The organism is Mycobacterium sp. IDUB_28 (assembly GCF_055419285.1).
Window position 1 is genome coordinate 79,603 of sequence record NZ_JBVAXK010000003.1, and the last position, 54,788, is coordinate 134,390.

General features: G+C 68.3%; 57 protein-coding genes, 3 pseudogenes and 1 riboswitch (2 of these 61 only partly in view). Of the genes and pseudogenes, 31 read left to right on the plus strand and 29 right to left on the minus strand.

The features are described 5' to 3' along the window. The 6 genes from ACZYZ9_RS07095 to ACZYZ9_RS07120 form a co-directional block, all read right to left on the minus strand. On the minus strand, positions 1–589 hold the 5' portion of the coding sequence (locus tag ACZYZ9_RS07095) for a pyridoxal phosphate-dependent aminotransferase (RefSeq protein ID WP_463825535.1). Its footprint begins 461 nt before the window's first position; only the first 589 of its 1,050 coding nucleotides appear in the window; its start codon is at positions 587–589; its stop codon lies beyond the left edge, outside the window. Then, positions 586–1,653: a UbiA family prenyltransferase gene (locus ACZYZ9_RS07100; RefSeq protein WP_463825536.1), complete on the minus strand. Its 1,068-nt coding sequence runs from the start codon at positions 1,651–1,653 to the stop codon at positions 586–588. The genes ACZYZ9_RS07095 and ACZYZ9_RS07100 overlap by 4 nt, the downstream gene beginning before the upstream one ends. A 3-nt stretch (positions 1,654–1,656) precedes the next feature. Continuing rightward, positions 1,657–4,146 carry an ABC transporter permease gene (locus tag ACZYZ9_RS07105; protein WP_463825537.1) on the minus strand — a complete coding sequence of 830 codons (2,490 nt, stop codon included), beginning with the start codon at positions 4,144–4,146 and terminating at the stop codon, positions 1,657–1,659. Further along, positions 4,143–4,817 (minus strand): ABC transporter ATP-binding protein, encoded by a 675-nt coding sequence (locus ACZYZ9_RS07110; protein WP_463825538.1) that lies wholly within the window; start codon positions 4,815–4,817, stop codon positions 4,143–4,145. The genes ACZYZ9_RS07105 and ACZYZ9_RS07110 overlap by 4 nt, the downstream gene beginning before the upstream one ends. Before the next feature lie 72 nt (positions 4,818–4,889). Further along, positions 4,890–6,011: an FAD-dependent monooxygenase gene (locus ACZYZ9_RS07115; protein ID WP_463825539.1), complete on the minus strand. Its 1,122-nt coding sequence runs from the start codon at positions 6,009–6,011 to the stop codon at positions 4,890–4,892. Between the two features lie 15 nt (positions 6,012–6,026). Continuing rightward, a complete protein-coding gene (locus ACZYZ9_RS07120) occupies positions 6,027–6,401 on the minus strand; it encodes a hypothetical protein (RefSeq protein WP_463825540.1) in 375 nt (124 codons plus the stop codon). 64 nt (positions 6,402–6,465) lie between these two features. Between ACZYZ9_RS07120 and ACZYZ9_RS07125 the strand changes: the two genes are divergently transcribed. After that, positions 6,466–8,016: an HNH endonuclease signature motif containing protein gene (locus tag ACZYZ9_RS07125; RefSeq protein WP_463825541.1), complete on the plus strand. Its 1,551-nt coding sequence runs from the start codon at positions 6,466–6,468 to the stop codon at positions 8,014–8,016. On the opposite strand, the gene ACZYZ9_RS07130 is transcribed toward ACZYZ9_RS07125, so the two are convergent. Then, positions 8,013–8,609 carry a hypothetical protein gene (locus tag ACZYZ9_RS07130; protein WP_463825542.1) on the minus strand — a complete coding sequence of 199 codons (597 nt, stop codon included), beginning with the start codon at positions 8,607–8,609 and terminating at the stop codon, positions 8,013–8,015. The two genes, ACZYZ9_RS07125 and ACZYZ9_RS07130, sit on opposite strands and share 4 nt — an antisense overlap. Further along, a complete protein-coding gene (locus ACZYZ9_RS07135) occupies positions 8,606–9,793 on the minus strand; it encodes an acyl-CoA dehydrogenase (RefSeq protein ID WP_463825543.1) in 1,188 nt (395 codons plus the stop codon). Before ACZYZ9_RS07135 ends, ACZYZ9_RS07130 begins: the two co-directional genes overlap by 4 nt. Before the next feature lie 35 nt (positions 9,794–9,828). Here ACZYZ9_RS07135 and ACZYZ9_RS07140 point away from each other — a divergent pair, with 35 nt between their 5' ends. The 6 genes from ACZYZ9_RS07140 to ACZYZ9_RS07165 are packed head-to-tail and all read left to right on the plus strand — an operon-like array spanning position 9,829 to position 15,089. Next, positions 9,829–10,194, plus strand: coding sequence for a DUF3054 domain-containing protein (locus ACZYZ9_RS07140; protein WP_463825544.1), 366 nt, complete (start codon positions 9,829–9,831; stop codon positions 10,192–10,194). A gap of 60 nt (positions 10,195–10,254) precedes the next feature. Beyond that, positions 10,255–11,130, plus strand: coding sequence for an SAM-dependent methyltransferase (locus ACZYZ9_RS07145; protein WP_463825964.1), 876 nt, complete (start codon positions 10,255–10,257; stop codon positions 11,128–11,130). After that, complete coding sequence (locus ACZYZ9_RS07150) at positions 11,130–11,627, plus strand: GNAT family N-acetyltransferase (protein ID WP_463825545.1); 498 nt, start codon at positions 11,130–11,132, stop codon at positions 11,625–11,627. Before ACZYZ9_RS07145 ends, ACZYZ9_RS07150 begins: the two co-directional genes overlap by 1 nt. Beyond that, positions 11,624–12,670, plus strand: a complete 1,047-nt coding sequence (locus ACZYZ9_RS07155) for an LLM class flavin-dependent oxidoreductase (protein ID WP_463825546.1) — start codon at positions 11,624–11,626, stop codon at positions 12,668–12,670. The genes ACZYZ9_RS07150 and ACZYZ9_RS07155 overlap by 4 nt, the downstream gene beginning before the upstream one ends. Then, entirely contained in the window at positions 12,667–13,782 is a 1,116-nt protein-coding gene (locus ACZYZ9_RS07160) for an LLM class flavin-dependent oxidoreductase (protein WP_463825547.1), read from the plus strand. Before ACZYZ9_RS07155 ends, ACZYZ9_RS07160 begins: the two co-directional genes overlap by 4 nt. Beyond that, a complete protein-coding gene (locus tag ACZYZ9_RS07165) occupies positions 13,779–15,089 on the plus strand; it encodes an NtaA/DmoA family FMN-dependent monooxygenase (RefSeq protein ID WP_463825548.1) in 1,311 nt (436 codons plus the stop codon). Before ACZYZ9_RS07160 ends, ACZYZ9_RS07165 begins: the two co-directional genes overlap by 4 nt. Here ACZYZ9_RS07165 and ACZYZ9_RS07170 read toward each other — a convergent pair. Next, complete coding sequence (locus ACZYZ9_RS07170; protein ID WP_463825549.1) at positions 15,086–15,823, minus strand: MBL fold metallo-hydrolase; 738 nt, start codon at positions 15,821–15,823, stop codon at positions 15,086–15,088. The two genes, ACZYZ9_RS07165 and ACZYZ9_RS07170, sit on opposite strands and share 4 nt — an antisense overlap. A gap of 79 nt (positions 15,824–15,902) precedes the next feature. Here ACZYZ9_RS07170 and fgd point away from each other — a divergent pair, with 79 nt between their 5' ends. The 4 genes from fgd to ACZYZ9_RS07190 all read left to right on the plus strand — a co-directional run bounded on the left by fgd (position 15,903) and on the right by ACZYZ9_RS07190 (position 21,081). Continuing rightward, positions 15,903–16,913: a glucose-6-phosphate dehydrogenase (coenzyme-F420) gene (fgd, locus tag ACZYZ9_RS07175; protein WP_463825550.1), complete on the plus strand. Its 1,011-nt coding sequence runs from the start codon at positions 15,903–15,905 to the stop codon at positions 16,911–16,913. Beyond that, positions 16,906–18,981: a phosphate acetyltransferase gene (gene pta, locus ACZYZ9_RS07180; protein ID WP_463825552.1), complete on the plus strand. Its 2,076-nt coding sequence runs from the start codon at positions 16,906–16,908 to the stop codon at positions 18,979–18,981. Before fgd ends, pta begins: the two co-directional genes overlap by 8 nt. Then, positions 18,978–20,126: an acetate kinase gene (locus tag ACZYZ9_RS07185; protein ID WP_463825553.1), complete on the plus strand. Its 1,149-nt coding sequence runs from the start codon at positions 18,978–18,980 to the stop codon at positions 20,124–20,126. The genes pta and ACZYZ9_RS07185 overlap by 4 nt, the downstream gene beginning before the upstream one ends. Positions 20,127–20,205: 79 nt before the next feature. Next, positions 20,206–21,081 (plus strand): hypothetical protein, encoded by an 876-nt coding sequence (locus tag ACZYZ9_RS07190; RefSeq protein WP_463825554.1) that lies wholly within the window; start codon positions 20,206–20,208, stop codon positions 21,079–21,081. Positions 21,082–21,202: 121 nt separating this feature from the next. Here ACZYZ9_RS07190 and ACZYZ9_RS07195 read toward each other — a convergent pair whose 3' ends face one another. From ACZYZ9_RS07195 to glnX, 3 genes are read right to left on the minus strand one after another with little or no spacing between them, the layout of a single operon-like run. Then, positions 21,203–23,515 carry a serine/threonine-protein kinase PknG gene (locus ACZYZ9_RS07195; RefSeq protein ID WP_463825555.1) on the minus strand — a complete coding sequence of 771 codons (2,313 nt, stop codon included), beginning with the start codon at positions 23,513–23,515 and terminating at the stop codon, positions 21,203–21,205. Beyond that, complete coding sequence (locus ACZYZ9_RS07200; RefSeq protein ID WP_463825557.1) at positions 23,515–24,492, minus strand: glutamate ABC transporter substrate-binding protein; 978 nt, start codon at positions 24,490–24,492, stop codon at positions 23,515–23,517. The genes ACZYZ9_RS07195 and ACZYZ9_RS07200 overlap by 1 nt, the downstream gene beginning before the upstream one ends. After that, the gene (gene glnX / locus ACZYZ9_RS07205; protein ID WP_463825558.1) at positions 24,492–25,811 is read right to left on the minus strand and encodes a protein kinase G-activating protein GlnX; all 1,320 of its coding nucleotides are present in this window, start codon (positions 25,809–25,811) and stop codon (positions 24,492–24,494) included. Before glnX ends, ACZYZ9_RS07200 begins: the two co-directional genes overlap by 1 nt. Before the next feature lie 116 nt (positions 25,812–25,927). Between glnX and ACZYZ9_RS07210 the strand changes: the two are divergent. Next, positions 25,928–26,404: pseudogene (locus ACZYZ9_RS07210) on the plus strand (NUDIX hydrolase); the annotation flags it as partial. On the opposite strand, the gene thiE reads toward ACZYZ9_RS07210, so the two are convergent. Further along, a complete protein-coding gene (thiE, locus tag ACZYZ9_RS07215; protein ID WP_463825560.1) occupies positions 26,391–27,056 on the minus strand; it encodes a thiamine phosphate synthase in 666 nt (221 codons plus the stop codon). The pseudogene ACZYZ9_RS07210 and the gene thiE overlap by 14 nt on opposite strands. A gap of 143 nt (positions 27,057–27,199) precedes the next feature. Between thiE and thiO the strand changes: the two genes are divergently transcribed. Genes thiO through ACZYZ9_RS07235 form a run of 4 tightly spaced genes read left to right on the plus strand, consistent with a single transcriptional unit; the run spans position 27,200 to position 29,904 of the window. After that, positions 27,200–28,204 (plus strand): glycine oxidase ThiO, encoded by a 1,005-nt coding sequence (gene thiO, locus ACZYZ9_RS07220; protein ID WP_463825561.1) that lies wholly within the window; start codon positions 27,200–27,202, stop codon positions 28,202–28,204. Next, positions 28,204–28,401, plus strand: a complete 198-nt coding sequence (gene thiS / locus ACZYZ9_RS07225; RefSeq protein ID WP_463825562.1) for a sulfur carrier protein ThiS — start codon at positions 28,204–28,206, stop codon at positions 28,399–28,401. The genes thiO and thiS overlap by 1 nt, the downstream gene beginning before the upstream one ends. Before the next feature lie 43 nt (positions 28,402–28,444). Then, positions 28,445–29,149, plus strand: a complete 705-nt coding sequence (gene thiG, locus ACZYZ9_RS07230) for a thiazole synthase (RefSeq protein ID WP_463825965.1) — start codon at positions 28,445–28,447, stop codon at positions 29,147–29,149. Continuing rightward, the gene (locus ACZYZ9_RS07235; protein ID WP_463825563.1) at positions 29,146–29,904 is read left to right on the plus strand and encodes an SGNH/GDSL hydrolase family protein; all 759 of its coding nucleotides are present in this window, start codon (positions 29,146–29,148) and stop codon (positions 29,902–29,904) included. The genes thiG and ACZYZ9_RS07235 overlap by 4 nt, the downstream gene beginning before the upstream one ends. A 14-nt stretch (positions 29,905–29,918) precedes the next feature. On the opposite strand, the gene ACZYZ9_RS07240 is transcribed toward ACZYZ9_RS07235, so the two are convergent. Then, positions 29,919–30,419, minus strand: coding sequence for a serine/threonine protein kinase (locus tag ACZYZ9_RS07240; RefSeq protein WP_463825564.1), 501 nt, complete (start codon positions 30,417–30,419; stop codon positions 29,919–29,921). Positions 30,420–30,787: 368 nt separating this feature from the next. Here ACZYZ9_RS07240 and ACZYZ9_RS07245 point away from each other — a divergent pair, with 368 nt between their 5' ends. The 7 genes from ACZYZ9_RS07245 to ACZYZ9_RS07275 all read left to right on the plus strand — a co-directional run bounded on the left by ACZYZ9_RS07245 (position 30,788) and on the right by ACZYZ9_RS07275 (position 36,996). Continuing rightward, positions 30,788–31,111 carry a CD225/dispanin family protein gene (locus ACZYZ9_RS07245; RefSeq protein ID WP_463825565.1) on the plus strand — a complete coding sequence of 108 codons (324 nt, stop codon included), beginning with the start codon at positions 30,788–30,790 and terminating at the stop codon, positions 31,109–31,111. 21 nt (positions 31,112–31,132) lie between these two features. Continuing rightward, positions 31,133–31,558, plus strand: a complete 426-nt coding sequence (locus tag ACZYZ9_RS07250; RefSeq protein ID WP_463825566.1) for a DUF2752 domain-containing protein — start codon at positions 31,133–31,135, stop codon at positions 31,556–31,558. A gap of 10 nt (positions 31,559–31,568) precedes the next feature. After that, positions 31,569–33,071, plus strand: coding sequence for a M28 family metallopeptidase (locus tag ACZYZ9_RS07255; protein WP_463825567.1), 1,503 nt, complete (start codon positions 31,569–31,571; stop codon positions 33,069–33,071). Then, positions 33,068–34,543, plus strand: coding sequence for a M28 family peptidase (locus ACZYZ9_RS07260; RefSeq protein WP_463825568.1), 1,476 nt, complete (start codon positions 33,068–33,070; stop codon positions 34,541–34,543). The genes ACZYZ9_RS07255 and ACZYZ9_RS07260 overlap by 4 nt, the downstream gene beginning before the upstream one ends. A 91-nt stretch (positions 34,544–34,634) precedes the next feature. Further along, on the plus strand, positions 34,635–35,036 hold the full coding sequence (locus tag ACZYZ9_RS07265; RefSeq protein WP_463825569.1) for a DUF4190 domain-containing protein: 402 nt from the start codon (positions 34,635–34,637) through the stop codon (positions 35,034–35,036). 77 nt (positions 35,037–35,113) lie between these two features. Beyond that, positions 35,114–36,550, plus strand: a complete 1,437-nt coding sequence (locus ACZYZ9_RS07270; RefSeq protein WP_463825570.1) for a neutral zinc metallopeptidase — start codon at positions 35,114–35,116, stop codon at positions 36,548–36,550. Positions 36,551–36,561: 11 nt separating this feature from the next. Then, the gene (locus ACZYZ9_RS07275) at positions 36,562–36,996 is read left to right on the plus strand and encodes a DUF4190 domain-containing protein (protein ID WP_463825571.1); all 435 of its coding nucleotides are present in this window, start codon (positions 36,562–36,564) and stop codon (positions 36,994–36,996) included. On the opposite strand, the gene ACZYZ9_RS07280 is transcribed toward ACZYZ9_RS07275, so the two are convergent. The 6 genes from ACZYZ9_RS07280 to ACZYZ9_RS07305 all read right to left on the minus strand — a co-directional run bounded on the left by ACZYZ9_RS07280 (position 36,993) and on the right by ACZYZ9_RS07305 (position 41,212). Beyond that, the gene (locus tag ACZYZ9_RS07280) at positions 36,993–37,337 is read right to left on the minus strand and encodes a hypothetical protein (protein ID WP_463825572.1); all 345 of its coding nucleotides are present in this window, start codon (positions 37,335–37,337) and stop codon (positions 36,993–36,995) included. The genes ACZYZ9_RS07275 and ACZYZ9_RS07280 overlap by 4 nt on opposite strands. A gap of 42 nt (positions 37,338–37,379) precedes the next feature. Next, positions 37,380–37,604 (minus strand): hypothetical protein, encoded by a 225-nt coding sequence (locus tag ACZYZ9_RS07285; RefSeq protein WP_463825573.1) that lies wholly within the window; start codon positions 37,602–37,604, stop codon positions 37,380–37,382. A 96-nt stretch (positions 37,605–37,700) separates the two neighbouring features. After that, on the minus strand, positions 37,701–38,324 hold the full coding sequence (locus tag ACZYZ9_RS07290) for an alpha/beta hydrolase family protein (RefSeq protein ID WP_463825574.1): 624 nt from the start codon (positions 38,322–38,324) through the stop codon (positions 37,701–37,703). Further along, complete coding sequence (gene thiD, locus ACZYZ9_RS07295; protein ID WP_463825575.1) at positions 38,321–39,151, minus strand: bifunctional hydroxymethylpyrimidine kinase/phosphomethylpyrimidine kinase; 831 nt, start codon at positions 39,149–39,151, stop codon at positions 38,321–38,323. The genes ACZYZ9_RS07290 and thiD overlap by 4 nt, the downstream gene beginning before the upstream one ends. Then, positions 39,148–40,785: a phosphomethylpyrimidine synthase ThiC gene (gene thiC, locus ACZYZ9_RS07300; protein WP_463825576.1), complete on the minus strand. Its 1,638-nt coding sequence runs from the start codon at positions 40,783–40,785 to the stop codon at positions 39,148–39,150. Before thiC ends, thiD begins: the two co-directional genes overlap by 4 nt. Then, positions 40,776–40,886, minus strand: a riboswitch (TPP riboswitch). It overlaps the preceding gene by 10 nt. Before the next feature lie 44 nt (positions 40,887–40,930). Further along, complete coding sequence (locus tag ACZYZ9_RS07305; RefSeq protein WP_463825577.1) at positions 40,931–41,212, minus strand: hypothetical protein; 282 nt, start codon at positions 41,210–41,212, stop codon at positions 40,931–40,933. A 59-nt stretch (positions 41,213–41,271) separates the two neighbouring features. Here ACZYZ9_RS07305 and ACZYZ9_RS07310 point away from each other — a divergent pair, with 59 nt between their 5' ends. Next, positions 41,272–41,457 carry an Rv1535 domain-containing protein gene (locus ACZYZ9_RS07310; RefSeq protein ID WP_463825578.1) on the plus strand — a complete coding sequence of 62 codons (186 nt, stop codon included), beginning with the start codon at positions 41,272–41,274 and terminating at the stop codon, positions 41,455–41,457. 8 nt (positions 41,458–41,465) lie between these two features. Here ACZYZ9_RS07310 and ACZYZ9_RS07315 read toward each other — a convergent pair whose 3' ends face one another. From ACZYZ9_RS07315 to ACZYZ9_RS07330, 4 genes and pseudogenes are all read right to left on the minus strand, one after another. Continuing rightward, positions 41,466–41,918, minus strand: a complete 453-nt coding sequence (locus tag ACZYZ9_RS07315; protein WP_463825579.1) for a hypothetical protein — start codon at positions 41,916–41,918, stop codon at positions 41,466–41,468. 92 nt (positions 41,919–42,010) lie between these two features. After that, complete coding sequence (locus tag ACZYZ9_RS07320; RefSeq protein ID WP_463825966.1) at positions 42,011–42,814, minus strand: exodeoxyribonuclease III; 804 nt, start codon at positions 42,812–42,814, stop codon at positions 42,011–42,013. Positions 42,815–42,896: 82 nt separating this feature from the next. Then, positions 42,897–43,466: pseudogene (locus ACZYZ9_RS07325) on the minus strand (GNAT family N-acetyltransferase, cg3035/Rv0428c family); the annotation flags it as partial. Next, positions 43,466–44,062, minus strand: a complete 597-nt coding sequence (locus ACZYZ9_RS07330) for a peptide deformylase (RefSeq protein WP_463825580.1) — start codon at positions 44,060–44,062, stop codon at positions 43,466–43,468. The gene ACZYZ9_RS07330 and the pseudogene ACZYZ9_RS07325, both read right to left, overlap by 1 nt. A gap of 151 nt (positions 44,063–44,213) precedes the next feature. On the opposite strand from ACZYZ9_RS07330, the gene ACZYZ9_RS07335 reads away from it, so the two are divergent. Genes ACZYZ9_RS07335 through ACZYZ9_RS07350 form a run of 4 tightly spaced genes read left to right on the plus strand, consistent with a single transcriptional unit; the run spans position 44,214 to position 46,917 of the window. Next, complete coding sequence (locus tag ACZYZ9_RS07335; RefSeq protein ID WP_463825581.1) at positions 44,214–44,522, plus strand: DUF3263 domain-containing protein; 309 nt, start codon at positions 44,214–44,216, stop codon at positions 44,520–44,522. A gap of 52 nt (positions 44,523–44,574) precedes the next feature. Beyond that, entirely contained in the window at positions 44,575–45,045 is a 471-nt protein-coding gene (locus tag ACZYZ9_RS07340; protein ID WP_463825582.1) for a LytR C-terminal domain-containing protein, read from the plus strand. 38 nt (positions 45,046–45,083) lie between these two features. Continuing rightward, positions 45,084–45,791, plus strand: coding sequence for a superoxide dismutase[Cu-Zn] (sodC, locus tag ACZYZ9_RS07345; protein ID WP_463825583.1), 708 nt, complete (start codon positions 45,084–45,086; stop codon positions 45,789–45,791). Further along, positions 45,772–46,917 carry a glutamate--cysteine ligase gene (locus tag ACZYZ9_RS07350; RefSeq protein ID WP_463825584.1) on the plus strand — a complete coding sequence of 382 codons (1,146 nt, stop codon included), beginning with the start codon at positions 45,772–45,774 and terminating at the stop codon, positions 46,915–46,917. Before sodC ends, ACZYZ9_RS07350 begins: the two co-directional genes overlap by 20 nt. Here ACZYZ9_RS07350 and ACZYZ9_RS07355 read toward each other — a convergent pair. Then, positions 46,914–47,299, minus strand: a pseudogene (locus tag ACZYZ9_RS07355) (hypothetical protein). The gene ACZYZ9_RS07350 and the pseudogene ACZYZ9_RS07355 overlap by 4 nt on opposite strands. Positions 47,300–47,320: 21 nt before the next feature. Between ACZYZ9_RS07355 and ACZYZ9_RS07360 the strand changes: the two are divergent. Continuing rightward, complete coding sequence (locus ACZYZ9_RS07360; RefSeq protein WP_463825585.1) at positions 47,321–47,935, plus strand: TetR/AcrR family transcriptional regulator; 615 nt, start codon at positions 47,321–47,323, stop codon at positions 47,933–47,935. Further along, positions 47,925–48,575, plus strand: coding sequence for an LON peptidase substrate-binding domain-containing protein (locus tag ACZYZ9_RS07365; protein ID WP_463825586.1), 651 nt, complete (start codon positions 47,925–47,927; stop codon positions 48,573–48,575). Before ACZYZ9_RS07360 ends, ACZYZ9_RS07365 begins: the two co-directional genes overlap by 11 nt. Here the strand turns inward: ACZYZ9_RS07365 and ACZYZ9_RS07370 are convergent. The 4 genes from ACZYZ9_RS07370 to ACZYZ9_RS07385 form a co-directional block, all read right to left on the minus strand. Beyond that, positions 48,560–49,717: an MFS transporter gene (locus tag ACZYZ9_RS07370; RefSeq protein ID WP_463825967.1), complete on the minus strand. Its 1,158-nt coding sequence runs from the start codon at positions 49,715–49,717 to the stop codon at positions 48,560–48,562. The genes ACZYZ9_RS07365 and ACZYZ9_RS07370 overlap by 16 nt on opposite strands. A 104-nt stretch (positions 49,718–49,821) precedes the next feature. Further along, the gene (locus tag ACZYZ9_RS07375) at positions 49,822–51,981 is read right to left on the minus strand and encodes an AAA family ATPase (protein ID WP_463825588.1); all 2,160 of its coding nucleotides are present in this window, start codon (positions 51,979–51,981) and stop codon (positions 49,822–49,824) included. A 1-nt stretch (position 51,982) separates the two neighbouring features. Then, positions 51,983–52,840 carry a CDP-diacylglycerol--serine O-phosphatidyltransferase gene (pssA, locus tag ACZYZ9_RS07380; RefSeq protein WP_463825589.1) on the minus strand — a complete coding sequence of 286 codons (858 nt, stop codon included), beginning with the start codon at positions 52,838–52,840 and terminating at the stop codon, positions 51,983–51,985. Beyond that, positions 52,837–53,535 (minus strand): phosphatidylserine decarboxylase, encoded by a 699-nt coding sequence (locus ACZYZ9_RS07385; protein WP_463825590.1) that lies wholly within the window; start codon positions 53,533–53,535, stop codon positions 52,837–52,839. The genes pssA and ACZYZ9_RS07385 overlap by 4 nt, the downstream gene beginning before the upstream one ends. Before the next feature lie 140 nt (positions 53,536–53,675). Between ACZYZ9_RS07385 and ACZYZ9_RS07390 the strand changes: the two genes are divergently transcribed. Next, positions 53,676–54,788: the 5' portion of an MFS transporter gene (locus ACZYZ9_RS07390; RefSeq protein ID WP_463825968.1), read on the plus strand. It continues 60 nt past the right edge of the window; only the first 1,113 of its 1,173 coding nucleotides appear in the window; its start codon is at positions 53,676–53,678; its stop codon lies off the right edge, out of view.

Consider the following 54,788-nt stretch of genomic DNA (forward strand, 5'->3'; position numbering starts at 1 on the left):
CCAGGCGCCGCACCGCGTCGTCCGGCAACGTCTCGTCGAACTCTGCGTACGCCTGATCGACCACCAGCAGCACGGTTTCGGGCAGCGCGTCGCGCAGCGCGGTCAGGTCGGTCACGCTCACCGTGGCGCCGGTCGGGCTGTGCGGCGCGCCGACGATCACCTGACGGGTCGACGCATCGGCGCGCGACAAGATGCCCTGCAGCGATTGGTTTCCCGGCGGGTCGCTGGCCACCCCGGCCGGGACACCGCCGGCCCGCGACACCAGCACCGCGTATTCGTCGAAGGCCGGTAGCCCGAAGACCGTCGACCCCCGTACCGGTGCGGCGTGCAGGACGGCGTCCAGGACGCCGACGCTGCCGGGACCGATGACGACCCGGTCTCGCGAAACTCCGTGTAGGGCACTGATCTCCGCGGTCAGTTCGGCGACATGGTGATTGTGGGGGTAGTGGCAGAGGGTGGCCGCACTGCTGGACAGGATCTCCCGCACCTCCGGGAGCGGGTCAAACGCCAACTCGTTGCGGGACAGGTCGAACCTGATCCGCAGCGGGTTCCTGGCGTGGTCGTGCATCGAAATGCGCTTGGCCCTCATGGCAATTCGAAGTCTTCGGCTCGTCTGGTATCCAGACGCAACCGGTCGGTGATCAGCATGACCGCGAATCCGGCAACCACCACCGCGACCGACACCACCGAGATCCGCTCGATCAGGATGAGAGTCGACAGATAGCCCACCGAGACGAACATGTCGTCGCGCAGCATGTCGTTGGACGACTTCTGGTCAACCGTGCGCACCAGGCGCCACGCCTGGATGCACGACACCGGAAGCCAGATCAGGGCAATCAGGTACGTGGGAGCCAGGAAGCCGAGCACAACCGGAACCACGACGGCGGCATACACCAGTACCGTCGCCACCGCGGCGATCAACGCGGCACGGTGTCTGGTGGCGCTCAACGTCGCCGAGGTGGTGACGTGGACTCGTTTGTCCCCTTCGTAATCGGGCACGTTCTTGGTCAGGCCTTTGGCGCAGAACCAGACGAACAGGTACAGGGCCAGCGCGCAGTACTGCGGATCGGTCAGCACGTCCCATCTCAGATCGGAGGCCAGCACCGCGCTCACATACGGATAGGCCACCGCATTGGCGAAGTACAGGATCCCGATCCGTGCCCGCGCCTTCATCCGCAGCGGCCGGAATGAATACTGTTGGCAGCCAATCAAAGCCAGCAGGGTCAAGCCGGCGAACCACGGATTCACCAGCAACGAGAGCGCAAAGTTGAACACGGCCAGCAGGTGGGTGTGGCGCAGCAGCCGGTCCCGGCCGTACCGGCTGAGTTCGTACACCCGCGACGGGATGTTCTCGTTGTCCTCCGCGATGTCGGTGTAGATGTTGTACAGGTTCGCGATCGCCGCGATGTGGTAGGACACCACCATTCCGACGACCAGGGCCAGCGAACTCACCTCGCCGGCAACGACACTGGCCAGATAGAAACCCAACATGCCCGGAATGCACGTCCGGGGCCGGGAGAACGCGACGAACTGCGCGATCCGCCAGCTGGCCGGCGCGGCGATACCCGGCGAGGTGCGCACCAGTTCCAGCCGTTGCTCGCTGGGCAGTTCCAGGAATGGGCGGGTGTCGGTCTTCAGTTGACGCTCCTCCATGGCCTACTCCACTTCCAATGCGTCCACGATTGTCGATTTCGCGGCGCGAGACGCGGGGAGCAAAGCCCCGCTCCAACAAAGAATCACCGCCACTGCGACGGTGAGTAAGTCCAGCGGCGAGAACGAATACCGCACCGTGATGGCGGTGACCGAACTCATGATCAGGGTGCCCAGCCGGTGCACCACCACGCTGGTCAGCATCCCGATCACGCCGCCCAGTAGCGCGATGCTGGTCGATTCGACCAGGATCGACTTGGTGATGTAGTTGCGTGACGCGCCCATCGCGCGCAGCACGCCGATCTCCCGCTTACGTTCGATCACCGAGATCATGAATGCGTTGAACAGCGCCATCGCGGCCAATAACGCCACGATCCATTGCACGAAGACCGCCAACGACCCGATTTGAGCGACCGCGCCTTTACCTGAGTCGACGGCGTCCTGGCCGCTGAACGCATACAAACCCGTTGCCGCAGCGATCTTTTCGAGCCTGTCCAGGGCAGCTGGGGCGTTCTTCGGGTTGTCGACGTGGACTTCCAGGTAGGTGGCACCGTCGCGCTGGAACCACGTCTTCATGTGCGTCAGCGACATCGCGATCATGCCGCGTTCGGTGGTGAGGTAGTCCACGATGCCGAGGATTTGCACGGTCTGCTCACCGGACGGGGTGCTCAACGTCAGCTGGTCCCCGACCCCACGGTGCAGGTGCCGGGCCAGCTGCCGGGAGACCACCACACCCGCACCGGCTTCGACCTCGGCCCGCACCGACGGCGGCATGGCGGCGAAGGCGGGCGTCACTGTCTGCGGATCGGAGCCCACCACCAGAACCCGGTCGCTGCCGACGTTGACGAACGCGTACTGGACCGGCCTGACGGCGACCACACCCGGGATCGCCCGCACCTGCTCGTCCGTCCCCGCCGGGATCAGCGGGCTGATCGGCACCACTTCCTTGGACGTCGCGGACAGGTACATGTCCGCACCGGCGAGGGAGGAGAAGGCGTTGCCGGTGGAGTCGACCACGTCGGTCAACACGCCGCTGGTCACGCTGCCCAGCGCCACCGCGATTGTGACGATCATCAGACTCGCCCAGGTCCGTTTGGCGGCCGCCGTCATCGTCGACCTGCTGACCTGCCCGCTCGGCCCCATCAGCGCCGCGATCCGGCTGGCCAGCGCCACCAGCGTCGGCCCCAGCGCCCAGCACAGAATCAGGACCCCCAGTAGCACCAAAATGCCTCCGGCGAAAGTCTTTTCATCGTGCAGGCGCAGCGCGATGAAGAACGCCGCGAACATCAGCAGCGCACCGACCACCACCCCGAGCCAGTGCGGTCGGGTCCGATCGGTGCCCAGGCTCTCCAGTTCCACCGGCCGCATCGCCGCGATGGGTGACGCCCGGAACACCACCATCGCCGGCCAGGCGGCGCCCAAGACGCAAGCGACGACGCCCACCGTCACCACCACCGCGATCGCGGTGCCGGGAAAGAAATAGTCCGGCTTGACGTCGACGGACTGCAGCATCAGCGGCGGCAGCCGCTTGATTGCGAGGTAGCTCATGGCCGCGCCCAGCGGTGCCCCCAGCAGGCCGCCGAGTAGCCCCAGCAGGGACACCTCGAGCAGCAGGTCCCTGGCCAGTTGCCCCCGCTCGGCGCCCAGGGCCCGCAGCGTGGCGATCATCGGACGACGTTGCACCACAGCCATATTCATGGTGTTGAAGACGATGAACATCGCCACTACCAGCGCGATCGATCCGACCAGCAGCAGGGTGTCGCGGGTGAGCGAGACGGAGTTGTCGGTCTGGGCGACCCGGAACTGCGGTTCGGCGACCACCGCACGGTGGTCGACCACCCGCACCAGATCGGCACCCAGGGATTTCAGATCGACCCCGGGCTTGGCCACCACGAACACCGAACTCACCCGACCGGGCTGATGTAACAGCTGCTGCGCCAACGGCAACGGGACGATCAGGTAATCGCCCGCGTTGTATTTCTCGGCAAGCTCACCCGTGGGTACGAACACCACGTTGACGCGGGTGTTGTTGACTTCCACCGATCCGCCGGGACCGGTGCCCAGGCCCGGGCCGGCGATCGCCCCGCCGGCCAGCTTGTCCTTGTCGGCCTGCTGCACCAGCTCGTTGCCCACCCTGTTGTCCAGCACCCGGATGCTGGGGCTGACCCCCAAAAGCGTTGTGCCGGAACGCGGAGCGTTGACTGTCGCCTTCACGATCGGTTCGGCGGCGGCCACCCCGTCGACGCTGCGCAACTCGGCGACCAACGATTCGGGCATTCCGCTGTCGGCGGCACCGGTGACCTCGAAAGCCGCTCTGCCGTAGAGGTCTTCGGCCATCGTCGCCACCGATTCGGTCATCGAGGTGTAGATGCCGGCGATGGCCACCAGCAGCGCGGTCGCGATCATCACGGCTGCCACGCAGCTCAGCGATCGCTTCCAGTGCGCGATCGCGTAGCGCAGATTGAGCAGCCTGAACCGGACGGCGGGGGCGATCATGGGTCTTCGACGACTTTGCCGTCGCGCATGACGATTTCGCGATCGGCGGCGGCCGCGATCGACGGGTCGTGCGTGACCATGATCACCGAGCAGTCGCCGTCGTCGGCGATTTTGCGGAGCAGCGTAAGAATGTTCTTGCCGGACTCTGAGTCCAGGTTCCCGGTCGGCTCGTCGGCCAGCACCACGCCCGGCTTCATGATCAGCGCGCGGGCGATGGCGACGCGCTGCATCTGGCCACCGGACAGCTGCGAAGGCTTGTGGTCGATGCGGTCGCCGAGGCCGACCATCTCCAGCAACTCGCAGGCGTCCCGGCGGGCGAGCTTCATCGACGACCCGTCCAGCACCCGGGGCATCGCCACGTTCTCCCAGGCGGTCAGGGTGGGCAGCAGGTTGAAGAACTGAAAGATGAAGGAGACCCTGCGCCGGCGGTACTCGGACTGTTCGTCGTCGCTCTTCTGGGACAGTTCTTCGCCGTCGACCTTGATCGAACCCTGGTCGGGGCGGTCGATCCCGCCGATCAGGTGCAATAGGGTGCTCTTGCCCGACCCGGACTGTCCGGTGATGGCGACCAGCTTCTCGTTGCCCAACGACAGGGTGACATCGTCGACCGCTTTGACCAGCTCCTGACCCCGCTGATAAGTCCTGCTCACAGCAGTGATCTCGATCAGCATGAGGAAGCCCCTGGGCGCTAGCGGTGCACAGACTGAGTGCAGGACAGGCTAACCTTACACACCGTCAATTTCTTACGCGGGCGTTTCCCATTCCTGCAGCCGGCTGGTGCGACGGCTGAAAATCCAGTTTGGCGCCAGGGTCAGGCCTGTCTCGCGCGCCCAGACCAGCAGCGGATGACCCCACTGGCCGGCGACGCCGATGCTGCGTGATTCCCGCGCAATGCGCTGGGTGCGCGGGCGGCGCACCCGGTCGTACTCCCGTAACGCCGCGCTCAGGTCGCGGTGCCTGGCGATCAGGGCGCACAGCGTGGCGGCGTCCTCCAGGGCCTGATTGGCGCCTTGGCCGAGGTTCGGCGACATCGCGTGCGCCGCGTCACCGATCAGCACGGTGTTGCGGTGCACGTAAGACCTCAGGGGGCCATCGAGTTCCTCGCTGTGGGTGTAGTGAACGGCTTCGGGATCTGTCGCGTCGAGCAGCTCGGCGATGGGCTCGTGCCAGCCACCGAACCGGGCCCGGATCTCCTGCAGCGCAGCGACACCGGTTTCGTTGCGGGCGCTGGCCACCACGCCGAACCAGTACACCCGGCCGTCTTTGAGCGGAACCAGGCCGAATCTCTGCCCGGCGCCCCACGTTTCCCCGCCGGCCTCGACGGTTACCGGTCGGGACGTGAGCGCCCGCCACACGCCGTAGCCGCTGCGGCGGGTGGGACGGTCCTGCGGCAGGCTGGCGCGCACGCGGCTGCGGATCCCGTCGGCTCCGATGACCAGGTCGGCGCCGGCGGTCACGTCGCTGTGGTCGGTGTGCACGGCGCCGTCGGTGACCGCGGCGACCCGATGACCCCACTGCACCGTGCCCGCGGCGAGGCCGGCGAGCAGGGTGGCGTGCAATTCGGTGCGGTCCACGGCGCGCAGGTTCGCATACGTGGCCGGGGCGAAGGTGACCAGGAAGCGGCCGTTCGGCTTGCGGATTCCGGACCGGGTGTACGGGGGCGCGTCGGCGCAGATCGCCCGGACGGCCGGGCCGAGGCCGAGTTGGTCCAGCGCGCGAAACCCGTTGCCGAACAAGGACAATCCGGCCCGCGGCGGTTGGGAATCGGACGACCGTTCCAGCACGGTCGTGTCCCATCCCGCCTGTTGCAGTCCGTTGGCGACCGCGAGCCCTGCGATCCCGGCGCCGACCACGACAGCTTTCATGCGCCGAAAGCGTAGTCAGGAACGGTTCGGTTCCCAGGAGTCGGTCGGATAGGCGCAGAACAGCGCGACGCCGTCGGGCGATTGGGCAGCGACGGGGCCACCGGTGTCGTCGGGGAACGCGGTGTGAACTTCCGCGACGCACTTCGCCCCGATTTGCCGCACTCCGAGCAGTGTCCCGGCGTTCGCCCACACTCCGGATCTGCATCTGAGAACTTTGCCATTGGCGTCCCAGCCGAAGATGTAGCGCCCGGTGTTCGAGTAGCACGGCTGGCCCAGGACGGCATTGTCCGCCATGTTGGGGACGGGTTGGCTGCCCGGATCGGCGGTGGCCGGGGTTGCCAGGACGGTACCGGCCGCGATTGCGACGGCAGCTGCGACCGCGCCTTTCATAGGCGTTGACGTTAGCTGGACGCGGGCCGCTACACCAGGGCCGATCTGTGCTACTATCGAACATATGTGCGAATACGCCCAATCGGAGGTTACCGCCGCGGAGAAGTTGGCGCGCTTTGACCGGTCGATGGGGGCGGCGTTCGCGCACCGGGAGGGCCTGATAGCGACCACTCCGGCGGCCACGAGTTGGATGAGTCGTATCCAGGAGTCGGGTCGGGTGGCCAACCAGGGCGAGGCTGCGCAGTTGATGGCGATCTGGGAATTGTTCAGCTACCGGCTTTCGCGCAGTGCTGACACCGAAGACTGGGCGATGGACACCATGGCAGCCGTGGCCGCCGAGGTCGCAGCGGGCCTCAAGATCAGCCAGTCCTGGGCCGCGGGCAAGGTCCACTACGCCCGCGCGATGCGCGAACGCCTGCCCCGCACTGCGGCGTTGTTCTGCAGCGGGGACATCGACATCTCGGCGTTCACCACCGTCGTCTCTCGCACCGATTTGATCGTGGAACCACAGGTGCTCGCCCGGGTTGATGCACTGGTCGCGGCCCAGATCCTGCGCTGGCCCTCCCTGACCACCTGGCGGCTGTCAGCCCAAGTCGACAAAATCGTGACCCGCATCGACATCGACGCCGTGCGGCGCCGCAAGAAACGCCGCCAGGATCGCGACATCTCGATCGGCGACGACTGCGACGGGATCTGTGAGATCCGAGGGCAGTTAGCCAGCACGGATGCGCACGCCCTGGACAGCCGGCTGACGAAACTGGCGGCCACCGTCTGCCCGCACGACCCGCGCACCCGTGAACAACGCCGCGCCGACGCGGTCGGCGCGTTAGCCGCCGGCGCCGACCGGCTGAGCTGTCGCTGCGCGCGGCCGGACTGCACCGCCGCCGACCGCAAACCGGCTTCCCCGGCGGTGATCCATCTCATCGCCGAGCACGCCACTCTCACCGGCCACAACGACGCCCCGGCCGTACAGATCGGCGCTGAGGGACTCGTCACCGCGGAACTACTGCGAGAACTGGCCCAGACAGCCACGCTGACACCGCTGACACACCCGGGCTGCTGCGACCCCGAACCCCGCTACACACCGTCCAAAACCCTGGCCGACTTCGTCCGCGCCCGAGACCTGACTTGCCGCTGGCCCGGCTGCGACGTCCCCGCCACCGATTGCGACCTCGATCACAGCATCCCCTACAGCCAGGGTGGTCCCACCCACGCCGCCAACCTCAAGTGCTACTGCCGTCAGCATCATCTGGTAAAGACGTTCTGGGGCTGGACCGACACACAACTCGCCGACGCCACCCTGATACTCACCTCCCCCGCCGGGGACATCTATGTCACCACCCCCGGCAGCGCGCTGCTGTTCCCCAGCTTGTGCGCTCCGGTCGGGGGAATGCCCACCCCCGACACCACACCGCCAAACGACCCCTGCGGCGACCGGACCGCGATGATGCCCAAACGCCGCCGCACCCGCGCGCAAAACCGCACCGCCCGCGTCGCCGCCGAACGACGCCAGAACCACCAAGCCCGCACCCAAGCCCGCCAAGCAGTGGTCACCGGCTGGTGGACCGAGGACAACCCACCACCCAACCCAGACGACGACCCCCCACCGTTCTAGGTGGGCCAGGAACTCGCGTTCGTCCGGAAGTTCGCGTTCGGACCAGAGCAGAAATCCGAGTTGGTTCCGGCCAGCAGCACGAAATAGCCCTCGCCGCGCTTGATGTCGCTGTACGGGGGATAACTCCACCCGCTGTTGCACATCGACGTCGGCGTGCCTACCGTCGCCCGGCGCCAACTCGACTTTGCGCACGCTGTCAGGGCTTCGATATTGGTGACGCCACTCTTGGCGATGACCAGCATGCCGCCACCCCATTGCCCGTCGTTGCGGCGGTAGGCGCGTGCTCCGAACCCGGTCCCGTTCACCTGGCACCCCAACGCCCGCTGCAACGGCTGGAACACCGTCGCAACGTCGCGATTCGCGACACCGGCTGCGGCCGTGATGAATTGGGCTGCGTCGGAGCCGTCGACCTCTTGGATGTTGGCATCGCGAAAGCTGAAGAGCTGCTGCGCGATTGCCGCGTTGGCACCGCCACCCACCACGGGACCGCTGCCGGTGGACGTCATCGCGGGCAGCGCGGCATCGGCGTGCGCTGCCGGCGCCAAAGCCAGCGACAACGCAACGGCAATCAGAACGCGAAACGCGACCATCATCGGAATGCTCCCAGACCGGTGAACGCCTGGCCCAGGACCAGCTGGTGCATCTCGGGGGTGCCCTCGTAGGTCAGCACCGACTCCAGGTTCACCATGTGCCGGATCACCGGGTACTCCAGCGATATGCCGTTGCCACCCAATATCGTTCGCGCTGTCCGGCAGATCTCGATGGCCTCTCGGGTGTTGTTCAGCTTGCCGAAGCTCACCTGATCGGGCCGCAGACCCACACTGTCCTTGAGCCGGCCCAGGTGCAGCGACAGCAATTGCCCCTTGTGCAATTCCACCGCCATGTCGACCAACTTTGCCTGCGTCAGCTGGAATCCGGCAATCGGCCGGTCGAACTGAGTGCGTTGCAGGGCATAGTCCAGCGCGGCCTGCCACGCCGAGCGGGCCGCACCCATCGAGCCCCACACAATCCCGTACCGCGCCTCCGACAGACATGCCAGCGGGCCCTTCAACCCGGTGGCGTCGGGCAGCATCGCCGACGCCGGCAACCGCACGTCGTCCAGCACCAGCTCGCTGGTGATCGAGGCGCGCAGCGACAACTTGTGGTGGATGGTGTTGGCGGAGAAACCGCGGGTCTCGGCCGGCACCAAGAACCCGCGAATCCCGTCGTCGGTGGCGGCCCACACCACCGCGACGTCAGCGATCGAGCCGTTGGTGATCCACATCTTGCGGCCGTTGAGCACCCAGTCCGACCCGTCGCGGCGCGCCCGGGTCTTCATCGCGGCCGGGTCGGAGCCGGCATCGGGTTCGGTCAACCCGAAACAGCCGATCAGCTCCCCGGCCGCCATGCCGGGCAACCACTGTTGCTTCTGCTCCTCCGAGCCGTTGTTCCAGATCGCGAACATCGCCAGCGACCCCTGCACCGACACCAGCGACCGGATGCCGGAGTCGGCCGCCTCCAGTTCCAGGCAGGCCAGCCCGTAGTGCACCGCCGACGCCCCGCCACAGCCGTAACCGTCCAGGTGCATCCCCAGCAGGCCCAATTCGCCGAACTGCTTGGCCAGTTCCCGCGCCACCGGCAGGTCGCCGTCCTCGAACCACCCGGCCACGTGCGGGGTCACGTGCTCGGCGCAGAACGCGCGGACCGTGTCCCGCACGGCTATCTCGTCGCTGGACAGGGATGCGTCCAGCCCCAGCGGGTCGGTGGGATCAAAGGTCGGCGGCGCGTCGGTGTTCATGCCTCAATCCTGCCCGGGACCGGTAGTCTCGCTGCATGCAACCGCGGCGGGGGCCCGTCTGGCTGGGCATTGACGTCGTGGCCGTGCTTGTTTTCTGCGCCCTCGGCCGGCGCAGCCACGACGAAGGCGTCACCGTCAGCGGCCTGGCCGGCACGGCGTGGCCGTTTCTGAGTGGGACGGTGCTGGGCTGGCTGGTGGCCCGGGCCTGGCGGCGGCCTACCGAGGTGGCGCCCACCGGGGTGCTCGTCTGGGTGTCGACCGTGCTGGTCGGGATGTTGTTGCGCAAGGCAAGTTCGGCCAGTGTGGCCCTGGCCTTCGTGGCGGTCGCCTCGACGGTGACCGCGGTGTTGCTGCTCGGATGGCGGGCCGCCGTCCAATCGGTCGCACGTCGTCGCGGCTGACAGGTCCGACACGTGGTGCGCGAGGACAACGACACCTGGGATCCGGCGACCGGCGTCGGGATGACCGCGACGTTCGGGGCGACCGCCCGGGCGGTGGCCACCAACAAGGGGTTGATCAACGATCCGTACGCTGAGCCGCTGGTCCGCGCCGCCGGGGTGGAGTACTTCATCCGGTTGATCGGGGACGAGCAGTACGCGGCCGACGGCGGCGACCCGGTGATGTCCGGGATGATCAGTGTCCTCGCGATACACGGCCGGTTCCTGGACGAGTTCCTCACCGGCGCGGCGCGGGCCGGCATCCGCCAGGTGGTGAACCTGGGCTCGGGTCTGGACACTCGCGCGTACCGGCTGTGGTGGCCACCGGGGACCACGCTGTACGAACTCGACCAGCCCGACGTGGTCGAGTTCGGGGGGAAAGTACTGCGCGACATGGGCGTCAAGCTGGCCGCGCACCGGCGCGCGCTGGGCGTCGATCTGCGCTGCGACTGGCTGACGGCGCTGTGCCGCGCCGGCTTCGACCCGGCCCAGCGCACTGTCTGGGTCGCCGAGAACCTGCTCGTGGGCTATCTGCCGCCGCACGCGCAGGACCGGTTGCTGCGCGAGGCCAGTGAGGTCAGCGCCCCGGGCAGCTGGTTCGCCGCGGACCATCTGCCCTGGACCCCCGTCCAGCTCACCGAAGGGCGGGCGTTCATCGACCAGTGGCGTGATCAGGGTCTGGATGTCGACCTGACCAAATTGACCTACACAGCCGAATTCCGCTCGGTCCCGGAGAACCTGGCGGCGCATCGCTGGGTGGTCAACGATCGCAGCATCCTCGAGCTGCTCGCCGCCGGCGGCTTTGCGGGACGCCGACGGATGAGTCCGCGCGATGTCGCGGCCAGCCCCCGATATCTCACCGGAATGCTTTCTCGCGACAAGCGTTTGACAGTTACGTGATGCCCACCCCCTCAACCCGCCCCGGGCTGCGCTTCGTGCCGGTCACGCTCGACGATCCGCACGCGCAGCCGCTGCTGGAGGAGTTGGCCGACGAGTACTCGGTTCGGTACGGGATGGAACGCCCGCTGATCCGGAACTGGCTGGTCGACGGACCGGCCGGGGAGTTCGCCGCCCCGCACGGCGGCATGCTCATCGGCCTGGTGGACGGCCGGTCGGTGACCGGGGGCGCGTTCTGTCGTTACGACGATCAGACCGCCGAGATCAAACGGGTCTGGACGCACCGCGACCACCGCCGCCGAGGGTATGCGGCCGCGCTGGTGGCTGCGCTGGAGGCCGACATCGCGGCCAGCGGTTACCGCCGCGTGTATCTGGTCACCGGCGACCGTCAGCCAGAGGCCGTGCAGTTGTACCGCTCGCTGGGCTACACCCAGCTGTCCGAGCCGCTGCCGACGCGCGGGCCGGTACTCCCGATCGCCTTCTTGAAGGCGTTGCAGTGACCCTGCACCTGGGGGTTGCGCTCGACGGGTATGGCTGGCACCCGCAGGCGTGGGCGCTGGTCGCCGAATCGCGTTCGGTGCTCAGCGGTGGCTACTGGGCCGATCTCGCTGTCACCGCCGAACGCGGCTTGCTCGATTTCCTCACCATCGACGACACACTGATGCCGCAGATCGGGCGCAGCTCCCGTATCCATCCCGACCGGCTGACCGGACGCGGTGACGCGGTGCTGACCGCCGCCCGGATCGCCCCGGCCACCCGACACATCGGCCTGATCCCGGTCGCCACGGTCACCCACACCGAGCCGTTCCACATCTCCAAAGCCATTGCCACCCTTGATTTTGTGTCCCGCGGGCGGGCGGGCTGGCAGCCGCGGGTCAGCGGCACCGCGCACGAGGCGGCACTGTTCGGCCGACGTCGCATCAACCCCGATGAGCTGTTCGACGAGGCGCGCGACTACGTCGAAGTGGTGCGCCGGTTGTGGGACAGCTGGGAGGACGACGCGGTGATCCGCGACGTGGCCACCGGTCGTTTCATCGACCGGGACAAGTTGCACTACATCGACTTCACCGGCAAGTACTTCTCGGTCAAGGGGCCCTCGATCACACCGCGCCCGCCGCAGGGACAGCCGGTGGTGGCCGTGCTGGCCCACGCGACCCCCGTCTATGAGTTCGCGGCCGCTACCGCCGATGTCGTGTTCGTCACGCCCAGCGACGACGCCGCCGCGGGCGCACTGCACGATGAGGTGCGTGGCATCGGCGCACACCTGAAAGTCTTTGCCGACATTGTGGTTTCGTTTCACGGCCAGAACGATTTCCGCTCGGATACCTGGGTCTGGTCGGGCACTCCGACCGAACTGGTGGAGATGTTGCTCGGCTGGCAGCGCCTGGGTTTCGACGGCGTGCGACTGCGCCCGGCGGTGCATGCCACCGACCTGGCGGTGATCGTCGACGAGGTGGTGCCGCTGCTGCAGCGCGCCGACCGGTTCCGCACCCACTACCGCGACGGCGAATCCCTGCGCGAAAGGATCGGTCTGACAACATGATTCCGCTCTCGATCCTGGACCTGGCGCCGATCAGCGCCGGCAGCGATGCAGCCACCGCGCTGCGCAACACCATCGACCTGGCGCAGCGGGCCGAGCGGTGGGGCTTTCGCCGCTACTGGGTCGCCGAGCATCATTTCGTCAGCGTCGCCAGTTCGTCGCCGGCGGTGCTGATCGGCCAGATTGCGGCTGCCACCAACACGATTCGGGTGGGCGCGGCGGCGGTCCAGCTGGGCTACACCACCGCGGTCGCGGTCGTCGAGAACTTCGGCATGCTCGATGCGTTCTACCCGGGTCGCATCGATCTCGGCGTCGGCCGGTCCGGGCAACGTCGCTCCGACGAAGGCAAACCGAAGCGCCCCCGGCAGCCGCGGCCCCCGCGCGTCTGGCATGAGACTGACGGCGTCGTGATCCCCACCCCGTTCGATCTGCGCGGACTGCTCGATGTCGACCGGCTGCAGGCCACCATGGCGATCCTGCAGCAACCCGAAGCGATTTCGCCGGACTTCGCCGAGCAGATCCGCGACATTCTCGCGCTGCTGGACGGAAGCTACCGCGCCGGCGGGTTCGACGTGCACGCGGTGCCCGGCGAGGGCAGCGGCCTGCGGCCGTGGGTCTTCGGCAGCACCCGGGGGCAGAGCGCGCGCGTCGCCGGCGCGTTGGGATTGCCGTTCGTCGCCAGCTACCACATCACGCCGGCCACCGCGCTGGAGGCCATCGAGGTTTACCGCGAAACGTTCGTGCCGTCGGCGGCACTGGACAAGCCGTATGTGGTGGTCTCGGCCGATATCGTGGTTGCCGACGACACCGAGACCGCGCAGCGGCTGGCGGCCGGCTACGGGCATTGGGTGTACTCCATCCGCACCGGGGTGGGCGCCATGCCCTACCCGGAATCGGACCACCTGCCAACGCTCACCGCAGCGCAGTTCGACCTGGTTAAGGATCGGCTCGCAACACAATTCGTCGGCAACCCAGACGAGGTCGCCGAACGCCTGGCGGCACTGCAGCGGGTGACCGGCGCCGACGAACTCGTCGTCACCTCGGTCACCCACCGGCACGAAGACCGGTTGCGGTCCCATGAACTGATCGCCCGCCGCTGGGGGCTGACGCCATGAGTCGCAAGCCCATTCATCTGGCCGCGCATTTTCCCGGCGTCAACAACACCACCGTGTGGAGCGATCCCGCGTCCGGAAGCCAGATCGACTTCGACTCGTTCGTGCACCTGGCCCGCACCGCCGAACGCGGTCTGTTCGACTTCTTCTTCCTGGCCGAAGGGTTGCGGTTGCGCGAACATCGCGGGCAGATCTACGACCTGGACGTGGTCGGCCGGCCGGACACGTTCACCCTGCTGGCGGCACTGGCCGGTGTCACCGAACGAATCGGCCTGACCGGAACCATCAACACCACCTTCAACGAACCATTCGAAGTGGCAAGGCAATTCGCCACCCTGGATCACCTGTCCGGGGGACGGGCCGGCTGGAACATCGTGACTTCCTCAGATGCGTTCACGGGGGCCAACTTTCGCCGCGGCGGTTTCCTGGCGCACTCCGAGCGCTACGCTCGGGCGGAGGAATTCGTCACCGTGGCCCGCAAATTCTGGGACAGCTGGGCCCCGGATGCGGTGGTGCGCCGCGACGGCGCCTACGTCGATCCGGACAAAATCCACAGCGTCGAATTCACCGGATCCCACTTCGACGTAACGGGGTTCGCGACACTGCCCGCCGGCCCGCAGGGGCATCCGGTGCTGCTGCAGGCCGGCGACTCCGATGAGGGCCGCAACTTCGGTGCCCGCCATGCCGACGCACTGTTCACCCTGCACGGCTCCCTGGACGACGGCCGACGCTACTACGCCGACGTCAAAGACCGGGCCCGCAAGCAAGGCCGAAACCCGGACGAGCTCAAGGTTTTTCCGGCCGCGACGTTCGTGCTCGGTGACTCCGACGACGACGCCCGCGATAAGGCTCACCACATCCGCCACCAACAGGTCAGCGGCGCCACCGCAATCGCGATGCTGGAGCAGGTGTGGGGCCGCGAACTCTCCGACTACGACCCGGACGGTCCGCTGCCCGACGTCGATCCCGTCGTCGACAGCGACATCTCCCAGGGGCGCGTCCGGCACGGCGACCCGGTCGCGGTGGCACGTCGCTGGCGGGAGCGGGCCGCTGCCGACGGCCTGTCGATCCGCGAACTGATCATCGCGGTGACCAGCCGTGAGCAATTCGTCGGCACCGCAACGCATATCGCCGACGAGATCGACCGCTACGTGCAGGCCGACGCCTGCGACGGATTCATCCTGGTGCCGCACCTCACCCCGCACGGCCTCGACGAGTTCGTCGACCGGGTGGTGCCGCTACTGCAGGAGCGCGGCGCCTACCGCACCGAATACACCGGCGTGACGCTGCGCGAGCAGCTGGCCGATTAGCCCGCTTTGCGCAGCGCGGCATCGGTCGCCTCGCGGATCGGGCCGCGCCACAGCGGGCCATGACCGGGGGCGAGCAGCTCGGACTCCACCCGGGCCAGCGCGGACAGGGTGCGGATGCACTCCTGCTGGCTGTAGCTGAAGATCGCCGGCAACAACTGGGGGCCGTCGTGCGGGAGCAGCGGATGCCCGGTGACCAGCGCGTCACCACTGGCCAGGACGCCGTCGACCAGATACGAGCAGTGGCCGTTCGTGTGGCCGGGACTGAAGACCGCTGCCGGGCGACCCGGCAGCCCGGCGGCGATGTCGGCCGTCAGCGGCCTGGCAGTCGGGATGCCCGCACGAATCAGGCCACCGCTGCGCACCACATGCGCGGTCCACACCGCCCAGCGAGGCCGCCACAACCGCAACGCCAGCGCGGGTATCGACACCTGCTCCAGGTATTCGCGCTTCGCGTGACCGACCTCGTCGGCATGGCAGTACACCGGGGTGCCGTGCTCGCGCGCGAACCAGATCGCGCTGCCCAGATGGTCGATGTGGGCGTGGGTGAGCAGGATTGCGCGCAGGTCGGCGGGTTCGTAGCCCAGCCTGCGCAGCGAGGCCAGCACCTCCGCCCGGTCGGCGGGGTAACCGGCATCGATCAACATGGCGCCGGTGTCGTCGGCGACCAGTGTCCAGTTGACCGCGGGACCCTGGGCGAGGTGGACCTTGTCGGTGATCTGCACCAGCTCCGTCATGGTCGTGAGTCTAGGAGCGATCGCAAGCCCGGCGATGCCGGGCGCAGCGGGTCGCGACCGTCAGGAGTAGAAAGAACTAGTGGCTGAACTGAAACTCGGATACAAGGCGTCCGCCGAACAATTCGCACCCCGAGAGCTCGTCGAACTCGCCGTTCTCGCCGAGGCGCACGGCATGGACAGCGCCACCGTCAGCGACCATTTCCAGCCGTGGCGGCACAAGGGCGGGCACGCCCCGTTCTCGCTGGCCTGGATGACCGCCGTCGGCGAGCGCACCGAGCGGCTGCAGTTGGGCACCTCGGTGCTCACCCCCACTTTCCGGTATAACCCGGCCGTCATCGCGCAGGCGTTCGCGACCATGGCATGCCTATACCCCGGCCGCGTGTTCCTCGGCGTCGGCACCGGGGAAGCGCTCAACGAGATCGCCACCGGGTACGAGGGCGACTGGCCGGAGTTCAAAGAGCGGTTCGCGCGGCTGCGGGAATCGGTGCGGCTGATGCGCGAGTTGTGGCGCGGGGATCGCGTCGACTTCGACGGCGAGTACTACCGCACCAAAGGCGCCTCGATCTACGACGTACCCGAGGGCGGCGTCCCGGTGTACATCGCCGCCGGCGGCCCCGCGGTGGCCAAGTACGCCGGACGCGCCGGCGACGGTTTCATCTGCACCTCCGGAAAAGGCGAGGAGCTCTACACCGAGAAGCTGATCCCGGCCGTCAAAGAAGGCGCGCAGATCAACGACCGCAACCTCGACGACATCGACAAGATGATCGAGATCAAGATCTCCTACGACACCGACCCGGAGTTGGCCCGCGAGAACACCCGCTTCTGGGCGCCGCTGTCGTTGTCCGCCGAGCAGAAGCACAGCATCGACGACCCGATCGAGATGGAGAAGGCCGCCGACGCACTGCCGATCGAGCAGATCGCCAAGCGTTGGATCGTGGCCTCGGACCCCGACGAGGCCGTCGCCAAGGTCAAGGACTACGTGGACTGGGGTCTCAACCACCTGGTTTTCCACGCTCCCGGTCACGACCAGCGCCGCTTCCTGGAGCTGTTCGATAAGGACCTCGCGCCCAGGCTGCGCAAACTTGGCTGACACCGCGTCGAGGGCGATCTACATCGCGGCGCCCGAGTCGGAGACCGGTAAGTCGACGATCGCGCTCGGACTGATTCACCGGTTGGCGGCCACCGTCGCCAAAGTTGGTGTGTTCCGGCCGATCACGCGCGCCGAGGCCGGCCGGGACTACATCCTGGAGCTGTTGCTGGCGCACAGCAGTGCGGGACTGCCGTACGAACAATGCGCCGGCGTCACCTACCAGCAGCTGCATGAGGACGGCGACGCCGCCATCGCCACCATCGTCGACACCTACCACGCGATGGCCGCGAAATGCGACGTCGTGGTGATCGTGGGCAGTGACTACTCCGACGTGGCGAGTCCGGCCGAGCTTTCCGTCAACGCGCGCATCGCCGTGAATCTCGGTGCCCCGGTGTTGCTTGCGGTACGCGGCAAGGGGCGCACACCTGCCGAGATCGCCGCCGTCGTCGAGGTGTGTCTGGCCGAGCTGTCCGCGCAGCGCGCGCACACCGCGGCGGTGGTGGCCAACCGCTGCGATCCGACCGAGCTGGCGGCGGTGTCGGACGCGCTGCGGCGGTTCACCCCGCGCAGCTACGTGCTGCCCGAGGAGCCGCTGCTGGCCGCGCCGACGGTGGCCGAGCTCACCACCGCCGTGCGCGGGACGCCGGTGCGCGGCGACGAACAGCTGGCCCAGCGCGAGGTGACCGGGGTGATGGTGGCCGGAATGACGGCAGACCACGTGCTGGAGCGGCTGCGCGACGGCATGGCGGTCATCACCCCCGGTGACCGCTCGGACGTGGTGCTCGCCGTTGCGAGTGCCCATGCGGCCGAAGGCTTTCCGTCGTTGTCGTGCATCGTGCTCAACGGTGGCTTCGACCTGCACCCCTCGATCGCGGCGCTGGTGGCCGGCCTGAAGCTGCGACTGCCGATCATCGCCACCAAGCTGGGCACGTACGACACCGCCAGCGCGGCGGGTTCGGCACGCGGGCGGGTCACCGTCGCCTCGCAGCGCAAGATCGACACCGCGCTGGCGATGATGCACCGCCACGTCGACGTCACCGATCTGCTCGAGCAACTCGCCCTGCCCATCCCGACGGTCACCACGCCGCAGATGTTCACCCACCAGTTGCAGGAGCGGGCCCGAGCCGACCGCAAGCGCATCGTGCTGCCCGAGGGCGAGGACGACCGGATCCTGCGCTCTGCGGGACGCCTGCTGCAGCGCTCGGTCGCCGAGCTGACGATCCTGGGCGACGAGGGGCAGGTCCGGGGGCGCGCCGCCGAACTCGGCGTCAGCCTCGACGATGCGCAGGTGATCGACCCACGCACCAGCGACCTGCACGAGCAGTTCGCCGAGAAGTACGCCGAGTTGCGCGAGGCCAAGGGCGTCACCCTGGAGCAGGCACGCGAAATCATGAATGACGCAACGTATTTCGGCACCATGCTGGTGTATCACGACATGGTCGACGGCATGGTGTCCGGCGCGGTGCACACGACGGCGCACACCGTCCGTCCGGCGCTGGAGATCATCCGCACGGTGCCGGACGTGTCGACCGTGTCCAGCATCTTCCTGATGTGTCTGCCGGACAAGGTGCTGGCCTACGGAGACTGCGCGATCGTCCCCAACCCGACACCCCAGCAGCTGGCCGACATTGCGATCAGCTCGGCGCGCACCGCCGCCCAGTTCGGCATCGACCCGCGGGTGGCCATGCTGTCCTACTCCACCGGTGACTCCGGCTCTGGCGCAGACGTGGAAAAAGTCAGGGCTGCAACGGAATTGGTGCGCTCCCGAGAACCGGAGCTGTTGGTCGAGGGCCCGATCCAATACGACGCCGCGGTGGACCCGTCGGTCGCGGCGACCAAGATGCGCGACTCGCCGGTGGCCGGTCGCGCCACGGTGCTGATCTTCCCGGACCTCAACACCGGCAACAACACCTACAAGGCGGTCCAGCGCTCCGCGGGCGCCATCGCGATCGGCCCGGTGCTGCAGGGCCTGCGCAAGCCGGTCAACGACCTGTCCCGGGGTGCGCTGGTCGAAGACATCGTCAACACCGTGGCAATCACGGCGATTCAGGGGCAGGGGCAGCGATGAGTGACCGGTCGGTGTTGGTGATCAACTCCGGATCCTCCTCGCTGAAGTTCCAGCTCGTCGATCCCGACTCCGGGGCGTCCCGGGCCGCCGGCGTCGTCGAACAGATCGGGGAGAAATCCGCCGAAGTCCCCGACCACGAAGCTGCGCTGCGTCGTGCCTTCGACATGCTGGACGACGACGGAATCGACCTGCACGACTGTGGGCTGGTCGCGGTCGGTCATCGGGTTGTGCACGGCGGCAACCGGTTTCACGAGCCGACGCGGCTCGACGACCAGGTGATCGCGGAGCTGAAGAAACTTTCGCCGCTGGCTCCGCTGCACAACCCGCCCGCGCTGGCGGGTATCGGGGTGGCCCGCAAACTGTTACCGGACGTGCCGCACGTCGCCGTGTTCGACACCGCCTTCTTCCACGAACTGCCCGCGGCGGCGCAGACCTATGCGATCGACCGCGAGCTGGCCGAGAGGTGGCAGATCCGCCGGTACGGATTCCACGGCACCTCACACGAATTCGTCAGCCGGCAGGCCGCTGAGTTCCTGGGCCGGCCGTGGTCCGAGGTGAACCAGATCGTGCTGCATCTGGGTAACGGCGCGTCCGCTTCGGCGGTGGTGGGCGGCCGGCCGGTCGAGACATCGATGGGCCTGACCCCGCTGGAGGGCCTGGTGATGGGCACCCGCAGCGGTGATATCGATCCGGGCGTGTTCAGCTATCTGTGGCGCGCGGCGGACCTCGGTGTCGAGGAGATCGAAACCATGCTGAACAAGCAGTCCGGGGTGCAGGGTCTGGCGGGCGAACGCGACTTCCGCCGGCTGCGGTCCATGATCGAATCCGGCGATGCCGCAGCAAAATTGGCCTACGACGTGTTCATCCACCGGCTGCGCAAGTACATCGGTGCCTATCTGGCGGTGCTCGGGCACTGCGATGTCATCAGCTTCACCGCCGGGATCGGCAAGCACGACGCGGTGGTGCGCCGGGACGCGCTGGCCGGACTCGGCGAGTTGGGGATCGAGCTGGACGACGAGCGCAACACGACCGGGAGCGGCGCGCGGCGGATCTCCGCCGACGGTTCGCGGATCGCGGTGCTGGTGGTGCCGACCGACGAGGAGTTGGCGATTGCGCGCGACTGCATCGGCCTGCTGAACGGATAGACGTGGGCGGTGCCCGCCTGCGGAGCAGCTGTGGATCAACGTATTCGGGGGATGCGCCGGTCGTGCGATTCTTCGCGGCGTGCAGGAACCATTCGTCGGCAGCGACGCGCTGCAGCGCGGAGTGTTGAACCGTCATCAATTGCGCACGCGATACCGGGCGGTGCTGCCCGGAATCTATCTGCCTGCGGCCGGCGAACCTTCGTTTGAGCAGCGCATTGCGGCGGCCTGGCTATGGGCGAAAGGTACCGCCGTCATCGCGGGTGCGGCCGCGGCAGGGTTGCACGGTGCCAGGTGGGTTCCGCGTGACGTGCCAATCGAACTGGTCTGCAACAACTCCCGGCCACCGCGCGGTGTCGTGACTCGGCGGTGCCGGCTGCTGGAGGGTGAGGTGCAGCTGATCGACGGCCGCTTCGTCACCACCGCGGCGCGCACCGCCTTCGACATCGGTCGGGGTGGCGCCCTGCATTCGGCGGTCGCGCGGTTGGACGCACTGGCTGCCGCGACGTTTTTCACGGTCGACGATGTCCTGGACATCGCGCAACGGCACCCCGGGTCGCCGGGGCTGCGACGGTTGGAGACGGCGCTCGAACTCGTCGACGCGGGTGCGCAGTCGCCCAGGGAGAGCTATCTACGGATGCTGCTGATCGAAGCCGGGTTTCCCCGGCCGCAGACCCAGATACCCGTATTGGGCGCTAACGGGATTCCGTTCGCTCACATCGACGTCGGGTGGGAGGAGTTCAAGGTCGGCGTCGAATACGAGGGCATGCACCATCAGACCGGGCGGGGGCGCTACGTCTACGACATCCACCGACTGGAGGACGTTCAGCAGCAGGGTTGGCTGATGGTGCGGGTAGTCGCCGAGGACCGCCCGGCGAGCATTACTCGGCGAGTGCGGGTGGCGATGGTAGAGCGCGGGTGGCCTGCGCCGGATTCGGAGCTACAGCGTTGGGTGTGAGCTGGTGGCGTCCATTGTGCAACAGTGGTTTTGAATGTGAGCGGAGGGCGGGATTCCGCCGGGCGAATTCCCGCCCAGGGTTCACACCCGGCGCCCAGGGTTCACGCTCGGCGCCCGGGCTTCAGAAAGTACTGATGGGCCGCACCTTGTTGGCCATATCCACCAGCGTGTACCGGTGCCGCTGGGTGGGCGCGACGCGGGCGAGGTTGCGCAGCGACGCCTCGACACCCAACCGCAGGCCGTGGTCGGTGAACGGAAAACCCAGGATGTGGTTGGTGCTCGCCTCGTTGTCCTGCAGCCAGTCCATCGCGCCGCCGAGCACCAGCGCGCGGATCTGCAACACGCGGGGTTCGGTGGCCGGCAGCGCCTCCACCCGGCGCGCCGCATCGCGGATCTGCTCCTCGGTGATCTCGTTCTGCGACCGCCCGGACAGCAGCGTCACCGCGCTGGTCAGCCGCGCGGTGGTGAAGTGCCGCGAGGTGGGCGGTACTTCATCGAGCGTCTGCACCGCCCCACTCCGATCACCTTGCGCGGACAGCGATCTCGCCAATCCGAAAGCGGCCGAGATCACGCCGTCGTTGGTGTTCCACACCGTCCGGTAGAACTTCTGCTCGTCCGGTTTGCCGGCCAGTTCAGCAGTGGCGGCCAGCGCCAGCTTGGGGGCCAGCTCGCCCGGGAAGGTGTCCAGCACGTCGGTGAAGTCCTTGATGGCCGAGTCATAGTCGCCGGTGAGCAGCTCGGACACGGCCCGGTACCAGACCAGCCGCCACCGCCAGCCGACCCGCGCGGCGAGGTCGTTGAGCTTGCGCGTGGCTTTGCTGACATCGCCGAGGTCCAGCAGGGCCCGGACTTCCATCAGCGGCAGTTCCACCGACTCCGAGACGTCGGCGCCGTCGGCGTCCAGCGAACCGTGGCGCGCCGCCCGCAGCGAATCCAGCGTCTGCACCGGCTGGGACAAGACGGTGGCCTGCAGCACCGGTGCGGCCACGTCAGCCGGATCGACCAGGGGGACCGACAACGCGGTGACGATCTCCTTGGCGGTCAGCTTCTCCGAATGCACCTGTCCGTCCAGGTAAACGTCGGTGTGGGCGACCAGCAGGTCCACCCCGAAGGTGGAGCGGCTCGGGCTGAAGATGGTGGACAGGCCGGGTCGCGGCACCCCGGTGTCGGCCGCGACCACCTCCCGCAACACCCCCATTAGCTGCGCGGACATCTCCTCGGCGCTGGCGAATCGCCGCCGGGGGTCCGGGTCGATGGCGCGGCGCAACAACCGGCCGAACGAGTCGTACTCGGCAAGTACCGGGTCGTCGTCGGGCAGGCCGTCCACGTAGCGGCCGTTGCGGGTGCGCAGGTTCAGCGTCAATGCGGCCAGCGTGCGGCCCACGGTGTAGATGTCGGTGGCGATGGTCGGCCCGGTCCGCACGATCTCGGGGGCCTGGAAGCCAGGGGTGCCGTAGAGGTAGCCGAACGAGTTGATCCGCGACACCGCGCCGAGGTCGATCAGCTTGAGCTGCTCCTCGGTGAGCATGATGTTCTCCGGCTTGAGGTCGTTGTAGACCAGGCCGATCGAATGCAGGTAGCTCATCGCGGGCAGGATTTCCAGGATGTAGGCGATCGCCTCGGCGACCGGCAGCTTCTCCGTCTTCCCGTTCTTGCGGCTGCGCTTGAGCGACTGGCCGCCGATGTACTCCATGACGATGTAGCCGACCGGGTCGCCGTGCTTGTCGTTGTGCTCGACGAAGTTGAAGATCTGCACGATCGACGGATGCACGACCTCGGCCAGGAACTGTCGCTCGGCCATGGCGATGGCCTGTGCCTCCGCGTCGCCGGAATGCACCAGGCCCTTGAGCACCACCGGGCGGTCGTTGACGTTGTGGTCCACCGCCAGGTAGACCCAGCCCAGCCCGCCGTGCGCGATGCAACCTTTCACCTCGTACTGCCCGGCCACGATATCGCCCGGATTCAGTTGCGGCACAAAGGAGTACGGGCTACCACAGTACGGGCACCAACCCTCCTTGGGTCCTTCCCCGCCCTTGCCTTCCGAACCGGACCGGCCGACCGGACGGCCACAGTTCCAGCAGAACCGCTTGCTTTCCGGGACGACGGGGTTCTTCATCAACGCCTTGAGCGGGTCGATGTCGGGCACCCGCGGGATCTCCACCAACCCGCCGCCGAGTTGCCGGATCGCCGGCACCGACCGCGTCGTCCCGGCGATCCGGTCCTGCGGCTGGGTGTCTATGGAGCCCAGCGAAAAGGCGATGTCGTCGCTGTCGAGATCGTCATCGTCGTCGTCGAAATCCGGCCGGAACAGCGCCTGGGTGGCTTGCGGGCGGCCGGTCGTCGCGGTCGCGCCGGTCTGCGCATCTTCCTGCTGGGGGGCCGGTTCGGTGCCCTCCAGCTCATCCTGCTGGTCCTGGGATGCCTGCTTGCTCATCAGTCCACGTACTTCGGCTGGGGCGGCAGCGGGGCGGGACCCAGGTCGGTCAACCACTTGCGGTACAACGTGTTCCAGGTGCCGTCGCCGCGGATGCGCTCGAGGGTGCCGTTGACGAACCGGACCAGGCCGGTGTTGTCCAGGTTGATCCCGATGCCGTACGGCTGGGTGGCCATGTTCGGCCCGACGATGTGCAGGTAGGGGTCTTCGCCGACCAGACCTGCCAGGATCGAGTCGTCGGTGGACACCGCGTCGATCTGGCGTTGCTGCATCGCCACCAGGCAGTCGGCCCAGTTCACCACCGAGACGATCACCGGGGGCGGCGCGATCTCGCGGATCCGGCGCAGCGAGGTGGTGCCGCGGGCCACGCAGACCCGCTTGCCGGACAGGTCGGCCACCTTGGCGATCGGCGAGTCCCGCGGCGCCAGGATGCGCTGGCTGGCGTCGAGGTACACGGTGGAGAAGTTGACCAGCTTGCGCCGCTCGCACGTGATGGTCATGGTCTTGACGACGATGTCGACCTGCGAGCGTTGCAACGCGGTGATGCGTTCGTCGGCCGACAGGATCCGGTACTCGACGTGGTTGGGGCTGCCGAAGATGTCGCGCGCCACCTCGCCGGCGATGTCGACGTCGAATCCGGTGATATCGCCGCTGATCGGGTCGCGGAAGCTGAACAGATTGCTGCCGATGTCCAGGCCGACGATCAGCCGGCCGCGGGCACGGATGCCGGCCACCGCGGCGTCGGCGTCGGCGCGGTTGGGAAATGGCCGCAAGCTGGCGGTGGGGTTGCAGTCCTGGCTGGTGCTGTCCGGCGGCAGCGGAGCCTCCATCGGCAGCTCCTGCATGCCCACCGGCGTCGGCAGTGGCAGGGTCGGCGCCGCGTCGACCTTCAGTGGTTCGGAGTGACCGCAACCGGCCAGGCCGACCGTGAGCGCAACCAGCCCGGCAACTCGTCGGATCCGGCCCCGGCGCCTCATCACCGATACTCTTTCAGCCGCGGCCACAGCCCCAGCGCGACCGCGACGGCGGCGCTCAGGCTGAGCACCACCGCGCCGATCTGCGCCCCGGCCAGTCCCCGGTAGGCATTGAGCACGTCGGTGCGCAAATGATTGCGACTCTGCTCGATGGCCTTGGTGAGTGCCTCGTCGAGCTTGTCGAAGGCGGGGGTCGAGTCGTCCTCGCCCTTGCCCAACGCCACCTGGGTGGCGGCCCGGTAGTTGCCTACCGCGATGTAGGCGTTGATCCGGTCGTTGGCCTGCTGCCAGCGCACCAGCAGTTGATCGGCACCCTGCAGATCGGGCTTGTCGACGGCGTCGTTGCGGGCCATGTACGCGTCGAGCTGGTGATGCATGGCGTCGATGCGCTGGTAGAAGGCCTGTTTGCGGACCTCCTCGTCACCGCGGCGGATCAGCGACAACGTCTCGTCGGCCCGTGCCTGCTGGGCGGTGATCGCCAGGTTGGTCACCGTCTTGAGCGACTCGGCGGCAGTGTCCTTCGCGCTACGACTCGCCGTCGTGGAAATAGCCAACGCGGTCCCCACCCACACCACCATGACGAGAATACCGAGCGCGCCGACGACCAGGCCCGGGTTTACCCGCCGCCGGGTGCGCCGCGCCAGCCAGCGATGGGAGAACGCGCCGAACACCACGGTGGTGGCCACGACCAGGATGACCGGGGCCGGGATCTGCGTCGAGGCGGTGGTCTCGCTGTCCACCCGGTTCGAGGTCGCCTGGTAGAGCCGCTGCGCGTCGGGGAGGATCCGTGACTGCATCAGCCCGGACGCCTCCGACAGGTACGACGAGCCGACCGGGTTACCGGCCCGGTTGTTGGTGCGGGCGATCTCGATGAGCCCGGTATAGACGGCCAGTTCGGCGTTGAGCCGGCCGAGCAGCTGCACCAGCGATTGGTCGGTCAGACCGCTCGAGGCCCGGGTCACCGCGACCGCGGCGTCGGTGATGGCCTGCTCGTACCGCAACCGCACAGCCCGCGGTTCGGTCTGCCCGATGAACGCCGTGGCTGCCGCCGCGTCGGCCACCGACAGTGTGGTGTACAGCCGGCCGGCCGCGAACGACAGCGGCTCGGTGTGCTCGAGCACCGTGGTCAGCACCTGCTGGCGGTGGTTGATCGTGGTGGAAGTCGCGAACGCGCTGGCCACCCCCAGGGCGGCCAACACGATGCCGATGGTCAGGATGCGGCCGGGGGTGGTGGACACGAACCACCAGCGGGGATGTGCGGGTTCGGCGGGGGAGCGCGATCCCAGTGGCTCGGTCGACGGATGCGCCAGCTCAACCGTCACTTCTGCTCAGCCCTCATCTTTCGGCCATCTCACCAACCCGTATGCGTCGAGTTTATGAGCATCTCGGCGAGGATGTGGGGAGGCGGCACGAATTGCCGCCTGCCTATCCTGAATCGGTGCGGGGCGACGGTGACGGATGGGTGATATCCGAGGGTGGCAGGCACTACTGGGGCAGATTCGGTGCGGCCGGGCTGCTGCTGCGGGCGCCCCGGCACGACGGCGCCCCTGCGGTGCTGCTGCAACATCGCGCGGTATGGAGTCATCAGGGCGGGACCTGGGGGTTGCCCGGCGGTGCCCTGGACAGTCACGAGACCCCGGAGCAGGCGGCGCTGCGTGAGGCGTACGAGGAGGCGGGTCTGGACACGCGGCGGGTGATTGTGCGTACAACGCGGATCACCGCTGAGCCACTCGATACCGAGTGGACCTACACGACCGTGGTCGCCGACGCCGAGGAAATGCTGGAGACTGTGGCCAACCACGAAACCGCGGAGATGCGCTGGGTCGGCGAGGACGAGGTTGCCAGCCTGCCGCTACACCCGGGGTTCGCCGCCAGCTGGCAATATCTGCGCGGCGTCCTGGCTACGCTGCCGCTGCAAGCGCCGAGCTGAGCGCTTGCGCTGCGGCTGTCGGATCCTCGGCGGCGGTGACGGCGCGCACCACCACGATCCGGCGTGCCCCGGCCCCGAGCACCTCAGGCAACCGCTGCACGTCGACGCCTCCGATGGCGAACCAGGGCTTGTCGGTAGCCAGCGCGGCGGCGAAACGCACCAGGTCCAGGCCCGGCGCCGATCGGCCCGGCTTGGTCGGTGTGGGCCAGCAGGGACCGACGCAGAAGTAGTCGGCCGGCCCGGCCGCGGCCGCTTCGGCTTCGGCGGCTGAGTGGCTGGACAGCCCGAGCAGCGGGTCCGGCCCGGCAATCTCGCGGGCGATAGGCAGGGGCAGGTCGCGTTGGCCCAGGTGCAGCACGTCGGCACCGGCGGCGCGGGCGATGTCGGCGCGGTCGTTGACGGCGAACAGGGCACCGTGCCGGTGGGCAGCCTCGGCGAGGATCTCGCAGGCGGCCAGCTCGTCGAGCGCTTCCAGCGGACCGAATCGCTGCTCACCGGGCGACCCCTTGTCCCGCAACTGGATGATGTCCACCCCGCCGGCCAGCGCGGCGTCGGCGAACTCGGCGAGGTCGCCGCGCTCGCGCCGGGCGTCGGTGCACAGGTACAACCGTGCTGTCGCGAGTCGGGGCTGATGCACACCGCGACGTTAGCGCGCTAGCGTGGACACGGAGAACACACGGGAGTCCCGGGTTACCGGCGGGGCTGAGAGTGGGCACAGCCGATATGGACCTGCCCTTACCGTCACACCTGATCCGGGTCATGCCGGCGAAGGGAGCAGGAATGTCGGACGCGCTCGCGGTGGTGGGCGGCGGGATCATCGGGTTGTCGGTGGCGCGCCGGGCCGCTCAGGCCGGGCTCTCGGTCACCGTGCACCGCCGCGACGACGGCGGCGCCTCCTGGGTGGCCGGCGGCATGTTGGCCCCGCACAGCGAAGGCTGGCCCGGTGAGGAGCGGCTGCTGCGGTTGGGCTTGGAGTCGCTGCGGCTGTGGCGCGACGGCGGGTTTCTGGACGGTCTGGAACCGCAGCTGGTGACCGCCCGCGAGTCTCTGGTGGTGGCGGTCGACCGGGCCGACGTCGCTGATCTGCGGACGGTGGCGGACTGGTTGTCGCAGCAGGGTCACCCGGTGGTCTGGGAGTCGGCCGCCCGGGAGGTGGAACCGCAGCTGGCGCAGGGCATCCGGCACGGCTTCCGGGCGCCGACCGAGCTGGCGGTGGACAACCGCGCGGTGCTCGACGCCCTGGCCCGGGACTGTACGCGGCTCGGAATTCACTGGGCGGGACCGGTCACCGACCTGGCCGGCGCAGCCGGCGAAACGGTGGTGATCGCCAACGGCATCGACGCTCCCGGATTGTGGCCCGGGTTGCCGGTGCGGCCGGTCAAGGGCGAGGTGCTGCGGTTGCGCTGGCGCAAGGGATGTATGCCGTTGCCGGAGCGGGTGATTCGGGCCCGGGTGCACGGCAGGCAGGTGTACCTGGTGCCGCGCCCGGACGGCGTCGTCGTCGGCGCCACCCAGTACGAGCACGGCCGCGACACCGCCCCGGTGGTCTCGGGGGTGCGTGACCTGCTCGACGACGCGTGCGCGGTGTTGCCGGCGCTGGGCGAATACGAGTTGGCCGAGTGCGCGGCCGGCCTGCGGCCGATGACGCCGGACAACCTGCCCATTGTGCGACGACTGGACGAGCGGACCCTGGTCGCCACCGGCCACGGCCGGTCCGGGTTCCTGTTAGCCCCGTGGACAGCCGAACATATTGTGTCACAACTGATTCCGGTGGGAGCGCACTGATGATCGTGATGGTCAACGAACGACAGGTCGAGGTCGGTGAGCAGACCACCGTGGCCGCGCTGCTGAGCTCGATGGGTTTCCCGGACCGGGGGGTGGCGGTGGCGCTGGATTCTTCGTTGCTGCCGCGGTCCAATTGGGCGACAACGTTGTCCGATGGTGCGCGTATCGAGGTGGTGACGGCGGTGCAGGGTGGTTGACAAGCTGACGATCGCGGACCGCAGTTTCTCCTCGCGGCTCATCATGGGCACCGGGGGAGCGGGCAACCTCGCGGTGCTGGAGGAGGCGCTCACCGCTTCGGGCACCGAGCTGACCACCGTCGCGATCCGCCGGGTGGACGCCGAGGGCGGCACCGGCCTGCTCGACCTGCTCAACCGGCTGGGCATCACACCGCTGCCGAACACGGCCGGGTGTCGCAGCGCCGCCGAGGCGGTGCTCACCGCGCAGCTCGCCCGGGAAGCGCTCAACACCAACTGGGTGAAGCTCGAAGTGATCGCGGACGAGCGCACCCTGCTGCCGGATGCCGTCGAACTGATCCGGGCAGCAGAACAGTTGGTGGACGACGGCTTCGTGGTGCTGCCCTACACCAACGACGATCCGGCGCTGGCCCGACGCCTGGAAGACACCGGATGCGCGGCGGTGATGCCGCTGGGTTCGCCGATCGGCACCGGGCTGGGCATCACCAACCCGCACAACATCGAGATGATCGTTGCCCGCGCCGGTGTCCCGGTGGTGCTGGACGCGGGGATCGGCACGGCCAGCGATGCGGCCCTGGCGATGGAATTGGGTTGTGCCGCGGTCCTGTTGGCCACCGCGGTCACCCGCGCGGCCGATCCGCCGATGATGGCCGCGGCCATGGCGGCCGCCGTCAACGCGGGTTATCTGGCCCGGCGGGCCGGTCGCATCCCGAAGCGCTTCTGGGCTCAGGCGTCCAGCCCCACCCGATGAAACGATATGTGGCACTGGGCAGTTCGATGGCCGCCGGCCCTGGGATACGGCCGCGCGCGGCGGGTGCGCCGTGGCGAGCGGGACGATCGGCGCGCAACTACGCGCACCTGCTCGCCGCACAAGCCGGCCTGGATCTGACCGACGTCACCTTCTCCGGCGCCACCACGGCGCACGTGCTGTCTGAACGTCAATACGGCGCACCGCCACAGGTGACCGCACTGGACGGGTCCGAGACATTGGTGACGGTGACCATCGGCGGCAACGACGTCGGCTATGTCCCGGCGCTGATGGCGGCGTCGCTGCCGTCAGTGGTGCGGCACCTGCCGCTGCTGGGCGGACGCATCGCGGGTCTGCTGGATCGGCAGACGCGCGATCGCGCCCTGTCCGAGGTGTTCGATTCGCTTTGCGCAGTGGGACATTCGTTGCGCGAGCGAGCGCCGCGGGCGCAGATCTTCTTTGTCGACTACCTGACGGTGCTGCCACCGGCGGGTGTGCCCGCGCCACCGCTGTCCGGCGAACATGTGGAACTGGGCCGGCATCTGGCCACTGCCCTGGAAAAGCTGACGGCCGAAGCCGCCGCGGTGACGGACTGTGCCGTGGTGCCGGCCGCGGCGGCCAGCCGCGATCATCACGCGTGGTCCCAGCAGCCTTGGACTACCAAACCCGGTGTGCCGCTACCCGGTCGGCCCGCACCGCTGCACCCGAACGGTGCCGGGATGCGGGCCGTCGCACAACTTATCCGGAAAGCGTTGTAAGGCAACGAAAACGGTCAGCCGTTGGTGTGCCACCACTTGTACAGCGACGCGGTGTCGGTGTTGGACGCGCGGATGAAGCTCAGCACGTTCTTGGCGTCGGTGGTCCAGATGACCTCGGCCTGGCCCTGATACGTGCCGCACGCCACCTGGCCGGAGGGTGTGGTGGAGCTGCCCTGGGTCCAGGTGGTGGGTGACTTGGCGTCCCCGCAGTTGGCCAGGGTGTCGTCCTTGATGCTGGCGGTGAACGCACTGCCCAGGTCGGTGGAGTTGCTGAACAGCATGTACTTGGCGACGACGGGTCCACCCTCGAGCGAGTTCTGGCCGCACTCCATGACGGCGACCATGCCGCTGGACGGGTCCGCCTGGTGACAGTTGCTCGTGGAGTAGCCCTTCGACAGCAGGCTGACGAGCGTTTCGTTGGGATCGGCATTCGCTGTCGCCATGCCCGCATAGCTGACAGTGCCAACCAGCGCCGCGGCGGATACGGCCCGCAGCAACTGTGTGAGGTGAGACATTTGTTGACTCCTTTTATTTGGTGCGACCGATGGTGCGCCTGTGCCGGTACCGGGGAGTGTATTTGTGCGGCACCGCAGAAAACAGACTTTTCCGAAAGGAATCCACGGCTCGGGTGACCGGACATCCTGCCCGGCGGCGATACATTCTGTGGGGCACTGTCTGATTGGGTGCCAATGACGGTGCATCGGTCCTCGGGGTAGCACTGAAATACGTTGTGGCGCGGTGTTTTTCGTAAGTTCTGAAAATTGCGCAAGGGCGGGCTGCCGGGGCGCGATCGCGGCTGCCGAGTTTGTGGTGCCAGCGTGCCAAGTCTCCGGTATGGTAAGCCTCGCTTCCCGCCAGCTAACTTCTCTCGATCTGGAGAATCATGACGCAACCTCCCGGTTACCCGCCGCAGCAGCCGCCCGCCGGGCAGGCGCCGAACAACAACCTGGTGTTGGCCATCTTGGCGACGATCTTCTGCTTCCCGCCCACCGGGATCGTCGCGATCGTCAAGGCCAGTCAGGTCTCGGGTCTCTGGGCGCAGGGTCAGTACGCCGAGGCGCAAGCCTCCGCCGACTCGGCCAAGAAGTGGGTGAAGTGGTCGGTCATTGCCTGGGTGATCTCGGCCGTCCTCTATGCGGTCCTCGCATTCGTGCTTGCGTCGAACGCTCCGGATACGACCACCTCGATGGCCGCAATCCTGTTCTGAGGCCGAGCACTGGCTGATCCTGTGGACACCCGCCGAGCTGGCCGGCCGTTGCGGCTGGGTCGGCCGCTGCTGGTGGCTGCGGCAGCAACAGCGGTGTGTACCGGCATCTGGCTGGCTGACCCCACCACGCCGGGCGGCCCGCTGCCGACCTGTCCCACCAAAGCGCTACTGGGGATCGACTGCCCGGGGTGTGGCAGCATGCGGATGCTGTACAGCCTGCTGCACGGGAACGTGTGGGCGGCGGCCAGATTCAACGCCGTCGCCCTGATCGCAGTGGTACTCCTGGTGTGGGCCTACGCCGCCTGGACGTACGGCCACGTGGTCGGTCGGCGGATCAAGAGTTGGCAGCACACCCGGTGGGCGGCGCTGGTGACGCTGGGGGTGTGGGTGGTCTGGTTCGTGGTGCGCAACATCCCGGTCGCGCCGTTGCGGGGACTGGCCGTCTAGTCTGGGCGCGATGGTGCACAAATCGAAGTCGCTTGCCGCGGCCCTTGCCGTGCTGGCGACGGTCGCTTTCCTCGTCACGGGTTGCGGACGGTGCGCCACGGAGTCGCAGCCCGCAGGCGGCAGCCCGGCCGCGACCGACTTCGCCACCGCAATGCGCAACAAGGTGTCCACCGACGGGATGCTGGCGCACCTGTCCAAACTGCAGGACATCGCCAACGCCAACAACGGCACCCGCGCGGTGGGCACCCCCGGCTACGACGCCAGCGTCGACTACGTCGTAGAAACGTTGCGCAACAGCGGTTTTGACGTACAGACCCCCGAATTCTCGGCGCGGGTGTTCCATGCCGAGAAGGGTTCGGTCGCCGTCGGGGACCTGACCGCCGACGCCCGCGCCCTGGAGTACAGCCGCAGCACCCCGCCCGAGGGTGTGACGGGCCCGCTGCTGTTCGCGCCCGACGGCGAGAGCCCGGGTTGCACGCCGGACGACTACGACAAGCTGCCGGTGCAGGGCGCGGTGGTGGTGGTCAACCGCGGCTCCTGCCAGTTCGCCCAGAAAGAGGACGCCGCCGCACAACGCGGTGCCGTGGCCCTGATCGTCATCGACAACGTCGACGAGCAGGCCATGGGCGGCACGCTCGGCGCGACCACCGACGTGAAGATTCCGGTGGTCAGTGTCACCAAATCCGTCGGCTTCCAGTTGCGCGCCAAGTCCGGGCTGGCGACCATCAAACTTTCGGCGACCACGCAGAACTTCAAGGCCCGCAACGTCATCGCGCAAACCAAGACGGGTTCGCCGACCGACGTCGTGATGGCCGGTGCGCATCTGGACAGCGTGCCGGAGGGGCCGGGCATCAACGACAACGGTTCCGGCGTCGCCGCGATCCTGGAAACCGCGGTGCAACTGGGAAATTCGCCGCAGGTGCACAACGCGGTCCGGTTCGCCTTCTGGGGCGCCGAAGAACTCGGGCTGATCGGCTCGCGCAACTACGTCGAGTCACTGGACATCGACGGGCTGAAGAACATTGCGCTGTACCTCAACTTCGACATGCTGGCGTCGCCCAACCCCGGTTACTTCACCTACGACGGTGACCAGTCGCTGCCGATGGATGCCCGCGGCCAGCCGGTGGTGCCGGAGGGTTCGGCCGGCATCGAGCGCACGTTGGTCGCTTACCTGAAACTGTCCGGAAAGGCCGCCCGGGACACCTCGTTCGACGGTCGCTCCGACTACGACGGGTTCACCCTGGCCGGCGTCCCGTCGGGCGGCCTGTTCTCCGGAGCGGAAGCCAAGATGTCCGAGGAGGAGGCCAAGCTGTGGGGCGGGGCGGCCGACCAGCCGTTCGACCCCAACTATCACCAGAAGGGCGACACCCTCGAACACATCGACCGAACCTCGCTGGGGATCCAGGGCGGCGGCGTCGCCTATGCAGTAGGCCTGTACGCGCAGGATCTCGGCGGCCGCAACGGGGTTCCGAGCATGGGAGATCGCACCCGTCACGTGCTCGCCAGGCCATGACCGGCCGGATCGCCGCCCTGCTGTTGACGTTGCTGCTCGCGGCATGCGCGGGTACGCCGTCTTCGCATGACCCGGCCCAGCCGGTTGCCGCACCGGACCCGGCGCGTGCGCTGGCGTCGAAGGTCACCGCAGCCGCGATGTTCGCCCATCTGCGGGCGCTGCAGGACATCGCCGACGCCAACAAGGGGAGTCGGGCTGTGGGCACACCCGGCTACGACGCCAGTGTCGACTATGTGGCTAGAACACTGCGCGCCAAGGGATTCGAAGTAGCGACGCCCCAGTTCGAGCGGCTGCGCAACACCTCGCAGGGCAAGCCGGCGCTCACCGTCGCCGGTCGCAGCTTCCCCGTCGACCAGGCTTCGCTACTGGTGCGGACGCCGGCCGGCGGCCTGAGCGGACCGGTGGTGCGACCCGCCGCAGCCGCCGGTTGTGCCGCGACCGACTATCCGGACGCGCTGCCCAAGGGCGCGATCGCAGTGGTCGACGACACCCGCTGTTCGGTGGTGGACAAGCAGAACAGCGCCGTGGCCAGGGGTGCGGCCGCGCTGATCGTGATCCAGCCCAGCGGCCAGGGGGCATCGCCCACACTGTTCAACCCCGGCTACTACAACCAGCTGACCGTCCCGGTCGCGGTGGTGGGCACCAACGGTGCCGCCGCACTGACCCGCGGCGCCGGACCGGTGCGGCTGGTGCTGGACGCCGAGAACGTCAAGGTCACCTCGCGAAACGTGTTGGCGCAGACCAGGACCGGCGCGGTCAACGAGGTGGTGATGGTAGGCACCCATCTGGACAGCCCGGCGGACAGTCCGGGCCTGAACAATGCCGGGACCGGGGTGGCCGCGGTGTTGGAGACGGCGCTGCAGCTGGGTCCCCTGCCGCCGGTGACCAACGCGGTGCGCTTCGCGTTCTGGGGGGCCGAGGAGAACGGCACCAACGGTTCGATGGACTACGTCTTCGGCCTCGACAACGAGGCGCTGAACAACATTGCACTGTATTTGAACTTCGACATGCTCGGTTCGCCTAACGCGGGGTTCTTCACCGACGACGGTGACCAGTCGGGACCGGCCGGTCCGGATGTGCCGTCGGCCGACGTGCCGCAGGGATCGGCCGGAATCGAACGGACGCTGGCCGGATACCTGAACCTGGCCGGGAAGCGGCCGGCCGACATGCCGCTGAACACCCGCACCGACTATCACCCGTTTCTCGTCGCGGGCGTCCCGGTGGGTGGCATGAACACCGGCGCTTCGCAAGTGAAAACCGCTGTGCAGGCGCGACTCTGGGGTGGTCAGCCGGGCGTGGCATTCGACCCCGGCTACCAGAGTGCACGCGACAACCTCGAAGCCGTGAACCGGGAAGCGTTGGCGGTCATGGGGTCTGGGGTGGCCTTCGCGGTGGGCACCTATGCCGACTCGGTCACCGGTGTCAACGGCGTTACCCCCCATGACAAACGTCACCGCACCCGGGTGTCTTAGCGCAACGCTGGTCACGACGTGAGCCGGGAAGTAGAGTGTGCGCTGACGTCGGCAAACTGCGGCGGCATCGTGATTGGTGTAGGAGGGTCCCATGACGGAGCAACCGCCCCACTATCCGCCGCCACCGCCCGGTGGATACGGATATCCGCCGCCGGCACCGAATCCGTACGGTGGCTATCCGCAACCCGTCGGCACCAACGGGTTGGCGATCGCCTCGCTGGTGTGTTCGCTGGTGGGGTGGATCTGCGGCATCGGCCCGATCGTGGGCCTGGTATTGGGCATCATCGCGCTGAATCAGATCAAGAAGACCGGGCAGGATGGCCGCGGCATGGCGCTGGCCGGCGTGATCATCAGCGGGATCTCGATCGTCATGATCGTGCTCTGGTTCATCTTCGTCGCCATCATGGCGGCCACCAGCAGTAGCCACGACACCGTCTCGATGATGCTGACTGCCGTTGACCCGCAGGTCTTTTCGCGAGCTGCGCTAGTCTGACGCGTTCCGGTGACCTGAACGACGCCGGTTAGAATGGGTGTCGTTGGGTCCGGCCGGGTCGGGACGGGGTTGATTCGATGAGCTTTCGGGCAGTGACGGCATGCCTCGGCGCCGTGCTGATAGTGGCGGGATGTTCGACCATGGTCGAGGGCCGGGCGGTCTCCATCCTCAACGATCCTTTCCGGGTGGGTGGCCTGCCGGCGACCAACGGCAAGAGTGGCGTGAAAGCGAACGCGCCCGCCGCGACGGGCACCGTCGTCAACACCGACAACGGACCGATCGACAAACTGTCCTTGCTCTCCATCAACGACATCGAAGAGTTCTGGCAGGCGAACTACAAGGCACCGCTGAAGGGTTCCTACAAGCCGGTCGACAAGTTCGTGTCCTACAACTCCAAGGACCGCAACAGCCCACGGGTCTGCCGCAGCCAGACCTACGACAACGTCAACGCGTTCTTCACGTCGCGCTGCAACCTGATCGCCTGGGACCGCGGGGTTTTCATGCCGACCGCGCAGCAGTACTTCGGTGACATGTCGGTCAACGGCGTGCTCGCCCACGAGTTCGGGCACGCCCTGCAGGCGATGGCCAAGCTGGTCACCCGGAAAGACCCGACCATCGTCTACGAGCAGCAGGCGGACTGTTTCGCCGGGGTGTACCTGTACTACGTGGCCGAGGGTAAGTCGCCGCGCTTCACCCTGAGCACCGGCGACGGACTCGACCATGTGCTGGCCGGGATCATCACCACCCGGGACCCGGTGATGGACGCCGACGAATCCAACGAAGACGAGCACGGATCGGCACTGGACCGGGTGAGCGCCTTTCAGATGGGCTTCGTTACCGGGACGTCGGCGTGCGCGACGATCACCAAAGCCGAGATCGAGCGGCGCCGCGGCGACCTGCCCACGACGCTGCGGGTCGACACCAGCGGATCGACGGAGACCGGTGAGGTCCAGATCAACGAAGACACCCTGAACACCTTGATGGAATTGATGGGCAAGATCTTCGCCCCGAAGAACCCGCCCAAGCTGTCACTGAAGGAAGCCGGTTGCGCCGACGCCAAGCCCAGCCCGCCGGCGTCGTACTGCCCGGCCACCAACACCATCGCCGTCGACCTGCCTGCCCTGGCCACGATGGGCAAGGTCGCCGGCGAGAACGAACACAGCCTGCCCCAGGGCGACGACACCGCGTTGTCGATCGTGATGTCGAGGTACGCGCTGGCGGTCCAGCACGAGCGCAACCTGCCGATGCAGAGTCCGTGGACCGCGCTGCGCACGGCCTGCCTCACCGGCGTCGCGCACCGCAAGATGTCCGACAACATCGAGTTGCCGTCGGGTAACTCGCTGGTCTTGACCGCCGGTGACCTCGACGAAGCGGTGGCCGGACTGCTCACCAACCATATGGTCGCCAGTGACGCCGACGGTGTCAGCGTGCCCGCCGGATTCACCCGGATCGCCGCATTCCGCTCCGGCGTCGGCGGCGAGATGGCCGGATGTTATACCCGTTACCCGGGGTAGAGTTTCGTCTCGTGACCTACGAGCCGCCGAGCTATCCGCCGCCGCCCGGTGGCTACGGATACCAGCCGCAACCAGGCTTCGGTTATCCGCCGCCGATGGGCGGTTACCCGACGCAGCAGGGCACGAACGGCATGGCGATCGCCTCACTGGTGTGTTCGGTGATCGGACCGTTCGTGTGCGGCGTGGCCACCGTTCTCGGGCTGGTGTTCGGGTTCATCGGACTCCACCAGATCAAGACCAGCGGGCAACAGGGCCGCGGCATGGCGATTGCCGGCATCATCATCAGCGCGCTCACCGTGGTGGCCGGGGTGATCATCGTGATCGCGCTGGTGCTGCTGGCACAGGCGGACTCACGCCGCCATCGTTACCACCACCGCGACTACTACGATTACTCGACCGCGATCGCCGCGACGATCAGCCGCACTCCCCAGGCGGTGTCCTGTTAGAACCACCCGATCTCGGGATGGGGCACAAGGTGTTCGGGCTCGTCGCTCAACGTCTCTTCCCGCATCCACTTGATCGCTACCCAGCAGACCAGCACCCACCCGACGGCCACGGCGGGGATCGCCCATAACCGACGGATCAGCAACGCGCTGCCGCACTGCGACGTCGCGGCCGGGGCGGCCTGCGGGGCCTGAGAGAGCTGGAAGCCGAGACCGTTGCCGCAGTTGATCCTGATGCCGTACTGGTCGTACTGGCCCAGGTACACCGGAAACCACAGCGCAGCCAGTCCGATCAGCACGAGTAGCAGGCCGGTGATTCCGAGGTAGAACTGACGGTGACTCACGTTTGCTCCCGGCGATGTTAATGGTCGGTACGGTGTCGAAATTCAGGTCATGCAGACATTGGCGAACAGTAGGACGGGCCATGAAACGATCGACCCCAGGAACGACACGGCCAGATCGGCGCCCTGCAGATCGCGCAGATGATCGGTGTGCGTCGCTGACCAAACCACCCCTACCAGCAGATATGGGGCACCGAGCCCGATCCCGATGGCCAGCAGCTGGGCGACGGAGAGCTCGAAGCTCAACACCCGGCGAATTCTTTCCAACACGACGCCCCGCCACCAGTCGGCCTACCCCACGGACGTGCACTATGTTAATGGACATTCCAGCACGACGGTAGTCTGGGTGGTGCGGAGCAGGGCGTTTCAGCCCACTGCGGTTGCCAGCCGGAGCGCCGCGGCAACCGCCAGACCGGCGACGTCGAACTTCTTCGAAGCGAGGTCGTGGCGGGCGCCGGTGATCTCGACGATCTCGGTCGGTGCGCAGATGAGCGCAGCGGCGTCGCGCAGTTCGGTGATCGTGCCGAACGGATCGGACGTGCCGTGGGTGAACACCGTCGGCACCGTGATGTCCGGCAGATGTTCGGTGCGGGAACGCTCCGGCTTGCCCGGTGGGTGCACCGGATAGGAGAACAGGGTGAGCACATCCAGTGGCTGGCCCCCCGCGGCCACCATGGATGTCTGCCGGCCGCCGTAGGAATGTCCGCCGGCGATCAGCGGTCCGTCGCTGAGTCGCCGGCACACCTCGATCGCCTCGATGATCCCGGCCCGGTCGGTGGCCGCCGAGCCCGACGGCGGGCCTGCTGCGCGGCGTCGGCGGTACGGCAGGTTGTAGCGCACCGCGAGCCAGCCGCGCTGGGCCCACTGTGCGCAAATCTGTTGCAGTAGTGCGGAATCCCGATTGCCACCGGCGCCGTGGGTCAGCACCACCACCCCATGTGGGGTGCCTTCGGGCCGATGCGCGACACCTGCGATGTCGTCGAGGTTCACCGGTGCAGCCGGAACAGGGGAGAGGCCGGACCGTGGCCGCGGCCCAGCGGATAGGCGGCCCGCAGCGATTCGGTGACCCAGCGCTTTCCGAAGCGCACGGCGTCGGGCACGGTAAAGCCGTGGGCCAGCGCGCAGGCCACCGCCGACGCCAACGTGTCACCGCCGCCGTGGTCGTCGCCGGTGGCGATCCGGGGCTGGTCGAACTCGTAGAAATCGCAACCGTCGTACAGCAGATCGCAACTGGACTGCGAGGTCCGCAGGTGCCCGCCCTTCACCAGCGCCCACCGCGGGCCCAGGGCATGCAGTGCCTCGGCCGCGGCGCGCTGGGACGCGGCGTCGACCACCTCGATATCGACGATCAGCCGTACCTCGTCCAGGTTCGGCGTCACCAACGTGGCCAACGGAAACAGTTGGGTGCGAAGCGATTCCAGCGCATCCCGGGCCAGCAGCGGATCCCCGTGCATGGACGCGCAGACCGGGTCGACGACCAACGGCGCCTGCGGGTCGAGGCGTTGCCAGGTGGCGGCCACCACCTCGATGATGGACGACGACGCCAGCATCCCGGTCTTGGCCGCCTGGATGCCGATGTCGGTAACCACCGCTTCGATCTGCCCGGCCACCACCGCGGTGGGAACCTCGTGAAAACCCTTGACGCCCAAGGTGTTCTGGATGGTCACCGCGGTGACGGCGACGCAGGCGTGCACGCCCAGCAGCGCCATGGTGCGCATGTCGGCCTGAATGCCCGCGCCGCCCCCGGAGTCCGACCCGGCGATCGTCAGCACCCGCAGCGGCGTTGCGCCCGGTGCCGGCAGGGGCAGGTAGGTCACTGCTGGGCGAGCGGCAGATACACCCGGTTGCCGTGGTCGGCGAACTCGCGGGACTTCTCTGCCATGCCGGCGGCCAGCATGGCGTCCACATCTGCCTCGGTTTCCAGTCCGTGCTTGGCGGCGAAGTCCCGCACATCCTGGGTGATGCGCATCGAGCAGAACTTCGGCCCGCACATCGAACAGAAGTGCGCGGTCTTGGCGGGTTCGGCCGGCAGCGTCTCGTCGTGGTACTCCCGTGCGGTGTCGGGATCCAGCGACAGGGCGAACTGGTCGTTCCAGCGGAATTCGAAACGTGCTGTGCTCAAAGCGTTGTCGCGGTCCTGCGCGTGTGGATGGCCCTTGGCCAGATCACCTGCGTGCGCGGCGATCTTGTAGGCGATCACGCCGTCTTTGACGTCCTTGCGGTCCGGCAGGCCGAGGTGCTCCTTGGGGGTGACATAGCAGAGCATCGCGGTGCCGGCTTGGGCGATGATCGCCGCGCCGATCGCCGAGGTGATGTGGTCGTAGGCCGGCGCGATGTCGGTGGCCAGCGGCCCCAGGGTGTAGAACGGTGCCTCCTCGCACCACTCCTCCTCCAGCCGAACGTTTTCCACGATCTTGTGCATCGGGACGTGGCCCGGGCCTTCGATCATCACCTGCACCCCGTGGGCTTTGGCGATCTTGGTCAGCTCGCCCAGGGTGCGCAACTCAGCGAACTGGGCGGCGTCGTTGGCGTCGGCGATGGAACCCGGCCGCAGCCCGTCGCCCAGGGAGAACGTGACGTCATAGCGGGCCAGGATGTCACAGAGTTCCTCGAAGTGGGTGTACAGGAACGACTCCCGGTGGTGCGCCAGGCACCATGCCGCCATGATCGACCCGCCGCGGGACACGATGCCGGTGACGCGCTTGGCCGTCAGCGGCACGTACCGCAGCAGCACACCGGCGTGCACGGTCATGTAGTCGACACCTTGCTCGCACTGTTCGATCACGGTGTCGCGGTACAACTCCCAGGTCAACTCGGTCGGGTCACCCTTGACCTTCTCCAGTGCCTGGTAGATGGGCACCGTGCCGACCGGGACCGGCGAGTTGCGCAGGATCCATTCGCGGGTTTCGTGGATGTTCTTGCCGGTGGACAGGTCCATGATGGTGTCCGCGCCCCAGCGGGTGGCCCACACCATCTTGTCGACCTCCTCGGCGATGGAGGAGGTGACGGCGGAGTTGCCGATGTTGGCGTTCACCTTCACCGCGAACGCCTTGCCGATGATCATCGGCTCGATCTCGGGGTGGTTGTGGTTGGCCGGAATGACGGCCCTCCCGCGGGCCACCTCGTCCCGCACCAGCTCGGCGGGCATGCCTTCGCGCACCGCGATGTAGGCCATCTCCGCGGTGATCTCACCGGCGCGGGCGCGCTGCAGCTGGGTGCCGCGGTCGCGGACCACACCCGGGCGCGGCGGCAGGCCGGCGTTCAGGTCGATCACGGCGTTCGCGTCGGTGTAGGGCCCGGACGTGTCGTACAGGTCGAAGTGATCCCCGGTGGACAGGTGCACCCGCCGGAACGGGACCCGCGCCGCGGGGACGCCCTCCACCTCGCGGTAGGTCTTGCTGCTGCCGGCGATCGGGCCGGTGGTGACGGACGGTTCGACGGTCATGGTCATGGCTATCTCCCTACGCCGGCATTACCCGGTCAGGTTCGTACGGTCGACGGCCCCGAGCCGTCCTCTCAGCGCACCGGGCGTGCGCTCCCGCGTCATTTTCGGTTGGATGGCTCCCACGCTAGCGCAGCGCGCACCGGCCCGGGTATCAGTCGGCCTCTTCCAGGGCCTCGCCGAGTTCCTCGAGGACCTGGTTGTGGTGGTTGCTGGCCAGCAGGTGCCCGGCGGTGATCACCAGGGCGACGGGCCAGTCGATCAGTTCGAATGCCGCCAGGGCCGCGATCCCGCCGTAGTAGGCCAGCTGTTCGGGCGGCGGTATCTGGACCTTGCCCAGGATCGGCAGGTTGATCACGAACGTCTGGGCCTGCCGGATCTGGGACACCGCCTCGCGCTGGGAGGTAACGGAGCGATCTTTCTTTTCGGCCATCATTTGCCTTTCAGTAACGAAGGGTTTGCCGTCGTGCCCGGTGGGGCGGTCACCGTCGAGGTATGACGACGACAGATGCACTGCGTGACCCGCTGGCTGCGTCGTGCGCCCGGTTGCTGCAGAGGCCGTTGACGGAGCTGTACGCCCTGCTGTGGCGGGCGGGGGTGCTGGAGGTGGTCTCGGATCAAACTCCTCGCCCTGTCACGGTCCGCGCGTCGCGGTGTGATTGCTCGCGCGCAACCGGCTGACGACGGAATCAGTTCGTACTGCGCAGGCTGGTGCTACCGGCCCGGCGCCCGGCGACCTTTTTGGCCGGTGCCTTCCGGGCTGTCTTTGTCGCTGTCTTCGGTGCTTCGGCGGCGGCCGGTTCGTCCGGCACCGGGGTGAGCTTGGCCGGGGCCTGCACGCCGGCCGGTTCCGGGGCGTTGTTCAGTTTGCGCAGCAACAGCGCTCCACCGCCGACCGCCAACAGGATGGGCCACTCGATGAGACCCGCGGCGCCGATCGCGCCGATCGCCAGCGCGGCGGCCGGAGTCGACTTGCTGCCGGTGCCGATGCCCTGCTGAATCCCCTCGGCGGCGCCCTTGACCCCGCCGACGATGCCGTTGACCGTCGCCCCGCCGACGGCGCCGGCAGCGGCGGTGGTTGCCGTCGCGGCCCGACTGAGTGTCCGACCTACCGTGCGAAAAGCTCCGTCAACGACACCCATGATCACTCCCTGGCCTTGGCTACTCTGCTTGTATACCCCCCGGCCGCGTTCTTCACCAGAAACAACAACGAATTTCACAGCATCTTGGAAGGTCAGGGGCGTAGGTCCACCAGGACCGGCGCGTGATCGCTGGGCGCCTTGCCCTTGCGCTCCTCGCGGACGATCTGTGCGTCCACCACCCGCTCGGCCAGCGCCGGGGAGCCAAGGATGAAGTCGATGCGCATGCCCTGCTTCTTGGGGAAGCGCAGCTGGGTGTAGTCCCAGTAGGTGTATACCCCCGGTCCCGGCGTGAAAGGCCTTACCAGGTCAGCGAATTGTGCGTCGACGATGGCCGCGAACGCACGGCGCTCCGGTTCCGAGACGTGGGTGCAGCCGGCGTAGTACTCGGTGCTCCAGACATCGTCGTCGGTGGGCGCGATATTCCAGTCGCCGACCAGCGCGATGGGCGCGCCGGGATCCTCGCGCATCCAGCCGGCAGCGGTATCGCGCAGCGCGGCAAGCCAATTCAACTTGTAGAGGTAATGCGGGTCGTCGAGGGTGCGGCCGTTCGGCACGTACAGGCTCCACACCCGCACCCCGCCGCAGGTGGCGCCGAGCGCACGGGCTTCGGCCGCCGCCGCCACGTCGGGTTTGGCGCTCCAGGTCGGCTGGCCGTCGAAGCCGACCTGCACATCGGACAGCCCGACCCGGGAGGCGATCGCCACCCCGTTCCATTGGTTGAAGCCGACATGGGCCACCTCGTAACCGATTTCGTGGAACGGCAGGGCCGGAAACTTTTCATCCGAACACTTGGTCTCCTGCATGGCCAGCACGTCGACCTCGGCGCGCACCAGCCAGTCGAGGACCCGGTCCAGCCGGGAGCGGATCGAGTTGACGTTCCAGGTGGCCAACCGCAGCCGGTCGCCGCCGGCGGGGGTGTCGGGCATGGCGTTCTCCTCTCTAGTCCGGTGTCCAGTCCGGTGCTGCGCGGAAATACCGGCGGCGATGGTGCAGGCGGAAACCCTGCAATTCGGCCGTGCCGGTCGGCTCGGTGTCGGGTATGCAGCGGTACGCGTGATCAGCCTCGCGCACCAGGACCCGTTCGGTACGCTCGCAGCACCAGCCGGCCGGCGGCGACAGCAACCGGTCCGGGATGACCACCCGCGGCGGCAGGCCTCGCGCGGTGTACCAGGCGGCGATCGCGCCGATGGCTGCTGAATCCGCCGAAAGATCAAGCGGCACAGCAGAATTGGTGGCCAGTTCAACGCCGTCACCGGCGCGCAGCAGCCAGCCCGACAGCCGGCTTTCCTCGGCGCCGGGCCGGGCCTCGGCGGCCCGGCGCTCGAGCGCCCGGATGTCGGCAGTGCGCACCGGAGCGTCGGTCAGGACCCGCAGGGCCACCACGTCGTCGGGCCGAACCTGGACCACTGCACCGGATTTCGTCTGTACGCGCACCGCGGGATCGACCGCCAGCAACCGGCCCACCGCGTCGGTCAGCGGCGGGACCGATCCGGCCGGCCGGCGGTAGCGCAGCGTCACCCGCGTCCCGGGCGGCGGCCAGGCAACCATCAGTGACCGAACGGGTCGGGCCCCTCGCCCGGCGTCCAGGACAAGCCCGGCACGCCCCAGCCGTGCGACTTGACCGCCCGCTTGGCCGCGCGTGCGTGCCGGCCGATCAACCGGTCGAGATAGAGGAATCCGTCCAGATGCCCGGTCTCGTGCTGCAACATGCGCGCGAACAGCCCGGTGCCTTCGACGCTGACCGGTTTGCCGTCGGCGTCCAGGCCGGTGACCTTCGCCCAATCGGCCCGTCCGGTCGGAAAGGACTCGCCCGGCACCGAGAGGCACCCTTCGTCGTCGTCGTGGCCGGCTGACGGCATGGTCTCGGGAATCTCCGACGTCTCCAGCACCGGGTTGACCACCACCCCGCGCCGGCGGCTGGTCAGTCCCCGGTCGTCCGAGCAGTCGTAGACGAACAACCGCAGGCCGTGCCCGATCTGGTTGGCCGCGAGTCCCACACCGTGGGCGGCGTCCATGGTGTCGTACATGGTCTGGATCAGCTCGAGCACCTCGGCCGGCAGCGACCCGTCGGCGCCGACCGGGACAGGCGTCGTCGGAGTGTGCAAAACCGGATCTCCCACGATGCGGATGGGTACGACTGCCATGGTCGGCTAGCTTAGGCGAGTTGCGCGAACGGTCCCGCAAAGGTCTACGCCGACGCGCGGGTCTGCATTCCGGCGCAACACATTGCGGCGTGGTTCAATATTCGCGCACAACATTGCCCAGCATTCGCCGAAAGGGTCCAGGGGAAGCAATATGGACAGCGCCATGGCGCGGGCACATCGAGCGGACGACGACTCGGAGATCGCAGACGGGCTGACCCGGCGCGAGCATGACATCTTGGCTTTCGAACGGCAGTGGTGGAAATTCGCCGGCGTCAAGGAAGACGCCATCAAGGAGCTGTTCTCGATGTCGGCGACGCGCTACTACCAGGTGCTCAACGCGCTGGTCGACCGGCCCGAAGCGCTGGCCGCCGACCCGATGTTGGTGAAGCGGTTGCGGCGGCTGCGGGCCAGTCGTCAGAAGGCCCGCGCCGCGCGGCGGCTGGGCTTCGAGGTCACCTGACCGGTCCGCGCCCTTTGCGGGTTCTGGCCGTGCGCTGGTTACAGTGGCTTCGATGAACGAGCGCGTACCCGACTCGACGGGGCTTCCGCTGCGGGCCATGGTGATGGTGCTGCTCTTCCTGGGCGTGATTTTCCTGTTGCTCGGCTGGCAGGCCCTGGGTTCGGCCGGCAAGGCCGACGAGGAGTCGTCGTCGGCGGTCACCACGATGTCCAGCACGTCGGCGCCGACCTCGACCAGTCCCAAACCGGCGGCCAACCAGGCCGAGGTGCGGGTGTACAACATCTCCTCGCGGGAGGGCATCGCCAAGACTGCCGCCGACGATCTCAAAGCGGCCGGCTTCAAGGTGACCGAGGTGACCAACCTCGCGGTCGCCGATGTGACGGCGACCACGGTGTACTACGGCGAAGACAGCGAGAAGGCCACCGCCGAAGCGGTCGGGACCAAGCTGAACGCCCCGGTGGAGAAGCGCATCGCCGCACTCGCCGACCAGCCCCCCGGCGTCATCGTTTTAGTGACGGGTTGAGGCCCGGTTCGACGGGTCGTCAAGATAGGCTCACGGCTATGTCAAAGCCCGCCGGTCCCGTTGTCCGTCCCGCAGGTCGCACGTCCGCAGCTGCCGCCAAGTCCGCTCTGGTCGCGGCCGCGTGCGTCGCGGTCTTAGGTGCGTGCTCGTCGCCGCAGCAAGCGGCGACCACGACCGGTACCCCGCCGACGGTCTGGACCGGCACCCCGGCGCCGTCGACCTCCGGCCACGCCGAGCCCGCGCCCAGCACCCAGGAGGCGCCGCCGTCCGGGCAGACCATCACCACTGTGCTCAAGGGGTCGTCCGGCCAGGAGGTCGCGACGGCGAAGTTCGATTTCGCCAACGGCTATGCGACCGTGACGATCACGGCCACCAGCAGCAGCGGGCTCGCGCCGGGATTCCACGGCGTGCACGTCCACAGCGTCGGCAAATGTGAGGGCGATTTCGCCTCCGCCGGTGGGCACCTCAAGGTGCCGGGCGCCACCGGCCATTCCAGCGGAGACCTGACCTCGCTGCAGGTGCGTAAGGACGGGGCGGCGCTGCTGGTGACCACGACCGACGGCTTCACCATGGACGACCTGGTCGGCGGTGCGAAGACGTCGATCATCATCCACGAGGGCCCGGACAACTTCATGAACATCCCGAATCGCTACCAGGTCAACGGGGCACCCGGTCCCGACGAGACGACGATGACTACCGGTGACGCCGGCAAGCGGGTGGCGTGCGGTGTCATCGGGTCCGGGTAAGGGAAGCCGGGCGCGCAACCGCATCGATTTCGCTCGTTCGCCCCGTCCGACGGTCGGCGTCGAATGGGAGTTCGCGCTGGTCGATGCGCAGACCCGCGATCTGAGCAACGAGGCCACCGCGGTGATCGCCGAGATCGGCGAAAACCCGCGCGTGCACAAGGAATTGCTGCGCAACACCGTCGAAGTCGTCAGCGGCATCTGCGAGAACGCCGCTGAGGCCATGCACGACCTGCGCGACACGCTGGGCCCGGCCCGGCGCATCGTCCGCGACCGCGGCATGGAGCTGTTCTGCGCCGGCACCCACCCGTTCGCCCAGTGGTCCAGTCAGAAGCTCACCGACGCACCGCGTTACGCGGAGCTGATCAAGCGCACCCAGTGGTGGGGCCGCCAGATGTTGATCTGGGGTGTGCATGTGCACGTCGGGATCTCGTCGGCGTACAAGGTGATGCCGATCATCTCCTCGCTGCTCAACCAGTATCCGCACCTGCTGGCGTTGTCGGCGTCGTCGCCGTGGTGGGGTGGCGTGGACACCGGATATGCGAGCAATCGCTCGATGATGTTCCAGCAGTTGCCGACGGCCGGTCTGCCGTTTCAATTTCAGGCGTGGTCGGAATTCGAGGGCTTCGTCTACGACCAGAAGAAGACCGGGATCATCGATCACGTCGACGAGGTCCGTTGGGACGTCCGGCCTTCCCCGCACCTGGGCACCATCGAGGTGCGCATCTGCGACGGTGTCTCCAACCTGCGTGAGTTGGGTGCGCTGGTGGCGTTGACGCACTGCCTGATCGTGGATCTGGACCGTCGGCTGGAAGCCGACGATCCGTTGCCGACCATGCCGCCCTGGCACGTGCAGGAGAACAAGTGGCGGGCCGCCCGCTACGGGCTCGACGCAGTGATCATCCTGGACGCCGACAGCAACGAGCGGCTGGTCACCGAGGATCTCGACGAGGTGCTGACCCGGCTGGAGCCGATCGCCAAGTCGTTGCGGTGCGCCGACGAGTTGGCTGCCGTCGCCGACATCCCCCGCCTGGGCGCGTCCTACCAGCGACAGCGGCGGGTGGCCGAGGAGCACGACGGCGACCTGCGCGCAGTGGTCGACGCGCTGGTGGCCGAGTTGGACATCTAGGCGCGCACCCGATCCCGGTCGACGGCCGCGGCCACCCGGTGCAGCATCCGGCGCACCGCGACGCGGTGGCCGCCGGAACCGATGACCAGTGCGCGGTACACCTTGCCGCGCAGGCCGGGAAACTCCGCAAACGTCAGTGCCCGCAACCGTACTGCGTCTCCGTCCGGATCGAGCTCGAACACCAGCCGATAGATGGCGAACGGATGGCGGCCCTTGAGTGCCAGCCGCTGCGGGGCGTCGCCTCGTCCAGCTGGAAACCGACCGGAACCGTGGTCGGGTCGAGGGGATCGCGGCACATGGTGCGCAGCAGCGCCGACCAGGTGTCAGCGGCCGAGGCCCGCACCGGGATACCATACTCATCAATATAGGGTAATCGTTTCATATAGAAGGACTGTACTAGATCATGGCGCCGCCACGGAAGCATGAGACCGACGTCATTCTCGATGCCACGCGGTCCCTGATTCTGGGGCACGGACCGCGGGCGGCGAGCGTCGCGGCGATCGCCAAAGCCAGCGGCGCCCCGGCCGGCACCCTCTACCACCGGTTCGGCAACCGCGACGGGGTGGTGATCGCGGCCTGGTTGCGCGCACTGCAGCGCTTCCAGACGCGCGCGATGGCGGCGACGGCGCCGACCCCGGAGGGGACGGCCGTGGCAATGGCGGCCGCTGCGATCGACTTCGCCCGCGACCTGCCCGACGACGCCCGGTTGCTGCTGACGGTCCGGCCCGGTGACCTGGTCGACGGCCGGCCGGGTGCGGAGTTTCAGCACACCCTCGCCGCGATGAACGCGCCGCTGGCCGCGCGGGTGCGCGAGTTGGCGATCGGACTCTACGGGAGCGGTGCGGCGCGCGCCGTGGACGCGGTCAATCGCGCCGTGGTCGACCTGCCCTACGCGGTGGTGCGCCGCCACGCCTACGACGATCCGCTGCCCGAGTGGCTGGCGGCCGATGTCGCGGCAGCCGCCCGGTCGCTGCTGCGTGGCTATGCTGAACCGGGGGTGAGGCGCGATGAATCGTGAACCGGTGGTAATGCCCATGTTTCCGCTTGAATCGGCGCTGCTGCCCGGAGAGATCCTGCCGCTGCGTATCTTCGAGCCCCGCTATACCGCGCTGGTGCAGGACTGCATGGGCAGTCAGAATCCCCGCTTCGGGGTGGTGCTGATTTCGCGCGGGCGCGAGGTCGGTGGCGGCGATGCGCGCAGCGACATCGGGGTGGTGGCCACCATCACCGATTACGCCGCTGCCGACTCGGGCCGTTATGTGTTGCGGTGCCGGATCGGCGACCGGATCCGGGTGCGCGAATGGCTGCCGGACGATCCGTATCCCCGTGCGCGCGTAGAGATTTGGCCCGACGAATCGGGGCCGCCGGTGACGGCGGCACTGTTCCGCGACGTCGAGGACCGGGTGCTGGCATTGTTCGAGCGGATCGCCGCGGTGCAGGGAGTGCAGCTACCGGACCGCGCCGAGCTGTTCGACTATCCGGGTGCAGAGCCCAGAGACAACGCAAAGCTGTTGTACGCCTTGGCAACTCGCGTCCCGATGGGTCCGGCCGATCGGTATGCGGTGCTCGCGGCGCCGTCGGCGGCCGACCGGCTGGCCGCCCTGCTCGAAGCGGTGGACTCGGTGACCGCGGTGATCGAGTTTCAGCTCTCCGAGTAGTCGCCGTCGGAATCCGCGGGGTCGGTGACCGGCACCAGCGGCAACGCTGCCAGCGGAAAGACACTCGACACCGCGAAGGCCAGCGGATACCCGGCCACCACAATCAGCTGGGCGAACACCGGGGGCGCAACGGCGACCACCAACCGCTCGAAGGTGTTCTGCTTCCCCAACGCCCACCCGCTCCAGAACGGCCCGGCTATCTCCGGGATCTTGGTGAACGGCAGACCGTTGTCGCCGGTGATCGCCGACGCGACGACCATCAGGCCCACCGATACCGGCCAGTTCAGCTGATCGGCCAGCGCGAGCAGCATCATCACCGCGGCAGTGACCACGGCGATCCACCGGACCGGCCGCATCCGCGACCCGATGGCATCCGCCCACCGTCCGGCAGCGATGCGCACCGCCGCGCCCAGCAGTTGCGAAGCGCCGACCAGCACACCGGCCCACGCCATCGACAGGTGGTGCTCCTGGAGAAACCAGACCAGCATGAAGGTCAGCACCACCGGCTGCGGCACCATCAACAGCGCGGAGGCAAAGTGTATGCGCCACAACGAGGTTCCCCGGTACAGGTCGGCCAACTCGCGCATCGGTACGTGCGATCTGTGTTCGCGCGGCGGGTCGCGCACGGCCAACGCGCTGGCCACCGCGGCCAGTGCACACAGACCCGCGGGGAACAACAGCGCCGCCGACATGTGGTGTCTACCGAGTTCGGGAATGACCAGTGCGGCCACCGCGATTCCCAGCGGTTGCGCGGTCTGCCGTATCCCCATGGCCAGCGCCCGCCGATGCTCGGGGAACCAGCCGGTGACCAGCCGGCCGCTGGCCGTGATGCAACTGGCCGCGGCCATGCCGCCGAGCACCAGAAACGTGCCGACCAGCAGCATCGAATGCACCGACGCCGCGGCGAAGCCGGCCGCCGCGGTGAGCCCCAGGCCCGCCGACAGCACGATCCGCTCGCCGACGCGGTCCAGTAGGTGGCCCCACGGGATCAGGGTCAACATCATGCCGACGCTGGGCATCGACGCCAGCAGGGCCGCCTGCACCAGGCTCACGCCCCGATTGCCCAGGGTGGGGATTAGAAAGGCGACCCCGTTGATGAACACGTTGGCCGACAGCGTCGCCAGCTGGGAGACCGTCAGCATCGACCAGCGCCTGGCCGCACTGACCTCCGAGATCGCCGTCGTCACCGCTGATTACCCCCGCCCCACCGAGCAGCGATACCCGGTGCGGGGTCGGGCAAACGCGGCTAGACCGCCTTGGCGAAGGCGCGCAGCGACTCCACCTGTAGCGGGTCCAGCGAGGGGCGCACCTTACCGCGGGCGGTGGCCAAGTCGGCGGCGGTGACGTCGGCGGCGTCGATGGAGCGCCGCATCGCAGCCAGCGCGGCCTCGCGCAGCAGCGCGACGCAGTCCGCGGCGCTGTACCCGGACAAATCGGCGGCCACCGCGTCCAGGTCGACGTCGGAACTCAGCGGGATCGACTTGCCGGCGGTGCGCAGGATCTCGCGCCGGGCGTCGGCGTCGGGCGGCTCGACGAACACCAGTCGTTCCAGCCGGCCCGGCCGCAGCAGGGCCGGGTCGATCAGGTCGGGCCGGTTGGTCGCACCCAGCACCACGACGTCGCGCAGCGGGTCGATCCCGTCCAGCTCGGTCAGCAGCGCGGCCACTACCCGGTCGGTCACGCCGGAGTCGAAGCTCTGGCCGCGGCGCGGCGCCAGTGCATCCACCTCATCGAGGAACACCAGCGACGGCGCGGAATCGCGGGCCCGGCGGAACAACTCGCGGACCGCCTTCTCCGACGAACCCACCCACTTGTCCATCAGCTCGGAGCCCTTGACGGCGTGCACGCTGAGCTGGCCGGTGCTGGCCAGCGCGCGCACCACGAACGTCTTGCCGCAACCGGGCGGGCCGTAGAGCAGCACCCCGCGGGGCGGGTCCACCCCCAACCGGGAGAAGGTGTCCGGGTGCTGCAGCGGCCACAGCACCGATTCGGTCAGCGCCTGTTTGGCTTCGGCCATGTCGCCGACATCGGCCAGCGTGACGTTCCCGACGCTGACCTCTTCGCCGGCCGACCGGGACAACGGGCGGATCACGGTCAGCGCCCCCAGCAGGTCCGCCTGGCTCAGCTGCGGCGGACGCCCGTCGGCGCTGGCCCGCGAGGCGGCCCGCAGCGCGGCTTCCCGGATCAACGCGGCCAGGTCGGCCACCACGAATCCCGGTGTCCGGCTTGCGATTTCGTCCAAATCGAGAGCACCGGCCGGGACTTCTCTGAGTAGCGCGTCAAGCAGTGCCCGGCGAGTCGCCGCGTCGGGCAGCGGCAGGCTCAGCTCGCGGTCGCACAACTCCGGCGACCGCAACCGCGAGTCGATCTGGTCGGGCCGCGCGGTGGTGGCGATCAACGCGACGCCGTCGGTGGCCACCGCGGTGCGCAACTCGGCCAGTACCAGCGACGCCACCGGTTCGGGGGTCTGCGGCAACAGGGCGTCGACGTCGGTGATCAGCAGCACCCCGCCGCTGCTCGTCGCCGCGGTCACGGCCGCGGTCACCGACTTGAGCCGGTCCTCGGCGGCCAGGGCGCCCACTTCGGGACCGTCCACCTGCACCAGCCGCCGTCCGGCGCACACCGCACGCACCAGCGTCACCTTGCCGACCCCGGCCGGTCCGGACACCAGCACACCCAGGTTGGTGTCGGCGCCCAGGGTCTTGAGCAGGTGCGGCTCGTCCAGGGCGAGCTTGAGCCATTCGGTCAGCTTGGCGGCCTGCGGTCCCGCGCCCTTGAGTTCTTCGACCTGGATCTGCGGGCTGACCACCTCGGCCGTCTCCGACGCGGCCGGCCGCTGCGCGACCAGCGTTCCCCAGGTGACCAGCGTGTTCGGTTGCACGCTGACCGGCCCGTCCGGATCCACACCGGTGACGGTCAACAACTCCGAGGTCCAGCTGATCCCGACCGAGGAGGCCAGCGCCCGGGTGGCCGCCGAGGTCGAGGTGCCCGGGCCCAGGTCGCGGGGCAGCAACGAGACCGCGTCGCCGACCATCATCACCTTGCCCAGCAGCGCCTGGCGCAGCGTCGCCGACGACAGCGATTGGGCCGCCAGCGTCGAGCCGCTGAGGGTGACCGTCCGGGCCCCGTAGACGGTGACCGCACGCAGGATCACCTCGATGCCTTCCCGCAGTCCGGCGTTGGACAGCGTGACGTCGTCGAGCAGCGCGATGCCGACGGGGATGTCGCCGGCGGCCATGCCCACGACGGCCGCGGTGGTGCGTGAGCCGGTCAGCGACACCGCGTCCCATTCCCGGATGCCCAACGCCGCGATGGCACTGGGATGCAGCCGCACCACCCCGCGCCGTGAGTCGACCGCGGACGTATTCAGCCGCGCGGTGAGGGCGAGCTGGTCGGGGCGGGTCACGTTACCGGCCCGGCTTGCGCAACCCGAGCCGTGCCATCGAGCGGCGGTGCGGCGCCGCCCGACGGGTCGCGCGCTGCGCCGCCCGCCACTGCTTGGGCTTGTCGTCCCACACCTCAGGGTGTTTGGCCAACCAGCGCTTGCTGCGCACCGCGAACGGGATATGGCACACGTAGGAGATGATGATCACCCAGATCAGGATGTAGGGCACCACCACCGCGGCCGCCGCCACGATCGCCACCACGGCCAGCAACAGCACCGCCAGGTTCGGCGGTACCGCGAAGGTGTGGACCTTCTTCATCGGGATGGCGCTGACCATCAGCAGCGACGTCCCGGTGATCCAGGCGGCCAGCACCCACTGGTTGGACCACCAGCCGTCGTGCCCGAACTGCAGTTTGAGGCCGATGGTGCCGATCATGGACACTGCACCGGCCGGCGCGGGCATGCCGACGAAGAACTCCTTCGCGTACGGCGGCAGGCTGCCGTCGTCGGCCTGCGCGTTGTACCGGGCCAACCGCAAGACCACGCACACCGCGTACAGCAGCACCACCATCCAGCCGATCGGCGACTTCTCCAGCAGCGTCACGTAAACCACCAGCGCCGGTGCCACCCCGAAGTTGACCGCGTCGGCCAGCGAATCGATCTCGGCGCCCATCCGCGACTGGGCGTTGAGGATGCGCGCCACCCGGCCGTCCAGGGCGTCGAGGATGGCGGCGACGGCGATCAGCGCCATCGCCGGTATCGGCTTGTCGTCGAGCGCGAACTTGATGGAGGTCAGGCCGGCGCAGATGGACAGCACGGTCATGGCGCTGGGCAGCAGGTGCAGATCCACCGTTCGCCGGATGCGAGGCTTGTCGATCATGACAGCTCAGCCAGCACGGTCTCGCCGCCCACGGCCCGCTGGCCGACCTTGACCAGTGGTTCGACACCTGGCGGCAGGTAGGTGTCCAGCCGCGAGCCGAACCGGATCAGACCGTAGGTCTCGCCGATCGTCAGGTGGTCGCCGACGTGGGCGTTGCACACGATGCGACGGGCGACCAGCCCGGCGATCTGCACGACCACCACTTCGGCATCCGCTGCGGTGTGGAGCAGCACGCTGGTGCGTTCGTTGGCGGCGCTGGCCTCGGGCAGATCGGCGGACAGGAACTGCCCGGGGCGGTGCTGCACCGCGATCACCTTCCCGCTCACCGGCGCCCGTTGCACGTGCACATCCAGAATCGACAGGAAGATGCTGACGCGTGGCCGCGGGGCGTCGCCCAGGCTGAGCTCGGCGGGCGGGGCGGCGGAATCGACCAGGGCGACCGTGCCGTCGGCCGGCGCGACCACGACGCCGTCCCGGCCGGGAGGTACCCGGGCGGGGTGGCGGAAGAATCCCGCGCAGGCGCCGGCCGCGAGCAGGCCGGTCCGGCGCAGCCAGCGGTAACGGTAACCGCCGGCCGCCACGGCGAGGCCGGTCGCGACGAACGGCAGGCCGGCCGGGTGTATCGGGGGAATGGTGGAGCGCACCAATTCGAGCAGGTGTGCAGGACCGTCGGCGGAGCCAGGGCGTTTTGCCACGCGGGTCATCTTACGTAAGCGGGTGCGGCCGTCGTGGTTCGTTCCGGCCCGGAAGGGGAACGGGCAGGAGAACGTTTGGAATTCGCACCCGTCCCTGAGGGCCCACTCTGATTTCCACCGATGACGCGCGCGCGGCCCGCCTGCGCCGCGCGAAGCTGAGTGTCACCGCAGTGTTCATCTTGCACGCTGTGGTGTTTTCGTCGTGGGCGGCGCACATCCCGCAGGTCAAGGCGGACCTGGGGCTGTCTGACGCCGCGTTGGGCACCGCGCTGTTCGGTGCGCCGCTGGGGTCGGTCGCGGCGACGGTGTTCAGCCATTGGGCGTTGCCGCGCTGGGGCAGTCACCGGCTGGTGCCGGTCATGGTGGTGGGCTACGCGCTGGCCGGAATGACGGTCGGGCTGGCCACCTCCGGGCTGTGGCTGTTCGGCACACTCGCGCTGTGGGGGATGTTCCAGGGTGGCCTGGACGTCGCGATGAACACCCAGGCCGGCACGGTGGAGCGGCTGGCCCGCGCGCCGATCATGGCCCGCTTCCACGGCATGTGGAGTGTCGGCGCCCTGCTGGGCGCGCTGATCGGCGCCGGCTGTGTCAGCATCGGGGTCGGACTGGGCCTGCAGCTGACGGTGCTCGGGGCGGTGGTGCTGGTCGCCGTGGGCCCGTTCACCCGCCGCCTGTTCCCGGACGAGGCCGTGGTCGCCTGCGAGGACGGCAAGCAGCCGGGTCGGGCTCGATTGACCCGGACGGTGGCGCTGCTGGCTGCGGTGGCCTTTGCGTCGTTCCTGTGCGAGGGCGCCGCCACCGACTGGTCAGCCAACTATCTGCACGACGTGGTCGGCGCCGGTCCCGGTGTGGCGGCGCTGAGCTACGCCGCCTACACGTCGGCGATGGTGGCGGTGCGGCTCGGCGCGATGCGGTTGCACGCGCGATTGCCGGCACGTCGGCTGCTGCCGGCGCTGGCCCTGTTCGCCGCGGTCGCCATGTGCGTGACGCTCGCGTCCGCCAATGTCGCGGTCAGCGTGATCGGCTTCGCCTGTGTGGGCGCCGGGGTGGCGCTGTTGGTGCCGACGGCGTTGAGCGCCGCCTACTCCGCCGGCCAGGGCGGCTCGGCGATCGCCCTGGTGGCTGCGACCGGCTGGCTGGGCAACCTGCTCGGTCCGCCGCTGATCGGCCACCTCGCCGAGTGGTTCGGGCTGTCCGCGGCGCTGCTCACCATCCCGGTGGTGCTCGCGGTGGCCGCGGTGGCCATCGGCGGC

Coding starts and splice junctions, on each gene's coding strand:
- ACZYZ9_RS07100 (WP_463825536.1), bottom strand. CDS start 1,653: ATGGAGGAGCGTCAACTGAAGACCGACACCCGCCCATTCCTGGAACTG.
- ACZYZ9_RS07105 (WP_463825537.1), bottom strand. CDS start 4,146: ATGATCGCCCCCGCCGTCCGGTTCAGGCTGCTCAATCTGCGCTACGCG.
- ACZYZ9_RS07110 (WP_463825538.1), bottom strand. CDS start 4,817: ATGCTGATCGAGATCACTGCTGTGAGCAGGACTTATCAGCGGGGTCAG.
- ACZYZ9_RS07115 (WP_463825539.1), bottom strand. CDS start 6,011: ATGAAAGCTGTCGTGGTCGGCGCCGGGATCGCAGGGCTCGCGGTCGCC.
- ACZYZ9_RS07120 (WP_463825540.1), bottom strand. CDS start 6,401: ATGAAAGGCGCGGTCGCAGCTGCCGTCGCAATCGCGGCCGGTACCGTC.
- ACZYZ9_RS07125 (WP_463825541.1), top strand. CDS start 6,466: ATGTGCGAATACGCCCAATCGGAGGTTACCGCCGCGGAGAAGTTGGCG.
- ACZYZ9_RS07130 (WP_463825542.1), bottom strand. CDS start 8,609: ATGATGGTCGCGTTTCGCGTTCTGATTGCCGTTGCGTTGTCGCTGGCT.
- ACZYZ9_RS07135 (WP_463825543.1), bottom strand. CDS start 9,793: ATGAACACCGACGCGCCGCCGACCTTTGATCCCACCGACCCGCTGGGG.
- ACZYZ9_RS07140 (WP_463825544.1), top strand. CDS start 9,829: ATGCAACCGCGGCGGGGGCCCGTCTGGCTGGGCATTGACGTCGTGGCC.
- ACZYZ9_RS07145 (WP_463825964.1), top strand. CDS start 10,255: ATGACCGCGACGTTCGGGGCGACCGCCCGGGCGGTGGCCACCAACAAG.
- ACZYZ9_RS07150 (WP_463825545.1), top strand. CDS start 11,130: ATGCCCACCCCCTCAACCCGCCCCGGGCTGCGCTTCGTGCCGGTCACG.
- ACZYZ9_RS07160 (WP_463825547.1), top strand. CDS start 12,667: ATGATTCCGCTCTCGATCCTGGACCTGGCGCCGATCAGCGCCGGCAGC.
- ACZYZ9_RS07165 (WP_463825548.1), top strand. CDS start 13,779: ATGAGTCGCAAGCCCATTCATCTGGCCGCGCATTTTCCCGGCGTCAAC.
- ACZYZ9_RS07170 (WP_463825549.1), bottom strand. CDS start 15,823: ATGACGGAGCTGGTGCAGATCACCGACAAGGTCCACCTCGCCCAGGGT.
- ACZYZ9_RS07185 (WP_463825553.1), top strand. CDS start 18,978: ATGAGTGACCGGTCGGTGTTGGTGATCAACTCCGGATCCTCCTCGCTG.
- ACZYZ9_RS07195 (WP_463825555.1), bottom strand. CDS start 23,515: ATGAGCAAGCAGGCATCCCAGGACCAGCAGGATGAGCTGGAGGGCACC.
- ACZYZ9_RS07200 (WP_463825557.1), bottom strand. CDS start 24,492: ATGAGGCGCCGGGGCCGGATCCGACGAGTTGCCGGGCTGGTTGCGCTC.
- thiO (WP_463825561.1), top strand. CDS start 27,200: ATGTCGGACGCGCTCGCGGTGGTGGGCGGCGGGATCATCGGGTTGTCG.
- thiS (WP_463825562.1), top strand. CDS start 28,204: ATGATCGTGATGGTCAACGAACGACAGGTCGAGGTCGGTGAGCAGACC.
- thiG (WP_463825965.1), top strand. CDS start 28,445: ATGGGCACCGGGGGAGCGGGCAACCTCGCGGTGCTGGAGGAGGCGCTC.
- ACZYZ9_RS07235 (WP_463825563.1), top strand. CDS start 29,146: ATGAAACGATATGTGGCACTGGGCAGTTCGATGGCCGCCGGCCCTGGG.
- ACZYZ9_RS07240 (WP_463825564.1), bottom strand. CDS start 30,419: ATGTCTCACCTCACACAGTTGCTGCGGGCCGTATCCGCCGCGGCGCTG.
- ACZYZ9_RS07245 (WP_463825565.1), top strand. CDS start 30,788: ATGACGCAACCTCCCGGTTACCCGCCGCAGCAGCCGCCCGCCGGGCAG.
- ACZYZ9_RS07255 (WP_463825567.1), top strand. CDS start 31,569: ATGGTGCACAAATCGAAGTCGCTTGCCGCGGCCCTTGCCGTGCTGGCG.
- ACZYZ9_RS07260 (WP_463825568.1), top strand. CDS start 33,068: ATGACCGGCCGGATCGCCGCCCTGCTGTTGACGTTGCTGCTCGCGGCA.
- ACZYZ9_RS07265 (WP_463825569.1), top strand. CDS start 34,635: ATGACGGAGCAACCGCCCCACTATCCGCCGCCACCGCCCGGTGGATAC.
- ACZYZ9_RS07270 (WP_463825570.1), top strand. CDS start 35,114: ATGAGCTTTCGGGCAGTGACGGCATGCCTCGGCGCCGTGCTGATAGTG.
- thiC (WP_463825576.1), bottom strand. CDS start 40,785: ATGACCATGACCGTCGAACCGTCCGTCACCACCGGCCCGATCGCCGGC.
- ACZYZ9_RS07305 (WP_463825577.1), bottom strand. CDS start 41,212: ATGATGGCCGAAAAGAAAGATCGCTCCGTTACCTCCCAGCGCGAGGCG.
- ACZYZ9_RS07310 (WP_463825578.1), top strand. CDS start 41,272: ATGACGACGACAGATGCACTGCGTGACCCGCTGGCTGCGTCGTGCGCC.
- ACZYZ9_RS07315 (WP_463825579.1), bottom strand. CDS start 41,918: ATGGGTGTCGTTGACGGAGCTTTTCGCACGGTAGGTCGGACACTCAGT.
- ACZYZ9_RS07330 (WP_463825580.1), bottom strand. CDS start 44,062: ATGGCAGTCGTACCCATCCGCATCGTGGGAGATCCGGTTTTGCACACT.
- ACZYZ9_RS07335 (WP_463825581.1), top strand. CDS start 44,214: ATGGACAGCGCCATGGCGCGGGCACATCGAGCGGACGACGACTCGGAG.
- ACZYZ9_RS07340 (WP_463825582.1), top strand. CDS start 44,575: ATGAACGAGCGCGTACCCGACTCGACGGGGCTTCCGCTGCGGGCCATG.
- sodC (WP_463825583.1), top strand. CDS start 45,084: ATGTCAAAGCCCGCCGGTCCCGTTGTCCGTCCCGCAGGTCGCACGTCC.
- ACZYZ9_RS07360 (WP_463825585.1), top strand. CDS start 47,321: ATGGCGCCGCCACGGAAGCATGAGACCGACGTCATTCTCGATGCCACG.
- ACZYZ9_RS07365 (WP_463825586.1), top strand. CDS start 47,925: ATGAATCGTGAACCGGTGGTAATGCCCATGTTTCCGCTTGAATCGGCG.
- ACZYZ9_RS07370 (WP_463825967.1), bottom strand. CDS start 49,717: ATGCTGACGGTCTCCCAGCTGGCGACGCTGTCGGCCAACGTGTTCATC.
- pssA (WP_463825589.1), bottom strand. CDS start 52,840: ATGATCGACAAGCCTCGCATCCGGCGAACGGTGGATCTGCACCTGCTG.